Raw genomic sequence first — 56,443 nt, forward strand, 5'->3', positions numbered from 1 at the left:
GAGGATGGCATGCCTGGCGAAATTTCGCTTGTTGAGATCATGAAGCTTGCGGGAACGGAAATCGGCGTTTCCGATTGGATCACCGTCGACCAGACGATGATCGACACCTTTGCCGATGCGACGCTCGATCACCAATTCATCCACGTCGATCCCGAGCGCGCCAAAGCGGAAACCCCCTATGGCGGCACCATCGCCCATGGCTTCCTGACACTCTCGCTGCTCTCGGCGATGAACTATAGCGCATTGCCGAAGATCCGCGAACAGACCATGGGCATCAACTACGGCTTCGAGAAGATCCGCTTCATGTCGCCGGTCAAGTGCGGAGCGCGGGTGCGAGGACGTTTCACACTCGCCGAAACGCGGCTGCGCGGCGCCAATATGCTGATGCTGACCTATGACGTGACAGTCGAGATCGAAAACGAACGCAAACCGGCGCTAACCGCGACATGGACGACCATATCGCAGTTCGACCCGAAGGATCGGCCCGAAGAGGGTTAAGACTTTTTCAGGATGGAGCGGATTTTCTGCATAAATATAACCAGAAGAAGAAGCGCAATTCCACAGAGAGCTTCCGGGAGTTGGGAAGTTAAAGCGCGAAATATGGAAAGCGCATCGAAGGAAACTTCGCCGTCTACAACCTGCTCGATTATATGAAGAACTATTATTGCGGGTATGAAAGCCATCAAGTAGCTTCGAATATGGTCTAAAGCGTTAAATTTACTTGGTATCGTTGGCTGCGTGCTTCCGAAGCCTATACCGGTCCATGACTTGGAATCGACTTCCAGGCTTTCCCTGTCAGAGCCCATGGGCATGACCTTTGTATCGCGCATCACGCTGCGCTGATTGAGGGCGAGTGCTACGAGCGCGCCCATACAGCCAGTATGCAACCGAAATTGACGGTACACAAGATCGATTGCCATCAACTCTCGGCATCATGCACCAAGCCAATTTTTACATCGACTTTGCCTGCGAAGTCCGTCGGGCTTAAAGCCCAGCATCCTCCGCACCTTCGGCGAGAAGGCCGAACGCATAGTCGGAGAAGGAGCGCCAGACCTCGACGCGGAACGTCTCCTCATCGAGCCGCAGGACCACGACCTCAGCCTTGCCGAGCAGCGTGCGCGAGCAAGCGCCGACAGAGAATGCGCTCAGCGAAACATCCTGCGGGCAGCCGGCGGCAAGCGTTGCTTCCGCGCCGGGACCGGAGATGATGACTGCGGTATTGCGATGTGAGACATCGGTCGCCGAATGCAGCACACCGGACGATGCCGCCACGCCGACCAGCTCGGCACCGTTTTCATCGATGACGAGCCATTCGTCCGGGCCGAGCCACAGGGCATGACGGCCATTGGCGCCGGCTGACGTCTTCGGGCGGGTCGGCAGCTGAAGGCCGAGCGCCTGCGAAAGACCATGGACAGAATCCGCAGGCGCGCGCAGCGAAATGCGGCTTGCAGGAGCGGCTGGCGTCAGCCGGACGGTCGAGGAACCGCCGTGGCGGCCGGCGAGTGGCAGTTTGCGGGTAGCGAGATCAGCCATTGATCCGGCCTCCTTCCTTGTCAAAAAATACCAGATCCGTCACCTCGACTGATATCGTCTTGTCGGGCATCGGCACATAGAGCGTCTTGCCCATGCGCTCGCGCCCGCCGGCAACCAGCGCGAAGGCGATGGAGCGGCCGAGATTTTCGGACCAGTAGGACGAGGTGACATGGCCGAGCATGGCCATCGGCTTCTGCTCGTTCGGATCGGCAACGATCTGTGCGCCCTCCTCCAGCACCACCTTCGGATCGCGGGTGACGAGACCGACGAGCTGCTTGCGGCCTTCCTTGACCAGATCCTGCCGTTTCAGGCCGCGAATACCGACGAAATCGGTCTTCTTCTTGGAAACGGCCCAGGCAAGGCCGGCGTCATCGGGCGTCACCGTGCCGTCGGTATCCTGGCCGACGATGATATAGCCCTTCTCAGCGCGGAGCACGTGCATGGTCTCGGTGCCGTAGGCGCAGGCGCCCAGCGGCTCAGCGCGAGCCCATACGGCCTCCCAAACCGACTGGCCATAATCGGCCGGCACATTGATTTCGTAGCCGACTTCACCGGTGAAGGAGACGCGGAACAGCCGCGCCGGCACGCCGCAAACCTTGCACTCGGCGACACTCATATGCGGGAAGGCCTCGTTGGACAGATCCTGGCCCTCGACCAGCGGCTCGATGATCTCGCGTGCCTTCGGACCCTGTACGGCGATAACAGCCCATTGCTCGGTGGTCGAGGTCAGCCACACCTTCAGGTGCGGGAACTCGGTCTGCAGATAGTCTTCCATATGATGCAGCACACGCGGCGCACCGCCCGTCGTGGTCGTCACATGGAAGCGATCCTCGGCCAGACGTCCGACGACGCCATCGTCATAAACGAAGCCGTCTTCGCGGGTCATGATGCCGTAGCGGCAGCGGCCGGGCTTCAGCGTATCCCAGGCATTGGTGTAGAGGAGGTTCAGGAATTCCGCCGCATCCGGCCCGACCACTTCGATCTTGCCGAGCGTCGAGGCATCGAACACGCCGGCCACTTCGCGCGCCGTACGGCATTCGCGATTGACGGCCTGATGCATGGTCTCGCCGGCACGCGGATAGAACCAGGCGCGCTTCCAGTTGCCGACATCTTCGAAGATCGCGCCGTGCGCCTCTTCCCAGGCATGCATCGGCGTCTTGCGGGCGGGATCAAAGAGAGCCCCGCGCGAATGGCTGATCAGCGTGCCGTAGGTAACGGGCGTATAGGGCGCGCGGAAGGTGGTGAGACCGACCTGCGGAATATCCTTGCCGAGCATTTCGGCAGCGATCGCCAGGCCATGCATGTTGGATAGTTTGCCCTGGTCGGACGCCATGCCGTTGGTGGTGAAGCGCTTGATATGCTCGATGGAATGCATGCCTTCGCGCACTGCAAGGCGGATATCCTTGGCGCAGACATCGTGCTGGAAATCGACGAAAGCCTTGGCATTCGTATCCGGTCCCGCACCTTCGGCAGCACCGATCATGCCGCCTGTCCATTCGAAGGCCTGCTCGGCGTGGAGCTGGATCTTCTCTCCGCCATTGGTGCTGCCGGTCGCGCGCGCCATCAGCTCGCCGGCGGCAAGTGATTCCTCGATCGCGGCTTGCAGCCCATCCGTGCCGTTGCAGGCGCCGACCGAAAGGCAATCCTGAACATAGGTGCCCGGCAGGAAGCGCTGCTTCTCGGTATCGAATTTCAGCTTGCCGCGCGATTGCGAAAAGAGATGAACGGAGGGCGTCCAGCCCGCCGAAACCAGGAGGGCATCCACGGGGATCTTGCGGGTTGCGGAACTGCCGTTGCGCGAGACGGTCATCGAGGCGACGCGCAGCTTGCCTGATGTATCGACGACGGCATAGTCGGTCAGCACCTCGATGCCGAGCCGCTTTGCTTCGGCGAGAACCGCCTCGCCCGGACGCGCACGGCTGTCGACGATGGCAGCGATGGAAACGCCGGCGCGCTTCAGATCGAAGGCGGCCTCATAGGCCGAATCATGCGCCGTGTAGACGCCGATCTTCGCACCGACGGCGACGCCATAGTGGTTGAGATAGGCACGCGCAGCCGAAGCGAGCATGATGCCCGGACGATCGTTGTTCGGAAACACCATGTGGCGTTCGATCGCGCCTGTCGCCAGGATGGCGCGCTTGGCGCGGACCTGCCATAGGCGCTCGCGCGGCAAGTCGCGGCCGGGTTTGGCCAGATGGTCGGTCACGCGTTCGGCAAGGCCGAAGAAATTATGGTTGTAATAGCCGAAGGCGGTCGTGCGGGTCAGCACCTGGACATTCGGCATCGCCTTGAGCTTGGCGACGGTCGCTTGCGCCCACTCGTACCCTTCGGCGCCATCGATCTTGATGCCGGTATCGAAGCGGAGCGCGCCGCCGACATCCGGCTGTTCGTCACAGAGGATGACCTTGGCGCCAGTTTCAGCCGCCGCGAGCGCCGCGGAAAGACCGGCGACGCCGGCACCCACGACAAGAACGTCGCAATGGGCGTAACGACCGGCATAGTGATCCGGATCCTCTTCCGTCGGCGCAACGCCGAGGCCGGCAGCACGGCGGATGAAGGGCTCGTAAATATGCTTCCAGGCCGACTTCGGCCACATGAAGGTCTTGTAGTAGAAGCCAGCGGCAAAGAAGGGCGACATCAGATTGTTGACGCCACCGATATCGAAGGCGAGCGACGGCCAGCGGTTTTGCGACTGAGCCTTCATGCCGTCGAAAACTTCCTGCACGCTGGCACGCACGTTCGGCTGTCGCCGCGCCGCATCGCGCGAGATATCGAGCAGTGCGTTCGGTTCTTCGGCTCCAGCCGAAAGGATACCGCGCGGACGGTGATACTTGAAGGAACGGCCGACAAGATGGACGCCGTTGGCAAGCAGCGCCGAGGCGACGGTATCGCCCTCGAGCGCGGTATAGGTCTTGCCGTCAAAAGTGAAGCGAGCGGTTCTGGCCGGCGTCAAACGCCCCTTGCCCGCGATACGATTGGCGCCGCTCATTCAGCAAATCCCTCTGTTGGTGCCGTCTTTTCTTGTTCGTTCTGTTGCTGCGTCACCGGTTCGGCCGCGCCGGGCTTGAGCGTCGCTGGATCCGGCTTCGGTTCGCCGGCCTTGTAGGTTCGGTAGAAGTGATCGCTCACCGTGTCGCGCGCCGCATTGAAGAAGCGGCCGCAGCCATGGATGTGCCGCCAGCGCTCGAAGATCAGCCCCTTCGGGTTGTCGCGCAGGAAGAAATATTCCTCGAATTCCTCGTCCGAGATCCCGGCAATATTGGCCGGCCGCACGATATGCGCGTCGCCGGCGTTGCGGAATTCGAGTTCCGAACGCTCTTCCTCGCAATAGGGGCAGTAAATCAGCAGCATTGTTTTCTACCTGTGTTAAAGCTCGGAGCCTGTAAGGCTTGTGCCGGGAGGCTGCGCGCAAAGCTGCCGCCCCATGATGACGAAAGGTGTTATGCGCTTCAGCAGCGCCTCCAGCGATCCATAGGGCTTCAGCACATTGGTCATCCCCAGATTGACCAGGCTCATGCCCAGCAGATCCGTGTCGATCGCAAACGCCCTGGTCGCCTCGGGCGTCTGATCCGGCACGAAATAGACCGCCGGCTTGTTCAGCACCTTGGCGCAGGCAATCACGCCGCTTTCGGCCACGAAGGGCCAGTCGGCCTCATCCTTCGCCTTGTGGATCACCTGCATGCGAAAATCCTTGACCCCCGGAATAAGATCGCTGACTTCGGTCGCGATCGCTCCGACCGGCAGGGAAAGCCCTGCGGCAAGAACGATCCCGACCGCGGCCAGCATCAGTGTGCCACGGCGGCGGCCGCCGCCTCATCGATCAGACGGCCAGTGCGGAAGCGATCCAGCGTCAGGCCGGCATTGAACTTGTGCGGCTCGTCGCGGGCAATCAGATGGGCAAAGAGATTGGCCGAACCCGGCGTCGCCTTGAAGCCGCCGGTGCCCCAGCCGCAATTGACATAGAGCCCGGGCACCGGCGTCTTCGACTGGATTGCCGAACGATCCGGCGTATTGTCGACGATGCCGCCCCAGGAACGCATCATCTTCACGCGACGGAACATCGGGAACAATTCGCAGATCGCATCCAGCGTATGGGTGATGATCTGCAACCCGCCGGTCTGGCTGTATGAATTATATTGATCCGTGCCGGCGCCGATGACGAGCTCGCCCTTGTCTGACTGCGAGATATAGGCATGCACCGTGTTCGACATGACGACGCAGGGGAAGATCGGCTTCAGCGGCTCGGAAACGAGCGCCTGCAGTGGGCTCGATTGCAGCGGCACGCGAACGCCGGCCATCTGCATGACGACGGTGGTGTGGCCGGCTGCGGAAACGCCGACCTTCTTGGCGCCGATAAAGCCCTTACTCGTATCGACGCCGGTCACACGGCCGTCTGGCCCGCGCCGAATGCCGGTCACTTCGCAATTCTGGATAATGTGCACGCCGCGATCGGAAGCGGCGCGCGCGAAGCCCCAAGCGACCGCATCGTGACGCGCCGTGCCGCCGCGACGCTGCAGGGCGGCACCGTTGATCGGATAGCGCGCCGTCTTCGAAATATCGAGCGGCGGGCAATATGCCTTAGCCTGCTCGGGCGTCAGCCATTCATTGTCGATGCCATAGAGACGGTTGGCGTGGATATGCCGCTTGAAGGACTGCTGGTCATGCACATTGTGCGACAGCATCATCACGCCGCGCGGCGAATACATGACATTGTAATTGAGATCCTGAGACAGCCCTTCCCAGAGCTTCATCGAATGCTCGTAGATGTGCATGCTCTCTTCATAGAGATAGTTCGAGCGGATGATGGTCGTGTTGCGGCCGGTATTGCCGCCGCCGAGCCAGCCCTTTTCGATCACCGCGACATTGGTGATGCCATGCTCCTTGGCGAGATAGTAGGCTGCACCCAGGCCATGACCGCCGCCACCGACGATGATGACGTCATACTCCTTGCGCGGCTCCGGCGAGGTCCATTGAGCCTCCCAGCCCTTGTGAGCCCGCATCGCTTCCCGTGCCACGGCAAAAACCGAGTATTTACGCATTCGCCCTCAACTCCTTCAGGCAAGACGCCCTTTTTCTGGGTCATACAAATCGCAAATCCAAAACCGACACAACGGCTCTTTTGCGACGCATTCAGCACCGTCTTTCGACACGGTTAAGATTGCCGCCATCCCGCCTGCCCCGCTTACGACCTCCTAGCCGATTATTTGCGCTGCAGATGGCAGACCTTCACGCGCCCGCCATGACCGTCCTTGCTCCAGACACATCCCTCTTTTCGCGGCTTTCCATTGTGGAGATAAATTCTCGCACGATGTTTGCTGTCGTAGGTCTGATTGGAAAAATCATGGCCACCGATGCGCACATTCTTACCAAACCGCACTTCGCCGGCTGCTGCAGGCGCAAACACCGCAGTGAGTACCACAAGGCTGAGCGCGAGCGCAGCAAGCGCTTTCCCAACAGCGATAAAGCGATGCGATTGCATGAAGTGATTCCCTCCCGTTTCGGACAGCTGCTCGAATCCCCCGCAGCTCACGAATGATTCTGATCCGAAATGCTCACATAAGCATGTCAGTGCCGCAAAGATCGGGATCTGCCAATCCCTCTTTCAAGCGCCTTCGTGAAAGCGCAGCAGGTATCGCCGGTTCAATTCAACCCTCGACAACTAGCTTTTTCCTCTGCAAACTCACGATCTGGCTAGACTTTGACAAACCGATCTGCTATCCCGCCACCCAATCGCAAGGCTGTGGCCGCGCGAACGTTATATTTTTGCCTCCTGGCGCTGCCGTCGCCGCTGGCATCAACCAAACCAAAGGAACGTGATTCTCGTGCAGGTACTTGTCCGCGATAACAATGTCGACCAGGCTCTCCGCGCTCTCAAGAAGAAGATGCAGCGCGAAGGTATTTTCCGCGAAATGAAGATGCGCGACTACTATGAAAAGCCGTCGCAGAAGCGTGCTCGCGAGAAGGCTGAAGCTGTTCGTCGCGTTCGCAAGCTTGCTCGCAAGCGCGCTCAGCGCGAAGGCCTTGTTGCCAAGTAATCGCCGTTTTTTCGACGTTTTCAGATGCATGTGTGGCGGGGGCGAGTCGTTCGCCGCCGCCTTTTTGATTTATTCTCTACGCAAATCGGATTAAATCAGAACAGCCTGATATGACGCATGGGGAAAGCGAACCCGATAATGGCAATGACGACTTCCGTAAAGTTCCGCACTTCGAACCTCTCCTTACCCGTTTCGAAGCGCGCCGCGGTGCTGCCTGCTTTGGCGATACTTGCCGCGATCAGCCTTTCCGGCTGCCAGACGGCTACGACCGATAATGTGATCCAGATCGACAAGGCTCAGGGCTCGTCCGAAAATATCGCCTCGCTGACATCAGTCATCAATGCCAATCCGCAGGATCCGGAAGGCTACAATGTGCGCGGCACGGCCTATGGCCGCGGCGGCGATTTCAACCGCGCTCTTGGCGATTTCAATCAGGCGATCCAGCTCAATCCGAAGTTCTACCAGGCCTATGCCAACCGCGCGCTCATCTATCGCAACATGGGCAAGCTGCCGGAAGCGGTCGCGGACTATAATGCGGCGCTGCAGATCAACTCGAACTACGACGTCGCCTATATCGGCCGCGGCAACCTCTACCGCCAGTCAGGCCGCGACAACGACGCCTTCAACGATTATTCGAAGGCCATCAGCCTCGGGACGACGGACGGCCGCGCCTATAATGGCCGTGGCGTGATCTACCAGAAGCGCAATCAGCAGGATAAGGCGATCGACGATTTCTCCAAGGCGATCTCGCTGTCGCCGAACTCGCCGGAGCCTTACAACAGCCGCGGCATCTCCTATCTCGCGCAGAACGACGACGACAACGCGTTTGCCGATTTCAACCATGCGATCGAGCTGAACAACAAGCTCGCCGAATCCTGGGCAAACCAGGCATTCGTCTATGAGCGCAAAGGCGACAAGGCGAAAGCCCGCCGCTCCTATCAGCATGCGGTCAACCTCGATCCCAACTATCAGCCGGCCAGAGACGGCCTGGCGCGCGTCGGCGCCGGCGCCTGACACGGGGCATATCGCCGTAAAGATATCCAGCCGCCGGCGATCCCTGCCCGGCGGCTTTTCTTTGCCCTGGTCTTCGATTTTGCGCATGTCGATATCGCAAAACCGCTGCACACTTTTGCGCGACATGCTGTAGTCTCGGGCTCATCCGTTCAAGCGAGACAAAGACATGCCCTCCCCGCAGAAAATCATCGTCATCGGCGCCGGTATCATCGGGGCTTCCATCGCCTGGCATCTGTGTCGCAGGGGGGCGTCGGTAACGGTGGTCGCACAGCAGATCGGCGGCGTTGCCACCCCGAACTCCTTCGCCTGGATCAATGCCAGCTGGGGCAATCCGGAATTCTACTTCCATCTCCGCCATCGCTCGATGGCCGAGTGGTCGAGGCTGAAGGCAGATCTGCCTGACATCCCTCTATCCTGGTGCGGTAGCCTCAGCTGGGATCTTCCCGAGCCGGAGCTGGACGCCTATGCGGCGCAGCACCATGGCTGGGGCTATGGCATACAGCCGGTGAACCGGGCGACAAGTGCGATGCTCGAACCGAATCTGGCCAATCCGCCCGACTATGCTCTGCACGTCGCGGAAGAAGGCGCGGTCGAACCCGTTGCCGCCGCCAAACTGCTGCTGGAAGACGCATGCCTTCGGGGAGCGATCCTGTCATCCAGTGTCGAAGTCAAAGGCCTGCTGAGGCAGGGCGAGCGGATCGTCGGCATCGAAACGAGCGAAGGGCCGATGCACGCCGATCATGTCGTTCTGGCTGCCGGTGCAGGCACGGCAGCACTTGCCGCCTCGGCGGATATTCTCGTACCGCTTGAAACACCTCCGGGGCTCATCGTCCATTCACGACCCGTAGGGAAAATGCTGAACGGTCTGGTGATGGCACCGGAGCTGCATCTGCGCCAAACGGCAGAAGGACGAATCATAGCCGGCGGCGACTTCGGCGGCACCGATCCCGGCGATAATCCTCAAGCGGCTGCCGACGCGCTCTTCGCCAAGGTCAGAGCAACATTGAAAGGAGGCGAGGCGCTGGAGCTCGATTTCCACACCGTCGGTTATCGCCCGACGCCGAAAGGCGGCCTGCCGGTCCTCGGCAATATCGGTGCGGCACCGGGCCTCTACCTCGCAGTTCTGCATTCCGGCGTTACGCTCGCACCGCTCGTCGGCCTGCTCGCCGCGCAGGAAATCGTCGATGGCAGCGAAGCGCACGAGCTTGCGCAGTTCCGGCTCTCTCGCTTTTCCTAGCCCGAGAATGAGGCGGTCAGCGCAACTGCAGGGATGCGTTGCCACAGTCGTAAATACCCGAGATCGCTTACGATTTCGCAATAATGACTTTTCAGATGTTGCAAGGAAAATTACCGAGCCCTAACATGGCGCTTCTGGAGCATGTAGCTCGGATCGGGGCACGGGGGCGCTTGGCATGATGACCAATACCATTCTATTTGCGTTTGCCGGCGCGTCGTATCCTCATCGAGGCACGATCGGTTGATCGCTTCATGAGAAAGCCGCATTTTCCGAAAGCGTCGATTGGTGCCTATCTGATCGCAATCGCTCTGGCGATTGCCTTGCCCATTCTCGCTTTCGTCGCGCTGCTTCTGGTTCAGCTCGAAAATAATGAGCGCGATGTGCTGAAGGGTGACACCGTTCAGGATGCGCAGGCGCTTTCGCGCGTCATCGATCGCCAATTGCAGGACATGGCGACGACATTGCGCCTTCTGTCTTCCTCACCGGAACTCGAACGCAACGACATTGCCACCTTCTTCGCCCGCACGGAAACGGTCCTGCGCACTGATTCGCTCTTCGTGCTGCTCATGGAAAAGGATGGCCAGCTCCGGCTGAATACTCGCTGGCCGCTTGGAAAACCACTCGGCAAGACCGGTAACATTGCAGCACTGCAATCGGCGCTGAACTCCGGCCGCATCGAGGCATCCGACGTCTTCATGGGGCCCAACGCCCGCCGCTGGGTCTATAACGTCACCCTGCCCCTCGAACATTCGCCAGCCGGCGCCGCTTTGGCTGTAACCCAGGATGCCGACGAACTGGCCAAGCTCGTGACGACGCAAGCCTTGCCCCCCGGCTGGTCCGCCGCCGTTGTGGATAAATCCGGCCATGTCGTTGCCGCTGGCGGCCCGACGACCCTTGCGCCGGGCGACACGTTCAACAAGGATATTCTGCCGAAACTGATCGCATCGAGCGGTGTCTACCAGGATGAAAAGACCCTCCCGAATGCGGTGCTCGGCTATGCCCAGATCTCCGGCTGGTCCTGGAAGGCCGTCGTCTGGGGACCGATCGCGTCCGCGCAGCAGTCGCTGATGAGCACCTGGCGATTCCTGATCTATGGCGGGGTGACGCTGCTGCTGATCGCGCTGATCGCCGTCTATGCGCTGGCGCGCCAGGTGCGCACGACCATCCAGAGCATAGCCGACATGGCAGACCGCATGGGTCGAGGCGAAATCGTGTCGCCCGTTGACACCAGCGTCATCGAGGCAAACCAGGTGGCCATCGCGCTCTCCAACGCATCCTTCGACCGCAGCGTTACCGAGGATCGGCTGCATTTCGTCATGCACGAGCTTGTCCACCGCACCAAGAATCTATTGGCACTCGCCCAGGCGATGACACGCCAGCTCGCACGGCAGACGGATAGCGTCGATACCTTCCAGCGGGCGGTCGCCGACCGCCTGGAAGGCCTGGCGCGCTCGATCGAGGTGCTGACCAGCGAACAATGGTCCGGCGTGTCGCTGCGCCGCGTGATCGACATTCATCTCGCGACCTTCCTGCAGGGACCTCAGCAGCTCGACGTCCTCGGCAACGACTTCCTCTTGAAGCCGGAGGCGGTGCAGAATCTCGGCCTGATCCTGCACGAGCTTGCCACCAATTCGGTCAAATATGGCGCGCTTTCTGCGCCGGAGGGCAAGATCACCATCGAATGGACGAACGAAGTCACTGAAACCGGCACCATGATCCGCTTCGTCTGGAGCGAAACCGGCGGTCCCACGGTCAAACCGCCCAGCGTGACCGGCTTCGGCACCACCGTCACGAAGACCCATGCCGCGGCATCCTTCAGCGGCCATGTCGAGGTCAATTTCCGTCCGGCCGGACTTGTCTGGATACTGACGGCACCGCGCAACATGATGGAGCGTCAAAGGACTTAAGAGCAGTTCCAGCAAAAGTGCGAAGCGGTTTTGCGTCCGGAACGGCGTAAAAACAAGAAGATAGAGCGTTTTCGCGATTCGAAGAAAAGCGGAATTGCTCTAAGAGCGGAAACACCGCCCTTGCGGGTGCAGCGGCAGCCTACTCGTTCATTGCCTTGACGATGTCCTCGGTCACCTTCTTGGCGTCGCCCAGAAGCATCATCGTGCCATCCTTATAGAACAGTGTGTTGTCGATGCCCGCATAGCCGGAGCCCAGCGAACGCTTGACGAAAAGGCAGGTCTTCGCCTTGTCGACATCGAGGATCGGCATGCCGTAGATCGGCGAGGTCTTGTCGTCGCGCGCCGCCGGATTGGTGACGTCGTTGGCGCCGATGACATAGGCGACATCGGCCTGGGCGAATTCCGAATTGATGTCCTCGAGCTCGAAGACTTCATCATAGGGTACGTTGGCTTCAGCGAGCAGCACGTTCATATGGCCCGGCATGCGGCCGGCAACGGGATGAATGGCATATTTGACCTCGACGCCATGTGCCTTCAGCCTGTCAGCCATTTCGCGCAGCGCATGCTGGGCCTGCGCCACCGCCATGCCGTAACCGGGCACGATGATGACCTTGGAGGCATTCGCCATCAGATAGGCGGCATCCTCGGCCGAGCCGAGCTTCACGGTCTTGTCGGAATTATCAGCTCCGCCCGCGGCCGTCTCGCCGCCGAAACCACCGAGAATGACTGACATGAAGGAGCGGTTCATGCCCTTGCACATGATGTAGGACAGGATCGCACCCGAGGATCCGACAAGGGCGCCGGTGATGATGAGCGCGAGATTACCGAGCGTGAAGCCGATGCCGGCGGCGGCCCAGCCGGAATAGGAGTTCAGCATCGACACGACGACGGGCATATCGGCGCCGCCGATCGGCACGATCAAAAGTACGCCCAGCGCCAGCGATAGCAGCACGACTGCCCAGAAGGCGAAATGGCTCTCGCTCGCCGCCAGGCTGATGATGAAGAACACGATCAGGACAAGCAGAGCGGCATTGATGATGTGTCGGTTCGGCAGCAGGATCGGCTTGCCGGACATGCGCCCGTCCAATTTCAGGAAGGCGATGATCGAGCCGGTGAAGGTCAAGGCTCCGATCGCTACACCGATCGCCATCTCGATGCGAGCCTCGGTGTGAATGTACCCGATCTCGCCGATGCCGAAGGAGGATGGCGTATAGAGCGCCGAAGCAGCGACGAGGACGGCCGCAAGACCGACCAGCGAATGGAAACCTGCCACGAGCTGCGGCATCGAGGTCATCGGAATGACACGCGCGATATAGGCACCCGCTCCGCCGCCAATGGCAAGGCCAAGGATGATCAGCACGAAGCCGCCGAAGGATGGCGTCGCCAGCACAAGCGTGGTGACGATGGCAATGCCCATGCCGATCATGCCGTAGAGATTGCCGCGCCGGCTGGTGGCCGGATGCGACAGGCCGCGCAGTGCCAGGACGAACAGGACGCCGGAAACGAGATAGAGGAAAGCCGCGATATTGCTCAGCATGCCGCCCTCACTTGTCCTTCTTCTTGTACATCGCCAGCATGCGCTGGGTGACAAGGAAGCCGCCGACGATATTGACCGAGACGAGAACCAGCGCCACGAAACCGAAGCCCGTGGCAAGGCCGCTCGCCGAAATGCCCACGGCCAGCAGCGCACCGACGACGATGACAGAGGAGATGGCGTTCGTGACCGCCATCAGCGGCGTATGCAGGGCCGGCGTCACCGACCAGACGACGTAATAGCCGACGAAGATCGCCAGCACGAAAATCGCGAACTGGAAGACGAAGGGATCGATTGCCCCGCCTGTTGCCGCGCACACAGTCTCCGGAGCCTGCGCTGCGGCTGAAGTGACGGCATTAACGGCATCATGCAGTTGCTGCAGTGCCTGGTCCATCGCTTGACTGGCCATCTCAGAGATCTCCCTTCTTGATCGTCGGCTGGTCGGGATCGACGAAGTTCGGGTTCACGACCTCGCCGCCGTCGGTCAGCATCGTCGCCTTGATCAGCTCATCGGTTCGGTTGACGGCGAGGCTCTTCGTATCCTTGTCGACCATCGTCTCCAGAAAGGTCACGAGGTTCTTCGCATAGAGAGCCGATGCGCTGGCCGCGATCCGGCCGGCCATGTTGGGATAGCCGACCACCCGGACGCCTTCGACCTCGGCGACCTTGCCATACTCGGCGCCTTCGATATTGCCACCGCGCTCCACGGCCAGATCGACGGCGACGGCGCCAGGGCGCATCGCCTTCAGCATGTCGCGGCTGACGAGACGCGGCGCCGGCCGGCCGGGGATCAGCGCCGTGGTGATGATAATGTCCTGTTTGGCGATATGATCGGCAACGAGAACAGCCTGCTTGGCTTGATACTCCTTCGACATTTCCTTGGCATAGCCGCCGGCGGTCTCCGCCGCCTTGAATTCCTCGTCCTCGACGGCGACGAATTTTGCTCCGAGCGAGGCGACCTGTTCCTTCGCAGCCGGACGAACATCGGTCGCCGAGACCTGCGCGCCGAGACGCCGCGCGGTCGCGATCGCCTGCAGGCCGGCAACCCCTGCCCCCATGACGAACACTTTCGCCGCCGGCACCGTCCCCGCCGCCGTCATCATCATCGGCAGCGCCCGATCATAGACGGCTGCGGCCTCGATGACCGCCTGATAGCCGGCGAGGTTTGCCTGCGACGACAGGACATCCATCGACTGCGCACGGGTGATGCGCGGCATCAGTTCCACGGCGAAACTCGTCAGCCCGCGACGCGCCATCTCGGCAAGCGCTGCCTCATTGCCATAGGGATCCATGATAGCGATAATGATCGCGCCGCTCTTGTAGCCGGCGATTTCCTTGGTCGTCGGGCGCCTGACCTTGAGGACGACGTCGGCCGCCTTTGCCTCCTTGATGGAGCCTATCCGCGCGCCGGCAGCTTCATATTCGGCATCCGGGATGCGCGATAAGACACCCGCACCAGCCTCGACCACGACATCAAAACCGAGGCTCCTCATCTTCTTTGCCGTCTCGACGGACGCCGCAACACGCGTCTCCTCCACCACGCTTTCCTTGGCCACGAAAACCAGATTGCTCAACGACGACACCTCGCATCAGACGGCGCAGCTCCTGGATGCGGCGGCGCTGTAGCCTGCAGAATCATGGGAAAGCGCGGAAGATCGGCCCGCCATCTGTCAGCGCTGTTATATCAGCGCAACAGGACGACGCTGGCGATGGTCAGAACGATGAATATCAGGACGCCGCCGAGAAAGCCGGCATGACCGAAGAAACCGGCCGCCATGGCGATCAACAGGGCCGCAACGATCGCAGACCCAACTTTGGCGCCCGAGATGAAAAGATTGTAGGTCTTCTCATGCTCCTTGTAGTCCATGGGAGCACCCACTTCAGCAGGTCCAGTGTGATGTTCGGCCATTCAGAAATCTCCCCTCAATCCTCTCCCCGACAGATGATCTAGACTGCCGGCCGGAGCTCGTCCTCAAAAGCTGCGACATCCCGCAAGGGAAATACCGCAGCCAATTTCCTCTACCGAGGCGTTACACAAAGCGAGGAAAAATGCAATGCACGAGAAGGTCGCAGGTGGCCCAGGCGGATCGAATTGTCAGAGGATTCCAAATGCCTGCCACTGCAGCGCCGCCGCAAGCTATCGGACGACCTCGGGCGAGAAGAGCCTGCCCGCTCCCAGCTGCCGTTTATCGAGATTCGCAACCTTCTCGGCGACTTGCTCTGGGGTTATCGGAGGGGAAAATACATAGCCCTGGATGATATCCGCCAGGTTTCGCTCGACGACCAATGCCAGCTGCTCCAGCGTCTCGACACCTTCGATTACGACATGCAGGCTGAGCGCGCGAGAAAGATCGACGATGCCGCACAGCAGCTTGAAACGACGGCTGTCCGTCGTGATATCGCGAACGAAAGACCGGTCGATTTTCACGACATCCACCGGCAGCGTATCGAGGTAACTGAGGCTGGAAAATCCCGTTCCGAAATCGTCGATCGCAATCGTGATGCCTCTAGCCCGCAGATCGGCGAGAATGGAGCGGACGGTTGCCACCTCGTCCATCAGGCAGCTTTCGGTAACTTCGAGATGCAGGCGGGAGGGCTCAAGTCCCGACGTCTCGAGCGCCGCGATCACGATTTTGACAACCTCGTCATTGCGCAGATCCTGCGCCGAGAGATTGACTGAAACGGCGAGTGGCGCAGGCCATGAAACGCAATCGCGGCAAGCACGATCGACCATGAAGCGAGTGATGCCGGCAACGATGCCCATCTCCTCGGCAAGCTGCACGAAAAGATCGGGCGGGATCGAGCCCTTTTCGGGGTGAATCCAGCGCGCGAGCGCCTCGCAGCATTCGATGCGGGAGCCATCCGGCGTGTACATCGGCTGGTAGACGGCTTGAAGCCTGCCGGCTTCCACTGCCTCACGCAGGTCGTCCTTCAGCGTCTGCCGCTCGACATAACGTGCGTCCATTTCCTGCTCGAAGGCGCTGCAGCCACCCTTCATCCGTGACTTCGCCTCGAAGAGTGCGAGATCGACCTTGATCTGCCACTCCTCTGGGCGAAATTCCCGGCCGGGCATGGTCATATACCCGCCACTGGCGGAAACCCGAAAGCTGCTGTCCTCTGCATCATAGGTGCCGGCCATTGCCGCATGCAGGGCGCGGATGCGGCCATCGATATCCGGAACATCGTCCTCATTCGGAAAGAACAGCACGAATTGATCGCCGACAAGACGAGCGACAAGCACTGTCGTGCCGGCAAGCGCCTTCAAACGCTCGGCTACGGCAACCAGCAGACGATCCCCGGCAACATGCCCCTTGGTATCGTTGACATGCTTGAAATCGTCGATATCCAGAACAAGGATGCCGATGCGGCTTTCCCGGTTGCGCGCAGCCAGCTTTTCCTTGACCTGGTCCACGAAATATTCACGGTTCGGCAGCCCGGTCAAAGGGTCGTACCGCACCATATGCAGGATCTTGCGCTCAGCGCGAATACGCACCGTCACGTCTTCAAAGATCAGGATGACGATCCCATCGGCACGCCGGCTGGCCGAAAATTCCAGAAACTGATCCTCATTGAATTGAATGAGGGTTCGGGAAAGCGTGCCGCTGACGAGTTGGGCCAACTGCCGCTGAATGAGCCCGGGAAGCGATCCGTCGATGAAGGCGTGACGGGCGCCGTAACGTAGAACGACGTCGAATTCGCAGTCCTTGAGCCGCTGCGGATCGGCGAAATTGAGGAGCTCGCAGGCTTTGCGATTGACGACCAGAATCCGGTTTTGGGCGTCCAGCATGAACAGCCCGTGGGGCATGTTGTTGAGCGCGGTGTCGAACCTGTCGGCCATCAACGATATCTCGCGAGAGGCGACAATATTCCTGTAGAGGAATTCGCGCATGCCATTTGCCATCGCACGCGTGGTCAGCCCGAACGGGATGAGCATGAGGGAGGCGATTCCCTTGTAGAGTTCCTGCGACAGCAGGCAGGCGATGACAATCGGCACGCAGCAGGCCAGAATCTGAAGATCGACCGCACGAGGTGAGCCGTAGTTACGGCCGACGATCGACACCATGGACGCCATGGTGACGGCGACGCAGATGAATTCCGCCAGCGGATCGCGCAGGATGAGGATGGCATAGCCGCTTCCGATGCCAAGAATGGCGGCGGTGGCCGCGGCGCCGATGACATAACGTGTTTCCCAGCTAGCTATATCGGCGCGCGTAAAGCTATTCTTGTCGGCTGCGTCGAACTGCCGGAAAAAATTGATCCGTAAGCCGAAGACGATGGCAAACGCCACGCAAAAGGCCAGATAGATGCTGGCATATGTGCTCAGAAAAACGAGGACATACATGAGGATATGAACGAATACGCCTGTAACGAGCGTTTTCCGGTTTCCGAAAAGCGAACTGACAAACGACAGATAAATATCCGTCGGCACGGTGTCCGGGCTTGGAGGCTTCATTCAGACTTCCCCTGATGCGGCGGACACCGTAGTGGAAACCCTTTAAAATTTACTTGCCCGAACCGAGCCCGTCCGGAAAGATTTTTCACTCAAAGCGGCAGTTTAAATGGAAGCTCGACTGTGCCCAGCATCACGCTGGCATAATGATTCTCGGTACACGTTCACGTTGATATGATGTTAGATCACTAATAAAGGAACAATATATCGCCGAAGACTTATGAAATACGATTACAACTTGCCTGCCCGCTGTTGGATCATCATGAAGGTATCGAAGGTATACTCAGAAAGCTGCATCCACAGATAGGCATCCTTCTTATAGGCGACCTGGTCCTCGTAAATGCGCTTGAAATAATCGTTGGATTTCGAGAGATCGGCATAGAGCGCGCCGGCTGCCTGGAAACAGGCTTCCATGATCTCCTGGCTGAAGGGCCTGAGCGTCACGCCTTGCGTCACGATTTCCTTCAGCGCCTGCGGATTTTTGACGTCGTATTTCGCCAGCATGTTGGTGTTGGCGAAGGCGCAAGCATCGCCGAGAATTGTCTGATAAGGCTTCGGCAGGGCATTCCATTTTTCCAGGTTGAAAAAGGCATGCACCACGGCGCCGCCCTCCCACCAGCCCGGATAATAATAATACTTCGCGATCTTTTGCAGCCCGAGCTTCAGGTCGTCATAGGGTCCGACCCATTCGGCCGCATCGACGGTGCCCTTGTTCAGCGCGTCGTAGACGCCGTTGACCGCGATATCCTGCTGCGGCACGACGCCGATCTTCTCGATCACCTTGCCGGCCAGGCCGGCGATGCGCATCTTCAAACCCTTGAGATCGTCGAGCGTATTGATTTCCTTGCGAAACCAGCCGCCCATCTGCGCGCCGGTGTTGCCCGCGGGAAGCCCCAAGATGCCCTGTGTGGCATAGAATTCGTTCATCAGCTTGTTGCCGTTGCCCTGGTAGAACCAGGCGTTGGTCAGCCGGGCATTGAGGCCGAAGGGCAGCGCCGTGCCGATGGCATAGGTCGGATCCTTTTGCCAGAAATAATAGGAGCAGGTGTGCGCGGCATCGACGGCGCCGGCACTAACCGCGTCGGCCGCCTGTGCGCCGGGAATGATCTCACCGGCCTCATAGGTCTGGATGAGGAAATTGCCGTTGGTCGCATCTGAAACATGCGCGGCAATATCCTCCGCGCCGCCATAGATCGTGTCCAGGCTCTTTGGGAAGGAGGAGGTCATCTTCCAAGTGATCTTCGGATACTCCTGGGCAAGGGCCGGGGTCGCAAGCGCAGAAGCGGCGGCACCTGCGCCAACGGCTCCTGCCCGCCTGATGAAGGAACGGCGATCCATCGAATTCTCCCATACGGACGGCATTGCTGAGGAGCGGCACGCTCCCGTCACGGCGCAAGCGATGGAACTAACCACGCCTCACCCAGTCTTTCAAGTTAGCTCTCTTGCACCGCATTATGGCGATTCCTGTACATCCGCATGACGAAGGGAAACAAAGCCTTATGGACGCCGCTGCACGTTGCCGCCTGCGCCGTCTTCGCGTAGATTCGTGACGTAGATAACATGCCTTTGGATTGACATCATGATCGTCCCGAGGTCCAACGAACAAATGTCTGCAGCCTTCGGAGCCTCGCATGCCCAGACCGATCATCGCCATTCCCGCCGATATCCGCGAGTTCGATGGCACAAGCTGGCATGCGGTGCAGCTGCAATATGTACGCGCTGCCGTGAAGGCTGCGGGATTGATGGCATTGATCGTTCCCGCGCTGGAGGACGGCAACGAGGCGGACGCCATTCTCGACCGGGTGGACGGCCTGCTCGTTTCCGGTTCGGCGACCAATGTGCATCCGTCTCTCTATGGAAAAGAAGCAAGGGACAGCGATGGCCCTTTCGACCCGGCGCGCGATGCGACATCGCTGCCGCTCATCCGCCGCGCGATCGACCGCGCCATCCCGATGCTCGCCATCTGCCGCGGCATTCAGGAGCTGAATGTTGCGCTTGGCGGCACGCTTGCCAGCGAAATCCAGGACCAGCCGGGCATATGGGATCACCGCAAGCCACCGAATGTCGATCGCGATACGATGTATTCGATCCGCCAGAGCGTCTTCGTCAAGGAAGGCTCGTGTATCGCCCGTGTCGTCGGACCGGGTGAAGTGCGTGTCAATTCGCTGCATCGCCAGGCGATTGCCGATACGGCGCCGAGGCTGCAGGTGGAGGCACTCGCGGAAGACGGCACGATCGAGGCCGTCTCCGTTATCGGCGCCAAGGCCTTTGCCGTCGGCGTGCAATGGCACCCGGAATATTGGGCGGAGACGGATTCGCCGTCGCTGAAGCTCTTTACCGCCTTCGGCGATGCGGTGCGCGATTATGCGGCTGGCAAGGAGCGACCTGCGGCCGCTCCGTATCAGCAAAAAGCCGTCTGATCAGCCTCGCGCCTTGACCGGCGTTTCCGGCACCGGCGTCACAGGCTCACCCCTAGCGAACCATTCGATGATGTTGTCGGCGACGAGATCAGCCATGGCATCGCGCGTCGGCACCGAGGCCGAGGCCACATGCGGCAGCAGGGAAACATTCGGCAGCGAGAGATAGCCCATGGGGACATTGGGTTCGTCGTAGAAGACGTCGAGCCCGGCAGCGCCAAGTGTTCCACTGCCGAGGGCCGTTATCAGCGCGTCGTCATCGACGGACCAGCCGCGGCCGACATTGATGAACACACCCTGCGGCCCAAGCGCCGAGAGAATTTCGGCATTGATAACCTTGTGCGTCTCCGGCGTCTTCGGCACGATCGAAATCAGCGTGTCCACCGACTGCGCCATCTCCAGCAGCGTCGGATAGTAGTCATAGGGCAGCGAATCGCGCGGCGTGCGGGTGTGATAGCCGATCTTAACCTTGAACGGCTCCAGCCTTCTCGCGATTTCCAGGCCGATGCGGCCGAGACCGTTGATGCCGATGCGGCGTCCCTTCATGGAAAAGGGCGAGAGCGGGAAGGCTCCCTCCCTCGCCCAGCGCCCCTCGCGCAGCCAGGTCTCCGCCTTCGGAAACTGCCGCAGCGTGTTCAGCAGCAAGGCGATCGCGGTATCGGCGACCTCGTCGTTCAGGACGTCAGGCGTATTGGTAACGACGATCCCCTTCGAGGCGGCGTGCTTGACGTCCACGCCATCATAGCCGACGCCGAAATTGGCGATGACTTCGACATTCGGAAAGGCATCGATCCAGCCGGCATCGAAGCTGCCTGCAACGGCAACGCCGCGGATGCGGGCCGCGGTTTCCGCATCAACCTTCGGACCGCCATCGCGTTCGACGGAAACGATATCGAACTGTTTTCCGAGCCTTTCGAGGACACGCGGGTGTATCTTCCCCGGAACGAGGACGGCGATTCGACTATCGGACATGGATCTTTCCTCTTGAGATACGGTTCGGCACCGAACCGCTGCTAGCGAGCTTTATAAGGCGCCGTCGATTGGCGGATGCGCATTTCCGGCTTGATCAGATGAATACCGTCCGGTTCATGGCTTCCCGCCAGCCTATCCAAAAGCGCGCGCGCCGCAAGCCTTCCGACCTCGGCCTGCCCGTTCCAGACTGTCGTCAGGGCCGGCGTTGCGATCGCCGCCTCCTCCAGATCGTCATAGCCGGTGACCGAGATATCTCGCCCGGGAACGAGGCCGGCGCGTGAAATGCCGTTCATGAGACCTATGGCGACCAGGTCATTCCAGCAGACGGCCGCCGTCGGCTTCTGCGGCAGCGACAGGAAGTGCACCGCCGCCTCGAAGCCACCCTGTTTGGAACGTGCGCCGGGAATGCGCAGATTGGGATCGACCTCGATAGCAGCCTTGCGCAGCGCATTCACATAGCCCTGATAACGGTCGCGCCCAGTCGAGGTCTGGTCGGTGCCGCCGATCATCGCTATGGAGCGGTGACCGAGGCTGATCAGGTGATTGGTCGCAAGCGAGATGCCGTAGCTGTCGTCACCGCGAAAGGTCGGCAGATCCAGCGCTTCGATCTGTCGCGCGACGAGGATGGCCGGCATGCCGTTTTCCTCCGCCAGCTCGAAATCCTCCGGCGGCGTCCCGATCGCCGGCGACATGATGACGCCGTCGCCGCCGAGTTGCAGCAGCGTCTCGATGAAGGTCCGCTGCTTTTCGACGGAATCATAGTGATTGGAAAGGATGAAGGTATGGCGGCTGCGATCGAGCTCGCTTTCGATCGCCTTCAGGATTTCCCCGTAGAAGGGGTTCATGATGTCATGAACGACGACACCGATGATCCCCGATCGCGATGTCCTCAGGCTGGCTGCGCGGCGGTTGTAGATGTAACCGAGCGCACGAGCCTGGTCTTTGATCTTGTCACGCGTGTTAGTCGCCACCAGCGGGCTGTCGCGTAAGGCCAGGGATACCGTGGCCGTTGAAATACCCAGGCTTTCCGCAATCGTCGAAAGCTTTATCTTTTGCGCCACGCGCGCCCTCCCCGTGAAACGCAGCCGTAACATATTCCGATCGCTTTACGATTTCGGAATTTAAAATCTTTAATTAAAAGCTTTAATCACGCCGCGCAACACGAATTCTCAAGGATTCTCAGATTTCGTCTTCATCCTCGCCATCATCGCCGGCCTGGAGATTATGCTCGATGGTCTTGAGCAGGCGTACAAGCGAGCGGATGTCTTTTTCCGAGAAGCCGCGGGTCGCAAGCTCATCGCAGCTTGCCGCCGAACTTTCGATCTCGCTGACGCTGTTTCGCCCCGCTTCCGTCAGATAGACCTTGGTCAGGCGGGCATCGTCGGCATCCGGCCGCCGCTCGACAAAGCCTTGCGCCTCCATGCGGCCGATCGTGCGGGTCATCGTCGGCGCCTTGACGCCGAGCTTCTGCGCCAGCGTACCGGCCGGAAGACCATCGCTTGCCGCGAGCGCAAGAATGACGCCGTCCTGCCCGGCGTAGAGGCCGCTCGCCGTCAGGCTGCGCGTCATCACCGTGCGCATGGACCGCGCCGCCTGCGTCAAGGCCGGCGACAGATCGGCAAGCGTATAGTCCCGGTGATCCTTCTTCTTACCTGACTTACTTTTCTTCCCGACCTTGTTCTTTTTGCCCATCGTGATTCCGTTGACCTTTTCGCCGCTAAGTCATCACGCTATGACATTGCGCAGGTTACTGACATAAACAAGAGGTACACCCTCAGATGGCGCATCCTTTGCCATGTTTCGATGACAATGATGAAACATTGACGCCCGAAGAGCGAAGAAAATGGATCGCCGTACTGCCACTTGGCGCCTATGAGCAACACGGCCCACATTTGCCGTTCGAAACCGACGCGCTCATCGCGGAAGGAGTAGTCTCGCGTCTCAAGGTTGCCTTGTCGGCAAACCTGCCGGTCACCTTTCTCGCCGTCGAGCCGGTTGGCTATTCGATCGAGCATATGGATGTCGCCGGTACGCGGACGCTGGCTTTCGACAAAGCTGTTCGGCGGTGGCTCGGCATTGCCGAGAAGATGAACAATCTCGGCATTCGCAAATTCATCATGCTGAATGCCCATGGCGGCAATTCTCCGCTGATGACCATCGTAGCGACGGAAGCGCGCGTGCGCTTCGACATGCTGGCGGTCGCCACCAGCTGGACGCGTTTCGGCGTGCCGGATGGGCTGATCTCGCCTGATGACAAAGCCATCGACATTCACGGCGGCGATATCGAGACATCGGTCATGCTCGCCCTCCATCCGGAGAAGGTGGACATGTCGAAGGCGGCGAACTTCCCATCGCGCCAATCCGAGTTCATCGAGAACTTCAAACATCTGCGCGCCTATGGCCCCAATGCTTTCGGCTGGAAAATGTCCGATCTGAGCAGCCAAGGTGTGGCCGGCAACGCAAGCATCGCGACGGCCGAAAAGGGCGAAAGGCTGATCTCGCACGCTGTCAAAGGTCTCGTCGAACTGCTTGAAGATGTCGACCGCTTCGATATATCGACGCTGTCGTGACTGTGCGGCCAAATCGTCTCTCCGCAATCCAATGTGATCTTATAACATACAAAAGCCTTTGAACTGACGTCTCCAACTCCTTATATGGAACCCGACCAATATCTGCCCCCCGGGGCAACCTTCCATATTTCGAGGCTCCCATGACCGAAACAGCCACGCAAAAGCCCGTTCCCGTCACCGTTCTCACCGGCTATCTCGGCGCCGGCAAGACGACGCTGCTGAACCGCATCCTCTCCGAAAACCACGGCAAGAAATACGCCGTCATCGTCAACGAGTTCGGCGAGATCGGCATCGACAACGACCTGATCGTCGAGTCGGACGAAGAAATCTACGAAATGAACAATGGCTGCGTCTGCTGCACCGTTCGCGGCGACCTGATCCGCGTCGTCGAAGGCCTGATGCGCCGTCCCGGCCGTTTTGACGGCATCATCGTCGAAACCACCGGCCTTGCCGATCCGGTTCCGGTCGCCCAGACCTTCTTCATGGATGACGATGTCCGCGCCAAGACCGAACTCGACGCCGTCGTCGCGCTCGTCGATGCCAAGCACCTGCCGCTGCGCCTCAAGGACAGCCGCGAAGCCGAAGACCAGATCGCCTTTGCCGACGTCGTCGTCATCAACAAGTCGGATCTCGTAACGCCGGAAGAGCTGGCCCAGATCGAGGATATCGTGCGCGCCATCAACCCGGCCGCCCGCGTCTACAAGACGACCCGCTCCGGTGTCGATCTCGCCCGCGTGCTGAACCAGGGCGCCTTCAACCTGGAACGTGCTCTGGAAAACGATCCGCATTTCCTCGAGCACGGCCATGAGGATCATGTCTGCGGCCCGGATTGCGATCATGATCACCACCACCATCATGATCATGACCACGATCATCACCACCATGATCATGACCATCACCACCACCACGCGCCTTCGCCGATCCACGACGTCACCGTGCAGTCGGTTTCGCTGCGCGGCGGCGAGATGAATGCCGAGCGCTTCTTCCCCTGGATCCAGAAGATCACGCAGACGCAAGGCCCGAATATACTCCGCCTCAAGGGCATCATCGCCTTCAAGGACGATCCGGAACGATACGTCGTCCAGGGCGTGCACATGATCATCGAAGGCGATCATCAGCGTCCGTGGAAGGATGGCGAAAAGCACGAAAGCCGCCTCGTCTTCATCGGCCGCGAGCTCGACCGCGAAAAGCTGGAACAGAGCTTCAAGGCGTGCGAGGCATCCGCCTGATGCCGACTGTTGCTCCGCTTGATATCGACGGCCACGTTCTGGCCGTCGAATTTTTAGGTGATACCCCCTTCTTCGCCAGCGCCGCCGGCGCGATCCATCGCCTGGAAGGCGGGGAGAAGATCACCGAAGCTCATCATGGGATGCTGACCTGCATCCGCGATCCCTATAGCGAGAGCCTGATTTCGGGTGGCGAAGACGGCAAGGTGCTGCGGATCGCGGCCGACGGCAGCGCGACGACGCTCGCCGAAGCCCCGCGCAAATGGATCAGCCAGCTTGCCGCCGGCCCGCAGGGCGCTGTCGCCTATTCCCATGGCAAGAGCACTTTCGTGCGGCTCTCCGACGGGACGACGAAAGAGTTCCCGGAAGAACGCACCGTCGAAGGCATCGCCTTCGCTCCCAAGGGCCTGCGTATCGCCGTCGCCCGCTATAACGGCGTATCCCTGCATTGGGTGGGCATGAGCGCGCCACCGGTCAATCTCGAATGGAAAGGCGCCCATACCAGCGTCACCTTCTCGCCGGATGGCCAGTTCATCGTCACGACCATGCAGGAAAATGCCCTGCACGGCTGGAAGATGGATGCGAAGCCGGGTGCCGAAGCCCGACACATGCGCATGACCGGCTATCCCGCCAAGGTGAAGTCGCTCTCCTGGTCAAACAAGGGCAAGTGGCTCGCCTCGTCGGGCGCACCGGCCGCGATCGTCTGGCCCTTCCAGGGCAAGGACGGCCCGATGGGCAAGGCGCCGCTGGAGCTCGGCACACGCGCCAACATCATGGCGACCTCGGTGAAATTCCATCCCGTCGAGGATATTCTCGCCATCGGCTTCATCGACGGCATGATCCTCGCGGTCCGCATCGGCGACGCCAAGGAAGCGCTCTTGCGCCGGCCCGGCAAGGGTGCGATCACATCGATGAGTTGGAGCAAGTCCGGCAAGCTGCTCGCCTTCGCCTCCGAAGCCGGCGACTGCGGCGTCGTGGATATCTCCGGTTAAAGCAATTCCAGGAAAAGTGCGCAGTGGTTTTCCGTCCGGAATTGCGTGAAAACAGTGACATGCAGAAAGACAGGATCATGCCTCAGTCAGGAACGGCAATCGCCGAAAATTCTCCTGCCCTAGCAGAAAACGTCTGGGACGTGATCCGCTGCGAAGCCGCCGAGCTTGCTGCGCGCGAGCCGACGCTCGCTCCTCTGCTGCAGACGCAATTGCTTGGCGGAACCTCTGATGCTGAAAGCCTTGCCAACGTCCTGGCGGCACGGCTCTGCGTCGTCAGGATCGAGCACGGCGACATGCTGTCGCTGCTGTCCGACGTGCTGGCGCGATATCCTGCCATCCTGCAGGCGACCGAAGCGGATCTCGTTGCCGTGCGGACGCGCGACCCCGCCTGCACCACCTATCTGCATGCGCTTCTGAACCTGAAGGGCTTCCATGCTCTGCAGACGCACCGCATCGCCCATGCGCTCTGGACGGAGGGCCGCAGGGAAATCGCAAGCTGGCTTGCCAACCTCGTCTCGCTCGTCTTCGGCCCGGATATCCATCCCGCCGCGAAGATCGGCACCTCGATCATGCTCGACCACGGCTCCGGCATCGTCATCGGCGAAACCGCCGTCATCGAGGATGAGGTCTCCATCCTGCAGAACGTCACGCTCGGCGGCACGGGCAAGGAAAGCGGCGACCGCCACCCGAAAATCCGCCACGGTGTGATGATCGGTGCCGGCGCCAAGATCCTCGGCAACATCGAAGTCGGCGCCTTCAGCAAGGTTGCCGCGGGCAGCGTCGTGGTGAAGCCCGTGCCGCCGCACTGCACCGTTGCAGGCGTACCCGCCGTGGTCGTCCGTATCCATCGCGCCGACGAGATACCGGCCGAGACGATGGATCAGAATATCTGATTTCACCTGAATGAAGGACTGTGGCCACCTCGTGGTTCGAGGCATCGCCGTTTTCGCTGCGAGGCACGCAAGATCAGCCCGCTGGCAGTCCGTGACATAAGGTAGCACCGAAAACGCTCCGCACGGGCGTCTCGTACCGTTCTGCATCCAGCATAGCAGAATCAAGTGCTTACCGGAGATGCCATATCAGCGGCGGAATCGCTTGCCCCGCACTCTTCACGGAACCGTCATACTCCATTGATAGCTCGAAAGGGTTCTCTATGCCCGGCGTGGCGCAAATGCGCCGGAGCAATGCCCCCACCCGAAGAGGATATGACGATGACCAGTCTTTCACGGCGCGCCGCCCTTGCAACCGGCAACGCGCTTGGCCTTGTTTTGCTCTGTTCCACCGCCGGTGCTGCTGACGTAAGCCCGGCACCGAATACCGCGACCCCCATCAAGCATCTCGTCGTGATCTTCCAGGAAAACGTCTCCTTCGACCATTATTTCGCGACCTATCCCAAGGCTGCAAATGTCGATGGCGAACCGGCGTTCAAGGCGGCCGACAACACGCCGACGGATATCAACACGCTTACTAATGCCGGCCTTCTCGACAACAACCCGAACAAGACCAACACGGCAAACGGCGCCGATGCCGCAGCCCCTTTCCGGCTCGACCGCACGCAGGCGGCAACCCAGTCGCAGAACCATGGCTATACCGCCGAACAGGCCGCCTACAACAACTTCGCCATGGACCTTTTCCCGGCCAATACCGGCCGTGGCACCAAGGGTGCTGCCGGTGCCTTCGGCACCAAGGGGCAGGTCATGGGCTATTATGACGGCAACACCGTCACCGCCCTCTGGAATTATGCCCAGCATTACGCGCTGAACGACAATTCCTTCTCCACCAATTTCGGCCCCTCGACCCCCGGCGCGCTGAACCTGATTTCCGGCCAAACCAACGGCGCCATCCTGCCGCCCGGCTATACGCTGGAAAGCGATGGCACCTATTCGAAGGGGCGCATCGTGCCCGACGGCAATGGCGGCTGGACTGCAATCAGCGACTTCGATCCCACCGGCGATGTCTGCTCGGTCGGCCAGACGGCCCTGATGTATGGTAAGAATATCGGCGACATGCTGAACGAGCACAAGATCACCTGGGGCTTCTTCGAAGGCGGCTTCGACCTCTCGCTGACCAACCCCGACGGCACGACCGGCTGCAAGCGCGCGACTACGTCGACAGTCACCAAGGTCAACTACGCCGACTACATTCCGCATCACCAGCCGTTCCAATATTATGCTTCGACCGCCAACCCGACGCATGCGCGCCCGTCTTCCATGGCGGCGATCGGCACGACGGATGCGGCAAACCATCAATACGACATGACCGACTTCTATGCGGCTCTGAAGAACGGCAATATGCCGACGATCAGCTTCCTGAAGGCGCCCGCCTATCAGGATGGCCATGCCGGATATTCCGACCCGCTCGATGAGCAGGAATTCGTCACACAGGTGGTCAACACCGTGCAGAATTCGCCGGATTGGAAGGACACCGCGATCATCCTTCTCTACGACGATTCCGACGGCTGGTATGACCATGCCCATGCTGTCGTCAATCCGTCGAAAATCCCCGTCAAAGGCTATGACGTGCTGAGCGGCGACAGCTGCTCGACCGGTACCCCGATGCCTGGCGTCAACGGCCAGCCGGCGCAGGGACGCTGCGGCTATGGCACCCGCCAGCCGCTGCTGGTCATCTCGCCCTACGCCAAGGTCAACTTCGTCGATCACACGCTGACGGACCAAACCTCCGTCATGCGCTTCATCGAAGACAACTGGATGGCCGGCGCCCGCCTCGGCGGCGGCTCCTTCGATGTGCTCTCGGGCCCGCTGAACAATATGTTCGACTGGTCCAAGGGTGACGCGCCGAAACTGACCCTCGATCCGAAGACCGGCAATCTGGCATCGTAAAACCATAAGGGAGACGGAAATGCCCCTGACCTACCGCCGTCTCCTGCCGCTCCTCGCACTCGCGGGCCTGTCGCTCACGGGTGCGGCTGTCGGCATGGCAAGCGAACCGGCGACCAGTGCTTCGGCGACCGACGACTATGACGACCAGGCGCCGCTCAGCGCGGTGGCGCAGCTCGGCAAAAAGCTGTTCTTCGATCCCTCGCTCTCGGGCGGCGGCCAGATGTCTTGCGCCACGTGCCATGATCCGGCCAACCACTATGCGCCGGCCAACGGTCTTGCCGTGCAGCTCGGCGGCTTGCACCTTGACCAGCCCGGCATCCGCGCCGTGCCCAGCCTCGCCTACAAGATGTCGACCCCATCCTTCTCGATCGGCGAGGAAAGTGCTGCCGACGAAGCTGCGGAAGCCTCGCCGATGACGGAGGCCTCCGGCGTGGCTCTGGCCAATGCCCCCGCCGTCACCAGTCCGCTGACGGCACAGGCCGTCGTCAAGGCCGATGCAGCAGCGGCCAATCTCGTGCCGCAGGGCGGCATGTTCTGGGATGGACGTGTCGATTCGCTGGAAGAACAAGCCCTGCAGCCGATGATCTCGCCCTTCGAAATGGCGAATGCCGATGTGGCCACCGTCTATACCAAGGTGACGAAGGGATACGGCAAGGATATTTCGGCGCTCTTCGGCGACAATATCCTCAACGATCAGGACATGACGATCTCCGAGATCGGCTTCGCGCTTGCCCGCTACCAGATCGAGGATCGCTCCTTCCACCCATATACGAGCAAATACGATTATTATCTGCGCGGCAAGGCAGTCCTGACGGATGCGGAAGCGCGGGGTCTGAAGCTCTTCGACGATGCGAACAAGGGCAATTGTGCCTCCTGTCATCTCGACAAGATGACCGGCGATGGGCAGATGCCTAACTTCACCGATTTCGAATTCGAGGCGCTCGGCGCACCGCGCAATCCGACGATTCCGGCCAATGCCGATGCGCATTATTTCGACACCGGCATTTGCGGCCCGTTGCGCAGCGACGCCTATTCCGCCCAACAGCAGAATTGCGGGCTGTTCAAGACGCCGACGCTGCGCAATGTCGCTACCCGCCACGTTTTCTTCCACAATGGCGTCTACCGCACACTGGAGGATGTCACCCGCTTCTACGTCAAGCGCGATACCAATCCGGAGGAGATCTATCCGAAGGATGCGAGCGGCAAGGTGCTGAAATATGATGATCTGCCGGCGCAGTATCGGGCAAATATCGATGTCAGCGACGCGCCGATGAACCGCAAGCCCGGCGATGCCCCTGCCCTGAACGATGCCGAGATCGCCGATATCGTCGCCTTCCTGAAAACGCTGACGGATGGATACGACCCGACGAAGGACAACGTGAAGGCAGCCAAATAAAAAGGCCTCCGTCCGGACGGGCGGAAGCCTTATGATACTTCGGGATCTTCGGGCGCTTTACGCAGCCTTTGCTATCGGCGGCTGGGCCAGTTTGCGGCCGCTGGCGACGATCATGCCGGCGGCACTATCGAGCCAGCCCTCCTTGAGCTCGAGAGCCAGGAAACGATCGCGCTGAAACGGACCCGGCATGACAAGATGGCGCGTCTTTGCGGCAAAGAAGCCGAAGCGCTCGTAGTAAGGCGCATCGCCGACGAGCAGGATCGCGCCATGACCGCGCTTCTTGGCTTCCAGGATGGCGGCGCGCATCAGCGCCGAGCCGATGCCCTTGCCTTCATAGGCGGGATCGATCGCCAACGGACCGAGCAGCAGCGCATCGACCGGACGCGTCTCGCGATCGACGCCGGCTTCGACGTTCCAGAGGCGAACCGTGCCGATAACATGGCCGGCGCGATCACGCGCGACCAGTGCCAAGCCCTCAGCCGGAACGCGGCCCTGGCGCAGCTTTTCGGACGACTTCTTGCGGCGGTCGGGACCCATGGCGCGATCCAGCAGGTTTTCGCGCGCAACGACATCGCCTGCATTTTCCAGGTCGAGAGTGAATGTGGACGGCGCAAAGAATGCGCGGACAGAATCAAGAACAGCGGCCATCTCGGCCTCCCGTGCCCAATACCGTTATCAGCGGTGGTGACGAACTATTGTGAGGGTGCCGCCCCGGCTGGCTACGGGGGCAGCTTTGTCGAACTTCAGATCCTGAGGGGACCTTAGATGATGTAGGCCTTCAGCGGATCGAAGCCGTTGAACGCCACAGCCGAGTAGGTCGTGGTGTAGGCGCCGGTGCCTTCGATCAGGACCTCGTCGCCGATGGTGAGCGACACCGGCAGCGGATAGAGGTTCTTCTCATAGAGCACGTCGGCCGAATCGCAGGTCGGGCCGGCGATCACGCATGGCTCCATCTCGTCGCCGTCGCGCGTCGTGCGGATCGGATAGCGGATCGCTTCGTCCATGGTTTCGGCCAGACCGCCGAACTTGCCGATGTCGAGGAAGACCCAGCGAGCGGCGTCGTTGTCCGACTTCTTGGAAATCAGGACGACTTCAGCCTTGATCACGCCGGCATTGCCGACCATGCCGCGGCCCGGCTCGATGATCGTGTGCGGGATCTGGTTGCCGAAATGGGCGCGCAGAGATGCAAAGATCGCCTTGCCATAGGCCTCCGCCGACGGAACGTCGCGCAGGTACTTGGTCGGGAAACCACCGCCCATGTTGACCATCTGCAGGTGGATGCCCTGCTTGGCGAGCGAGACGAAGACGCGCTTGGCATCGGCAAGGGCATCGTCCCAGGCGTCGACCTTGGTCATCTGCGAGCCGACATGGAAAGACACGCCGTAGGATTCCAGACCCAGCTGATGCGCGTAGACGAGAACGTCGACGGCCATCTGCGGGACGCAGCCGAACTTGCGCGACAGCGGCCATTCAGCGCCTTCGCCATCCGTCAGGACGCGGCAGAACACGCGGGCGCCGGGCGCGGCACGCGAAATCTTCTCGACTTCCTCATGGCTGTCGACGGCGAAAAGGTTGATACCGAGCGCATGCGCACGGGCGATATCGCGCTCCTTCTTGATGGTGTTGCCGTAGGAGATACGCTGAGCGGTCGCGCCGGCATCGAGCGCCATTTCGATTTCGGCGACGGACGCGCAATCGAAGTTGGAGCCGAGGCTTGCGAGCAGGCGCAGCACTTCCGGAGCCGGGTTGGCCTTGACGGCATAGTAGATGGCGCTGTCCGGCATGGCATGACGGAAGGCGTGAAAATTGTCGCGGACGACATCGAGATCGACCACCAGGCAAGGACCGTCCGGACGTCGGGTAGCGAGGAAATCGCGAATACGTTGCGTGGTCATGTCAATTCCCTTTCAATTCCAAAGGCTCCGGGGAAAACCCAGAGGACAAAGGGCGACGCTCACTCGCTCAGGAACCAGCCGGTGGAGACCCCGGTACCGTGCAAATGCGCGAAGCGCGGATGATGAACGAGTGCCGCAAGCGGCGCTAATTCGCTTTGTCTGCCATGGATTGGAGGGAATATCCCAACCGCACTTCCGGCAATGAAGGTGTGCCTCTTCAGTATCCCCGGCTGATGGAAAGCCGGGAGAGAACAAAAAGGCCCGCACCGTCGTTGCTTCAGATGTCCTCGCATTTTTCGGTTGGCCGAAATAGCGACTGGAGGGGTTAGTTCCAGGTACCTTACCGATTTTCTCACCACATCGAGGATCGGCGGACACCCACGGGCACGTGCGACTTTGGGCTGATCGGGAAATAGGAATATTCGCCGTAATAATCAAGAAATTTTTTCAGCCATACCCGAAAAAAATAATTGAACAAATCAAAGCATTTTGTTCAACATCCGGAAACAGTTAGCGGGAGGCTTCACCATGGACACTTTGACCCGGATTCGCGCCTTTATCGACGTGGTCGAAGCCGAAGGATTTTCAGCGGCTGCGCGCAAGACCGGCCGCTCCAAGGCACTGCTGTCGAAATATGTTCGCGAACTGGAAGACGAGCTGGGCGCGCTGCTCTTGAACCGCACCACGCGTCAGTTCTCCATGACGGAGGCCGGCCATACCTATTATCGCACCGCCTCCGATATCCTGAAGGAGATCGACAATCTCGCCGACCTCGTGCGCGAGAACAATCAGCAGCTCAAAGGGCGGCTGCGTGTTTCCGTGCCGCGCACATTCGTCGACGCCGATGTTGGACAGTCGCTGATCGATTTTGCCAAGGAGAATCCCGATCTCTCGCTGGAGATCGCCGCCGACGACCGTTTCGTCGATCTGATCGAGGAAGGCTTCGATGTCGCCGTGCGCATCACCAAGCTTGAAGACTCCGGCATGATCGCCCGCAAGATCTCCGATTTCCGTGTTCATCTCTGCGCAACCGAGGCATTTCTTCAGCGCTATCCAACGCTCGAACATCCGACCGATCTCGCGCGCATTCCCTTCATCATCGATACCAACACCCGCTCGCAGGGCAATATCCGCTTCGTGGATGCCGACAGCACCACGTTCAACGTCGCCATCAATGGCACGCTCGAGGTCAACAGCCCGCATGCGACGCTGCGCGCGGCTCTCGCCGATCTCGGCGTCGCCATCGTCCCGGATTTCATCGGCCGCAAGGCGATCGAAAGCGGCCAGCTGCTGACGCTGTTCAACGACTATCTGCCAACCGATCGCGGCATCTATGCCGTCTATCCACATCGCCGCTATCTCCCGGCAAAGGTGCGTATCTTTGTGGACTACTTGCACAACTGGTTCCGCAAGAACGGCTGAACGGGCAAGGTTGTCGGGCCGGTCCCAATTCCGTCTCATTTTCTGACCAGAAAACGAAGTGAATCAATGCTCGCGAAACCCATCGGACGCATGAGAAAATCCACGACCGCCTATGCTGTTGCCCTCACCGGCGGCCTATTGCTTGCGCCGGCCGCAGCATCGGCGCATCCGCATATTTTCGTGGAAGCCCGTCTGGAAGTGCTGGCCGGCGCGGATGGCAATGTGCAGGAACTGCGCAACGTCTGGCGGTTCGACGAAGTGTTCTCCTCCTCCGTCCTCATGGATTTCGACAAGAACACCAATCTGAAACTCGATCCCGACGAGCTGAAGGAAGTCGGCAAGACGGTGCGCGAGTCTCTGGCGGACTACGATTATTATGCGAACCTGACGCTCAACGGCAAAGTGATCAAGGTGAACAAGCCCGATGTCATCAATGTCGACTTCCGCGATGGCCAGCTCCTGATGTTCTTCGCCGTCAAGCCGGCCGAGCCGATGCCGCTCGCCAAGGGCAACAAGCTGAGCTTCGGCATTTACGACCCGACGCTCTATACCTCCATCGATTTCCCGAGCGACAATGAACTGGTGACCGAGGGCGATGCCTTCAAAAGCTGCACGCATAAGGTTGTCCGGCCCAATCCGGATGAAGTCATTGCCGAGAACAAGTCCACCTTGACGGATGCCTTCTTCAACGATCCGACGGGAACGACCATGTCGAAGCTCTTTGCAACGCGGATAGATGTGCAATGCTGATTTCGCGACCAGGAAAGCTCGTTCCGGCTGTAATGCTCGCGCTTCTCGCGGCTGCCGGCCTTGCCCATGCCGCCGGCTCGCCGCTCGGCATTGGCACCGCCGAGCCGAGCTTCCAGCCGATGGGCGGACCGCTGGCGCCGATCTTCCTCTATGTGAACTATGAGCAGCAGGCCTTCTATCGCGCGCTCACCAAATCCATCGAAGCCATGCGCCAGGACCCCTGGCAGCTCTGGACGCTGATCGGTCTCTCCTTTGCCTATGGCATCTTCCATGCCGCCGGCCCCGGCCACGGCAAGGCGGTGATTTCTTCCTACATGGTCGCCAATGAGATCGAGCTGAAACGCGGCATCGGGATTTCCTTCGTCTCCGCGCTCATTCAGGGGCTCGTTGCCGTCCTCGTCGTCGGCGCCGCCTACTTCGTCCTGCGCGGTTCCGGCATCACCATGACGATGGCGACCAACGCCATGGAGATCACCAGTTTCGTCATGGTCATCCTGTTTGGCAGCTGGCTCTTGTTCCGCAAGCTGCGGGCGATGATGCAGAGCCGGGCGCAGCGTCAGGACATGCAGCTTGCTATGTCGGCCGGCCCAATCAGCCTCTCGCTGTTCGAGGGAGCCGCAACGGGCACGGATTCGGCAAGAGGTTTTGTTCGCAGCAGCGCCGCCGTGCCCGCTGCCAGCGGCTATCAATGCTATGATCCCGCCCATACGACCGGTGACGGCGCTTACTGCGAGACCTGCGGCCACGCCCATCTTCCCGATCCGAAGATGCTGTCGAACGAAAAGTTCAGCGCTCGCGAAGCCTGGTCCGCGATCGCCGCAGTCGGCCTGCGCCCCTGCTCGGGCGCACTGCTGGTCATGACCTTTTCGATGCTGAACGGGCTCTATCTCGGCGGGCTGCTATCGGTCCTCGCCATGTCCATCGGCACGGCGCTCACCGTCTCGCTGCTCGCCATCATCGCCGTCTTCGCGAAAGGCACCGCCGTCCGTGTCACCGGCAAGGGCTCGAGACTTTCGGCTTGGGTGAGCAACGGCATCGAAATCCTCGGCGCGCTGCTCGTCATCGGCACAGGCGTCATCCTGCTCGGCGCCTCGCTGCAGAATTGAGCGATTTTCGAGAGTTCGGGAGAGCCTTACGTTAGAGTTTACGGCCTATTGCGACGCTGGTAGCGCGCCCGCATCCAGAACACAAAGAAGAAGGCCAGGATGACGAGCACGCCGAAACCCGTGCCGAGCCATGGCGAGATCGAGCCGAGCCAGACGATGACATTCGGCATCAGGTAAAGCACGGCTGTCGCGACCAACAGAATAACGCCGGCTGCAATTGCCGCCGAGCGGGTTTCGCTTTTCTTGTCCGTCAATGTAGCCATCCTTGACGCCCTGACATGAGTTCCGGCGAAGGCTTAGGCCAGCTGCCGATCAAAGGCAACCGGCCCTGTCAGTCAGAGCTGAACTTTGGCGCCCGCAACCGTCGCTTCGATATGATCGACCAGGGCGTCGGCTAGGCCGAGCCTTCCAGCCAGCAGATCGAGATAACCGCGCTCGGCCCGCGAATCCGGCTCGATCGCCAGTCGCGACGCGGTATAGACCTGCACGCCCTGCTCTTCCGTCTTCGCCGAGGCGACGATGGCGTCGAGATCGACGGGATTGGCAAGTTCGCGCTGGAAGAAGGCTTCCGCCTCGGCTCCGACACCGGCCTCCTGCACTTTGCCGAGGATGCGCTGGCGTTCGGAATCGTCGATATGGCCATCGGCGCGGGCGGCGGCGATCATGGCACGCACCAGGGAAAGCGCAAAATCATTGCTGGCAATCGCCGGCGACGTGCTGAAACCGGAATCTGACGGCGGCGGCAGGAACTGCGGCTCGGCCTGCGGGGCCGATTGCGGCGCCGGCTGCGGCTGATTGCCATCGCGATAATTCTTGTAGGCTTGATAGCCGAGGCCTGCGATGGCGGCGAGACCGCCAAGCGTCAGCGCATTGCCCGCGATCTGACGCCCGGTCTTCGTTCCCAACAGCACCCCGGCAATCGCGCTGGTCGCCATGGGATTGTCCCTGGCGAGGTTGATGGCCTGGGTGGCCCTGTCTTTCACGGTTCCTTGCACGCCTGGAACCTGCGATCCCAGAAATTGGTCAAGAAGCTTGCGGGCGTCGATCATATGGATGGTCCTCCGTCCTTGTGATGGTGAAGGGGAGATAGGAAGCGCAACCGCAAATACCAATCCACATCATGCAAAAAGGCGCGCGGAAAGCTCCTCGCGCCTTTGAAATCGAATTCGATAGGCTCGGGTCTCAGCCCTTGAGCGCTGCGGCCTCTGCGGCGAGCTTGGTGATCCCGGCCCAGTCGCCTGATGCCACCAGCTCCTTTGGCGCAACCCAGGAGCCGCCGACACAGATCACGTTTGGCAGCGACAGGTAGTCGTGGGCGTTCTTCAGCGAGATGCCGCCGGTCGGGCAGAAGACCGTGCCAGCGAGCGGCGACGACAGAGCCTTGAGATAGGAAGCACCGCCAGCCTGCTCGGCCGGGAAGAACTTGAGCACCGTATAGCCCTCTTCGCGCAGCGCCATGACTTCGCTGGCCGTTGCGGCACCCGGCAGCAGCGGCACATGCGAGCCGCGCGCAGCATCGAGCAGTTCCTGCGTCGTGCCGGGGCTGACGATGAACTTGGAACCGGCTTCGACGGCCGCGTCCCACTGGCTGACATTGAGGATCGTACCGGCGCCGACTTCGGCACCCTCGACTTCTTCGGCGACAGCCCGGATCGCATCGAGCGCGCCGGCGGTGCGCAGCGTGATCTCGATGGCCTTCAGGCCTCCGGCGACGAGCGCCCGGGCGAGCGGCACGGCCGATTTCGCATCGTCGACGATCAGCACGGGAACGACGGGCTGCAGTTTCAGGATGGAAAGAAGCTTCTCGGTTTTCTCGCCCATGGTCGGTGCACTCCCTTTAAAACGATTGAAATCCGGCTTTCGAATAGCCTTCCCGAAGGTGCTTGTCGAGACAAAAGCTCGCTTTAAATACGACGGGTAGGAAATCCCGGCAACTTGCTATAGGCTATTCCAGTCTGTGCCAGTGGAGCATGTCAAACGCATGGCAAAAGAGATCGAGCGAAAGTTTCTGGTGCGCGGCGATCATTGGCGTGATTCCGTTTCGGAGCGGCTGATCCTGCGACAGGGATATATTGCCTCCATGGCAGACCGGTCCGTGCGCATACGGCTGACGAACGACACCAAGGCGACCTTGACGATCAAGATCGGCAAGGCAATGACCAGGGACGAATTCGAATATGAGATCCCCGTCGACGAGGCGGAGGAACTGCTGGAAACGGCGATCGGCCTCGTCATCGAGAAGACCCGCCACAAGGTGCAGTTCAAGGGCTTTACCTGGGAAGTGGATGTCTTCCGCGGCGCGCATCGCGGCCTCGTCATTGCCGAGGTGGAAATGGACGACGAAAGCGACAATCCGGAACTGCCGGACTGGATCGGACGTGAGGTGACAGGCGAATACCGCTATTCCAACCAGGCCCTCGCGACGCAGTTCGAACAGGAATATGATGAGCTATCGCATACGGCCTGACCGGGCTCTTGATGACGAGGTGCATAAGGCCGCGGCGCATCAACTCGGCAAGGCAATGGCCGTACTGACGGACAGGCCGCAGGGCCTGCACGAAGCGGTTCACACCGCCCGCAAGAATATCAAGCGCGTGCGGGCGCTCTACCGGTTGATAGCTCCCATCGCGCACCAATTTCAGCAGCGGGAAAATGACCGGCTTCGGAATGTAGCGCTCACGCTTTCCGGGGTGCGCGACGCAACCGCGTTGATCGAGATCAGCCATTATCTGCAGGCAACCGCTGCATCGGCGGAGGAACTGCATGCGCTGGCTCGCGTGAGCGATCTGCTGACCGCCAGACGCGACCGTATGGCGGAAGCCGAAACAGATCTCGAAGACAAGGCACGGGCAGCAGTCGCCACATGTGCGGAGGCACGTGAGGCATTGAAGGAAATATCCTTCAACTGCGGTCGCCGTGACACGGCGCGTCTTTTTCAGAAAAGTTGGCGCAAGAACGTCCGCAAGGCGCTGCGAGCGCTCTCCGAATGCCATGCGGAAGCGGCCCACATCGAGAGCTTTCATGATCTGCGCAAGCGCAGCCAGGACTACTGGATGCATCACATGCTACTGCGCGATGTCTGGCCGGCCGCCATGCACGCCAAGCAGCTGGAGGCCAAGGCCTTGGTCGACGTGCTCGGCCGCTATCTCGATATGTCGATATTGGCCGATGTCGCCGACCGCGAGCCGCATCTCTTCGAAAGAAACGATGATCACGCCCGCTTGCTGGAAGCAATCATTTCCCGACGGCAGAGCGCGCGCGAGGAAGCCCTGGACCGAGCTCGCTGGGTCTTCGCCGACAAGCCGGAGAGCGAGGCACGGACTATCAAGCGCCTCTGGCTGGAAGCGGCTGACTGACGGGGCTACGCGCCCGGCTAAGTCCGTTCGACCGGCGTGATCAGGCCGTTACTTCAAGCATGCCACGCATCAGCCGAACCAAGTCCAACTTGCGCGAGATAGCTTTCCAGCATCGCGATATCGTCAGCGGCAGCGATCGCGCCGATATATCCGTCTGGCCGCACGAGCACCCATTCGCCGGAGGAGAGAGCGTAGATGTCGCGAAGATAGCCCTCGGCATCGACCATATCGCCCGAGGAGCCGAAAGTATGAATATGCAGGCCCGCGCGCGGCGGCACCGATCCTCGCTGCACCCCGTAGCCGAGCAACGTCCAATGCGCGCCTTGGAACAGATCGAACAGCCGTTTCGGCTGGCCGGCAACGCCGCGGATCGGCGCGTCCGGGGCTCGGTCGCCGGCGGACAGGCGACCGCTGCGCCCAAGCGTTTCGAGCGCGAGCGAGGATGAAGGATAACCTATATCGAGTTGACGCACCTCGCGACCGCGCCGCATATTGCCCTGCTTCTGAGCATCGAGAAGCCTTGTCGACAGACCGAGCATCGCTGCCGCGATGGGCTGACGCTCCTCTTCGTAGCTGTCGAGCAGCTTATCGTCGGCTCCATGGACGGCTGCAGCCAGCTTCCATCCGAGATTATAGGCATCCTGCACGCTGGTATTGAGGCCCTGGCCGCCGGTCGGCGGATGAATGTGGGCGGCATCTCCGATGAGGAAGACGCGACCGACACGGTATCGATCGGCCAGACGCGCATTCATGTTGTAGGCCGACGACCACGACACGGATTGGATATGGATATCGTCGCGCTTGGTGCGCTCCGCCACCATGGCTTCGAGCCCTTCGGCAGAGTGGTCTATATCACCGTCAAGAGGGATCGGCCCCTGTATCTGGAACATCCCGGTCCCGGCGAGCGGGCAGAACATGATCTGCCGCGACATGTCGCCGTCGTTGAAGCGATGCCAGGCATCGCGCGTGAGACCGGTCAAAATGACATCGGCCACGATGGCGCGAACGCCGAGGGTCTTGCCCGGAAAGTCGATATCGAGGGCATGGCGAACGAAGCTGCGGCCGCCATCGGCGCCGACGAGCCAGCGCACGCGGAGAGTTTCCTCTCCTGCCCTGCCCGCGAGACGCGCCGTCACGCCGCTCGGGTCCTGCTCGAAACCAACCAGTTCGCAGCCGAATTGCGGCATGTGACCAAGCTCAAGCAACCTCTCGCGCATCACCTTTTCGGTCAGGAATTGCGGTATCATCAGCGGCAGATGATACGGCTCTGCCGGTGTCGGGTCCTCATGCTCGGTGATATCAGACTCGGTAAAACTGCCGTCGTCGCGATATCGTCGCTCGGACGGATAGAGGCCGCCGGCCGCGACGACCCGCTCGAGAATGCCGAGATCCTCGAAGATTTCCTGGGTTCGCGGCTGAATACCCTTGCCGCGCGAACCACGGAAAGGCCCTTCCATCTTTTCGATCAGACGGAAGGAAATTCCCCTCCTTGCCAAATCGATGGCCAGCGCCAGGCCGGCCGCGCCCGCACCGCAAATCAGCACATCGGCTGCAAATTGCTCTGTCATTTCCATCTCCATATGTGTAATATGCACATATTAAAAGAAAGGCGATGCAGTGTCAACAAAAAGCTTGCAAAATACACATATCAGCGGTCGGCTACGGGAACTCCATAGCGCGCTGGTCGAAATCGTCGGCGTCATGAACCGGCCTCAGCGCGATGAGGCGATGATCAAAGAGGCGGGCATCTCCCTCGACCGCGCACTGTTTTCCCTGTTGGTTTTGGTGGAACGGCTCGGCCCCATCGGCGTCGTCGAACTGGCCGATCGCGTCGGGCGCGACTACACCACCGTCAGCCGTCAGGTTGCGAAGATGGAGGCGCTTGGACTTATCAGCCGGCAGGAAAACGCGATAGACCGCCGCCTTCGCGAGGCCGCCATCACCGAACAGGGAAAGATGATGACCGATCGCATCGACGAGGCGCGCGAGAGGATCGCCCGGTCCATTTTCGCCAAATGGGATGACCAGGATATCGAGGACCTTGTGCGCCTCATGCGCAGGTTTGCCGACGACATCAAGGATGATGTGCCGCCTGCACGATAAGCTCATCTTGAAATGCCTTCCTTTGACGTCGTAGGTGACACCGATCGGGCAGAATGGCGAAGGCGCGGGCTGCGACGCAAATCCCGATTGCCTGAAAGCTCACAAAATTGTATTTCACCGGCATGACCGACATGCTTCCAGATCCACGGCGCGACGCGACCGGCGCATTCCTCGTTGCCGCGCTCTATCATTTCGTTTCCTTTCCGCGCTTCGAAAGCCTGCGCGAGCCGCTGCTTGCGCTCTGCGAGGAAAAGGGCGTGAAGGGCACGCTGCTGCTGGCACATGAAGGGATCAACGGCACGATCGCCGGCACGGATGCCGCCATCGGCGCCGTGCTCGCTTTCCTGCGCGCCCAGCCGGAATTTGCCGGGCTCGAGCACAAGGAAAGCCGCGCATCGAAAATGCCGTTCGTGCGCATGAAGGTGAAGCTGAAGAAAGAGATCGTCACCATGGGCGTCGAGGATATCGACCCCACCCAGGTTGTCGGCACCTATGTCGCGCCGAAGGACTGGAACGCGCTGATCTCCGACCCCGACACCATCGTCATCGATACACGCAACGACTACGAGACTGCCATCGGCGTCTTCAAGGGCGCGGTCGACCCGAAGACCAAGACCTTCCGCGAGTTTCCGGAATGGGTGCGCGACAATACCGGCCTGCACAACAAGCCAAAGATCGCCATGTACTGCACCGGCGGCATCCGCTGCGAGAAGGCGACCGCCTTCATGAAGCAGCAAGGCTTCGACGAGGTCTATCACCTCAAGGGCGGCATCCTGAAATATCTCGAGGAAGTGCCGGCGGAAGAGAGCCTATGGGAAGGCGCCTGCTTCGTCTTCGACGAGCGTGTCTCCGTCGAGCATGGCCTGAAGGAGGGCAAACACAAGCTCTGCCACGCCTGCCGCAACCCCATTACATCGGAAGAAGTGACCTCACCCTTTTACGAGGCCGGCGTCTCCTGCAGCCATTGCTATCATGAGCGCAGCGAAGAGGATCGCGAGCGTTACCGCGAAAGGCAGCGCCAGATCGCGCTCGCTCGCAAGCGTGGCCACGAGCATATCGGCTAAAGCATTTTCGGAGGAACTGTGCCGCGGCCTTCCTTGGGGAATGCGCCAATGTTCCACGCGTGTCAGGCAGCGGCGTGTTCTTCGTCCGGCGCGGTTGCCGTCTGTACCGCAAGCCGCTTGCTGATCTCGGCTTCCGGCATCGGCTTGCCGTGGAAATAGCCCTGCAGCTCGTCGCAACCGAAGCCCGCAAGCGCCCTTCCCTGCTCCTCGGTTTCTATCCCTTCGGCCGTGACGGGAATGTCGAGTGACCGGGCCAGCGCCACAGTCGCCTTCACCATCTCGCGGGCGCGGTTGTCTTCCAGCACATTCATCGTCAGCGAGCGATCGATCTTGATGCGGTCGAACCCGAATTGGCGCAGATAACCGATGGAGGAGAAACCCGATCCGAAGTCATCGAGCGCCACCTTGACGCCGAGCCTCTTCAACCGCTCGATCGACTGACGGGTACGCTCCGGATTTTGAATGATATAGCCTTCGGTGATTTCCAGCGTCACACGCTCGGCTTCGATTTCAGTACTGTTAAGCACGCTGCGGACATAATCGGCAAAGGCGGGATTGCGGAACTGGCCAGGCGAAACGTTGACGGCGACACGCAAATCCGGCCAGTGTCTTGCCGCCTCGCAGGCCTTGCGCAGGACGAGCAGGCCCAATGCCTCGATCAGGCCGCTGGTTTCCGCAATCGGAATGAAGGCTTCCGGCGAAATCGGCCCGTGACCGGGACGGTTCCACCGCACCAGCGCCTCGACGCCGATCATCTCGCAGCTCGATGCATCGACCAGCGGCTGATAGGCGAGCGTCAGTTCCTCCAACTCGATGGCACGGCGCAGATCGAGCTCCAGCGCATTGCGTTCCTCGCGATGGGCATCCATGGCGGTGTCGTAGCAGGTCATGCGGGCGCGGCCGGCTTCCTTGGCCTTGTACATGGCAAGATCGGCACGCCGCACCAATTCCTCCCTGTCGATACGACCTTCAGGCGAGCTTGCGATGCCGATACTGGCACCGACGACCACCACACGACGGCCGATTTCCAGCGGTTCGGCAAGGAAATCCAGGATCTGCTCAGCCAGGCGCAAGGCGGGAGCGTCATTGAGTTCCTTCGTCGGGAAGGCGATGGCGAACTCATCGCCACCAAGGCGCGCCAAGGCCGCCTGCGGCGGCACGAGCACCTTGAGCCCGGCAGCTACCGCGCGGATCAGCTGATCGCCGGTGCCATGCCCATAGGCATCGTTGATTTCCTTGAAGCCATCGAGGTCGAGGTAGAGAAGCAGGACATTGGTACCATCGGAGCGCGCCCGATCGACCAGACGATCCACATCGAGCCGCAACCCCTCACGGTTGAGGAGCCCGCTCAGCCGATCGCGAAGAGAAACCTGGCGCGCCTGAACCTCTTCCGCCCGCAGCCGGCGCCCCGCCATCAATCCCAGGATCAAAAGCACGACGAAGAACAGGCCCACGAGGCCGAGCGCTCCGAGAACCAGCGGGCGGACCTGCTGATAGCTCATATCCCCCGGCTGGCGCGAGCTCCACACCAGCCGCCCCAGCGACTTGCCGAGCGGATCGACGATGGAGACGGCGTATCGGGCCACGGTTTCCGGCGGCACCAGCCTCAAGCCGCTAATGACATAGGTATTGGAGAGCATCTTGATCCGGTTGGCATCGAGGTAACGGACGAGGATCAGATAGCGCCGGTGGCCTTCTGGCACCGGAATGCGACCGGATCTTTCGCGGATCGTCGCGGCACCGGCCGCCGCGATACCATCCCTGGTCATGATATAGCTCGAGGCTTCCGGCACCCCAGTCACACGCGTTGTTCGCGCCTGATCGACGAGCGCCCAGACCGCAGTGCCAAGGACCTCCTCGATGCTGCCAGTCAACGGTTGGCCATCGTGGTAAGCAACGATCGGCTTGTTGTTGTCTTCAACGATGACGGCAGTATCGAACAGCGCGCCGTTGGAGGAAATGTCGCCGTAATTACCGACGATCCAATTTTGATTATCGGTCCCATAGACACTTCGCGCCGCATCGTTGCGCGCTGAATGGTCATGCAGCGTCGCTTCCAGTTGTCCCTGAAAAGTCTTCAGTGCACCGACGGTCGTCTCCCAGGAGCGCTCGTCATCCAGCTTGTTGGAATAATCGGCAACGCGGCCGATCGCGGTAAGAACCATCAAGGTCACGACGGCAACAATCAATGCAAAGCAAACCAAAACGGCCGTCACGATGGAATGACGACCGATCTGTGTATTTTCGCGCAATGACCTGAAAGCTGCTCCCAACGCCTTTTCTCCTTGGCGAAGAAGTCTGCCGTCAGGTCTTCAATAAACGGTTAAGGCGAATTGGAGATTCCTACAGGAAAGAGTTGTAGATCTGCCGAAACCGGAAGAATTCATGCCTTGGCGGCTATCGCTTGCGCGAAGCGGCTGAGACTTGCGGAGAAAAGGCCGCTTTCGCGCGCCTCCAGCAGCATTGCGGCCTGTATCTCATCGCTCTTGCCGGCAACCGGCAGACGCAAGAAGGCGTCTTCAACGATATGCAGCGACATGGTCTGCAAGACGTCCGCGAGCTGTGCCAATACGAGATCGCCGCGATGCGACGCGTGAGCAAACATCAGCGGCTTGAACGGCACCTCGTCACGCGACACCAGCCAGTCCAGCGCGTTCTTGAAGCCGCCGGGTATGCCATGGGCATATTCCGGACAAGCGACGATCAAACCGTCTGCCTTGCGGATCTCGGCCGCAAATCTCTCAACGATAACTGGAGTTCGCTCACCCTCATTATCCGGATTGAAGACCGGCAGGTCGCCAATCAGATCGCAAATCGCAATGGTGATGCCTTCGGGGCAGGCGAGCTGCAGTGCCTCCAGCAGCCTGCGACTGGTCGAAGCGCGCCGCTGGCTGCCGCAAAGCGCATAAAGGGAGATCGGCCGCTGAGTCATACATGCGGTCTATCAGGCTTCGCCGATTCGGGCGACAGACACCCTCCCCTCAAGGGCCGAAGCGCATCAAACCGCTTTGTGATTGCCCCTCGGAAACTGGGAGGCAAGCTCCCTGTACCACTTGCCGCTCTTCTTGATCGTGCGCACCTGTGTCTCGTAATCGACATGGACGAGGCCGAAACGCATGCGGTAACCCTCCGCCCATTCGAAATTGTCCATGAGGCTCCAGGCAAAATAGCCGCGCATCGGATAGCCGTCCTTGATGAGATCCGCGACGACGCCCAGATGCTCGATATAGTAGTCGAGACGCGGCTGGTCATCGACCTCGCCATTAATGACGCCCATGTTGTAGCAGGCGCCGTTCTCGGTGATGTAGCACTCCGGCAGCTCGTAGCGCTTGTTGAGGTCCTCGACGACATGCTTCAGGCCGGGCGAATAAACCTCCCAACCGATATCCGTCCTCACGTCGCTGACCGGCGCCGCTTCCTTCGTCCAGGGGAAATCGCCGCTCTTGGAGGCGTCATCGAAGACGCGCATCGGCATGTAATAGTTCAGACCCCACCAATCGAGCTTCTGATTGATGATCTTCAGGTCCCCTTCCTCGATCTTGGGCATACGGTCACCAAGGGCCTCGACGAACTCCTTCGGATATTCGCCCTTGAAGATCGGATCGAAGAAGGCACCGTTGTGGAACTGATGGGCGCGCTCGACTGCTGCCAGATCTTCCGGACGATCCGAGCCCGGCAGGATCGAAGCGGCATTGAGCACGATGCCGACAGGCACCTTCGGCGCCACGGAGCGGATCGCCTCGACGCCGAGACCATGCGCAAGGTTCATATAGTGCATGGCGTAAAGGGCAGCCTGCATATTGCGCTCGCCCGGCGCATGGACGCCGTAGAGATGGCTCAGCCAGACGATGCACCAGGGCTCGTTGAAGGTGGCGACAGAGTCCAGACGATCGCCGAGGCGGGCCATGACGGTCTTGGCATATCGCTGGAAGGCATGCGCCGTCGAGCGTGCAGTCCAGCCGCCATCGCCGGCAAGTGCCAGCGGCAGATCCCAATGGTAGAGCGTCGCGAAGGTCTTGATCCCCCGCGCCTTGCAGCCATCCACCAGACGATCGTAGAAATCGAGGCCGGCTTCGTTCACCGGGCCGGTGCCTTCGGGGATGATGCGCGGCCAGGCGATCGAGAAGCGATAGGCCTCGACGCCCATGTCCTTGATCAGATCGAGATCCTGCTCCAGCCGGTTATAGTGATCGCAGGCGATGTCGCCATTATCGCGCTGATAGACGCGGCCGGGCATATTGGCGAAGGCATCCCATATGGAAGGCTTGCGGCCGTCGGCCTTTGTGGCACCTTCGATCTGAAATGCAGCGGTGGCAACGCCGAATGTGAAATCGCCTGGGAAGCGATCGGCAAGAAGCTTCGGATCGATCATGATGAAAATCCCGTCTGTTTTGGCTTCGTTGGCTGCGGTTTAGCCAACCCCGTTGGCAAAGTACAGTGTCGAATTGACGAAACTGCAACGTTACAGATGCCGAGAAACGCAGCCGGCTAACGGCTCTGTCCAGGGAGACTCGCGGTGCGATAACATCAATGTCAACAGTCGTGACTTGTCTTTTCGAAGCGGATCACGTGAGGGTAGCACTCAACTTGACGACGAAAGGACAGAAATGCTCGCTGCCGTCCACGCCCTCCATCCTCATCTGCTGAGTCTGCTGCGCATCGTCGCCTCTCTTGTGCTCTTCAGCTATGGAACGCAAAAAGTGCTGCATTTCCCGGTGGCCGAAAATGTGCCCGCCGTTGGATCGCTGCCTTGGATCGCCGGCCTGCTCGAACTCACTCTCGGCTTCCTCGTCCTGATCGGCTTCCAGACGCGCGTCGCCGCCTTCGTGCTGTCAGGCCTGATGGCCTTCGCCTATTTCCTTCGCCACGCGCCGCAAAGCTTCTACCCGGCACAAAACGGCGGCACCGCTGCCATCCTGTTCTGCTTCATCTTCCTGTTCCTCGCCAGCGCTGGCGCCGGCCCGCTGAGCGTCGACGCGCTGACGAAGCGCAAGCAGCAAGCTGCGGCCTGAACAAGCAGGCCCGAGGCGGTTCACCGCCTCGGGCCTCACATAAAGCTTAGAGCTTGACCCAGGCGCCGTTGCGCTTAGACGAGGCGACACAAGCCTCGACGAAAGCCACACCCTTCACGCCGTCGTCGACGGTCGGATAGATCACAGCCGGATCGACCGCCACGCCCTTCTTGCGGGCGTTAATGGCGCGCGCGGCTTCGGTATAGATCGTGGCGAAGGCTTCCAGATAGCCTTCCGGATGACCCGAGGGGATGCGCGAGACGCGCGCCGCGGCGGCACCTGAACCGGCGCCGTTGCGGGTAATCAGCCGCTTCTGCTCGCCAAACGGCGTGTACCACAGATAGTTCGGATCGGCCTGCGTCCACTCGATACCGCCCCTGGTGCCATAGACGCGGAGCTTCAGGCCGTTCTCGTGACCCGGCGCCACCTGGCTGCACCAGAGCATGCCCTTGGCCGGCTTTTCCGAACCCTTGGCCTTGAAGCGCAGCATCACATGCGCGTTGTCATCAAGGCGGCGGCCTTCGACGAAGCTGTCGAGATCGGCGGCGAGGCTGTCGAGCTCGAGGCCGGTGACGAAGGAAGCGAGGTTATAGGCATGCGTGCCGATATCGCCGGTGGAACCACCGGCGCCGGACTGGGCCGGGTCGGTGCGCCATGCCGCCTGCTTCTGGCCGGATTGCTCGATGTTCTCCGTCAACCAGTCCTGCGGATATTCCGCCTGCACGATGCGGATATCGCCGAGCTCGCCATTGGCGATCATCTCGCGCGCCTGGCGGATCATCGGATAGCCGGTGTAATTATGCGTGAGGATGAAGAGCGCGCCACTTTCGTCGGCCACCTTCTTCAGCTTCTTGGCATCGGCGAGATTGGAGGTCAGCGGCTTGTCGCAGATGACGTGGATGCCGCGACGCAGAAATTCCTTGGCGGCGTCATAGTGCACATGGTTCGGCGTAACGATCGAAACGGCCTCGATGCCGTTCTTCAGCTTGGCTTCGCGGATCGCCATGTCACGATAGCTGGAATAGGTGCGCGAGGGATCGAGACCGAGATCGAGGCCGGAAGCCTGAGCCTTTTCCGGCGAGGACGAGAGCGCACCCGCAATAAGATCGAACTGATCGTCGATACGTGCCGCAATTCGATGCACAGCGCCGATGAATGCGCCGGCGCCGCCGCCCACCATACCGAGCCGAATGCGCGGCTCCCGCGTCTGTTCCGATGATCCTTCGATTGCCATTTTGTCCTCCTGAGAATTGAATTGTTTGAACGCGATCGCCTGCCGCAATCGTCCCTCTCCCCGCCTGCGGGGAGAGGGTCAGGGTGAGGGGCCGAGCCTTCTGCAAGCTCTGAATTGGTGGAAATATCGAGAAGGCGCCTCATCCGTCCTCAAGCGATTTCGCTCAGCTCCATCGTTTGAGTCCATCTTCTCCCCGCAATTGCGGGGAGAAGGGTTTGGATTACAGCCCAAGCATGCGCCGGTTGGCCGCCTGGTCCGTGCCGCTACCGGCAAAATCGTCGAAGGCCTTTTCCGTGACGCGGATGATGTGTGCCTTGACGAATTCGGAGCCTTCGCGCGCACCGTCCTCGGGATGCTTCAGCGCGCATTCCCATTCGACCACGGCCCAGCCGTCGAAGTTGTTGGCGGTCATCTTCGAGAAGACGGCGCCGAAATCGACCTGACCGTCGCCGAGCGAACGGAAACGGCCGGCGCGCTCGACCCAGCCCTGATAACCGCCATAGACACCCTGGCGCCCGGTCGGGTTGAACTCCGCATCCTTGACGTGGAACATCTTGATGCGGTCCTTGTAGATATCGATGTTCTCGAGGTAGTCGAGGCACTGCAGGACGTAATGCGAGGGATCGTAGAGCATGTTGGCGCGCGGATGGTTCTTCACGCGCTCCAGGAACATCTCGAAGGTGATGCCGTCGTGCAGGTCTTCGCCCGGATGGATCTCGTAGCAGACGTCGACGCCGTTTTCGTCGGCATGGTTGAGGATCGGCGTCCAGCGGCGGGCAAGTTCATCGAAGGCGGTTTCGACGAGGCCCGCCGGGCGCTGCGGCCAGGGATAGATGAAGGGCCAGGCGAGCGCGCCGGAGAAGGTCGCGTGCGCCTTTATGCCGAGATGCTTCGACGCCGTCAGCGCCATCTTCACCTGCTCGACGGCCCATTCCTGGCGAGCCTTCGGATTCCCACGCACTTCCGGCGCAGCAAAACCGTCAAAGGCTTCGTCATAGGCCGGATGCACCGCGACGAGCTGGCCCTGAAGATGGGTGGAAAGCTCGGTGACTTCGACGCCGTTGGCACGGGCAACACCGGCGAATTCATCGCAATAATCCTTCGAGGAGGCCGCCTTCTTCAGGTCGATGAGCTGGCTTGCCCAGGTCGGAACCTGCACGCCGATATAGCCGGCATCGGCCGCCCATTTCGTGATCGAATCCCACGAGTTGAACGGTGCCGCATCGCCGGCGAACTGGCCAAGAAACAGGCCTGGTCCCTTGATCGTCTTCATCTGTAATTCCTCCCTAATCGCGTTCTGTAAACGTTTCCGATGCCTTTCGGACCCATATCCGAGGCGGCTGAGGTGCCGTAGCCTCCAAAAACTATGGGGTCGTCGGGCTGAAAGTCGAATGCCTTGCGACCTAATCATGGCACGCCGCAGACGGCAAGAGGTACGTGCCGCAAAATTTCCATCCACGTCGAGACGAGCCGGCACCACAGTTAAAAAACGCCCGCCGAAATCGGCGGGCGCCCTGGAAGATCAACCGAAAACCGATCAGAACGGTGAATCGGGGAAGTAGAAATCCTTGGCGTTGTCCTTGGTGACGAGCGTCGCATCCAGGATGTAGTTGCCGCGAACCGGAACCTGATCATAAAAACTGGCAGCCGTCAGCTCCATGGCGGTGCCGACCATTGCCGGCGGATAGAGCACGTCGACCGGGATCAGCTTGTCGCCATCCATGACCTTCTTGATCATGTCCTTCGAGCCGGCGCCGGCGACGATATACTTGATATCGGTGCGCTTGGCCTGCTCGATCGCCTGCAGAACGCCGACGGCCATGTCGTCATCCTGGCACCAGACGACATCGATCTTCGGGAATTTGGTCAGGTAATCCTGCATGACCTTGAAGGCGTCGTCGCGATTCCAGTTGCCGTACTGGCGGTCGAGAACCTTGACGTTCGAGCCGGCGATACCCTTGTCGAAGCCGTCCTGGCGCTGCTGATCGATCGGGATCGGCAGACCGCGGATGACGACGACCTGTGCATCCGGCGTGTTCTTCTTGATATATTCGCCCGCGACCTGGCCAAGCGCCGGATTGTTGCCGGCGACATAGAGGTCACGGACGGAATTGTCGTTGTTGCTCGGCGCACGGTCGACGAGCGCCACGAACTTGCCCTTATCCTTGACTTCCTTGATGGCGTTGACGAGCGGATCCGGATCCGACGGCAGGATCACGAGAGCATCGATGCCCTGTGTTTCAAGATCCTGTACCGCATTGGCCTGGCTCGCCGCGTCAGGTGAGGTCTTGACGATGACGTTCAACCCCGGATGCTCCGCCATCAAGAGCTTGGCGACGCGCTCGGCATGGAACACCACGCCCGAGGTCCAGCCGTGGTCGGCGGCCGGAATGGAAACGCCGATCGTCACCTTCTTGTCGGCGGCATGTACGGTGCCGGCCAGAGCCGCCATCACGACAGCCAAGCCTATGAGTCTTTTTCGCATGTTTCTTCCTCCCAGATAGAGACAGGGCCTTAGCATGACGACCGGGCGCCCCCTGACCCGGTTATTCACTATTTGCGGGCAAGCGAACGCTGAACCAGCATGGCGATGATGATAATCGCACCCTGGATGGCGCTCAGCAGATACTCGCTGATGAAATTGGAAAGCAGCATGATATTGCCGACGAGTTCGAGGATGAACGCGCCGCAGATCGTGCCCCACACCCTGCCCGCGCCACCCTTCAGCGCCGTGCCACCGACGACCACGGCGGTGATCGCCTGCAATTCCCACAGGCTGCCCGTCGTCGCCGATGTCGAACCGAGCCGCGGCACATAGAGAAGCACGGCGATGGCAACGCAAAAGCCCTGGATGATGAAGGCGATGGTTCGCACGCGATTGACCGCCACGCCCGAATAGCGGGCAACGTCACGGTTGGAGCCGACCGCAATCACATGCCGCCCATAACGGGTGCGGTAGAGAATGAAGGCCGCAATGCCGGTGACGACGAGGATGACCACGATCGGCACGGGCACACCGAGCACCGAGCCATAATAGGCGGGCTTGTAGAGCGCCTGAATATTCGCGGGCCGCAAGGTGATGGCACCGCCCTGCGACAGCCAGGTCGTCAGGCCGCGATAGACACCCATGGTGCCGAGCGTCGCGATGAACGGCTCGATCTTGCCCATGGTCGTAATCAACCCGTTGGCAAGGCCGCATATCAGGCCGGCAACGATCGAAAACAACACCGCCGCCGCCAGCATCATAGAGGGATCGGCAATGACGCCCGAATTCATGAAGAGGATCATCAGGCTGGCGACGAAGGCAACCATCGCGCCGACGGACAGATCGAGATCGCCCGCCGAAATAACGAAAGTGGCACCGACCGCGATGATGGCAATGAAGGCGCATCTCGTCGCGACATTGGTGAGATTGGTGATGCCGATGAAGTTCGGGTTGACCAGTGCGCCCACGATCAGAAGCAGCACCAGCGCCGCAAACGGCGCAACCGCCCTAAGATCGACATCCCGCCAGGAACGTCCGCGCCGGCCTGTCTTGCCGCTGCTGTCTTCACCCACACTCATAACCAAAACCAACCTCCCGTCCCATGATTGCTGGGAATTCGCCCTGCTCTCCGCCGCCCTTTCAGGCAGCCGTCTTTTTCTTCAGGCCCGCCGCATAACGCATGATTTCCTGCTCGGTGATCTCTTCGCCTTCGAGCACGCCCACGATCCGGCCTTCGCGCATCACGGCAACCCGCGTGCAGAGCCCGATGACCTCGGGCATTTCCGAAGAAATCACGATGATCGAATGGCCGTCGCGCGCCAGCGCGGAAATGAAATGATAGATCTGCTGCTTCGTCCCCACATCGATGCCGCGCGTCGGCTCATCAATGATGATGATCTGCGGCTCGGTCTCCATGATCTTCGCCAGAAGCAGCTTCTGCTGGTTGCCACCGGACATGCGGCCGGCAACAATATTTCCGTCCCTCACCCGGATGTCGAAACGGCGGCGCGCCCGCGCCAGCGCATCCGCCTCGCTGGAGGCGCTCAGATAGCCGAACTTGCCGTGCCGGTCGAGCGACTGCAGGGTCAGATTGACGACCATACCCGAATTCAGAAGCAGGCCCTTCGATTTGCGGTCCTTCGTCATGTAGGCAAGCCCGGCATCGATGGCTGCATGCACATCATGCGGAGGCACCGTTTGACCATTGGCAACGACCTCGCCAGACGCACGAGCGCGCAGGCCGACGATCGCTTCCATCAGCTCCGTGCGTCCCGAACCGATCATTCCGGAAAAGCCCAGTATCTCGCCCTTGCGCAGCTCAAAGCTCGCATCGTGGACGTAGCCGGTGGAAACCGAGGCAACGTTGAGCACGACCTTCTCGTCGACATCAGGCTCGTTCTTGGCCGGATAGAGGCTGGAAAGCTCGCGCCCGACCATCAGCTGGGCGATCGATTCGCCATCGAGCAGCGATGTTGGGGATGTCTTCACCCATTGGCCGTCGCGCAAGACCGTGACCCGATCCGTCAGCTCCATGACCTCATCGAGCTTATGGGAGACGAAGACGAAGCTCGTTCCCTGATCGCGCAGCTTGCGCACCTGCTTGAACAGGAAATTGGTTTCCTCGCGCGAGAGAACGGCGGTCGGCTCGTCCATGAAGACAATGCGCGCATCGCGGCTGATCGCCTTGGCGATCTCCACCATCTGCTTGTCGGCGATGGAAAGCGAGCTGATCACGGCATTCTCGTCGACATGCGACCCGAGAAGGTCGAGCACGCGCCGCGTTTCCGCGCGCATGAGCTTGCGATCGAGCACACCGAGCCGTGTAACTTCGCGCCCGAGAAACAGGCTCTCGGTGACGGTCAGATGCTCAGCGAGATTGAACTCCTGATGGATGATGACGATGCCGAGCGCTTCCGCTGCACCATTCGGCGGCAGCTTTACCGGCTTGCCATCGAGCAAAATCTCACCAGAGGTCGGCTGCTCGAAGCCGGACAGGACCTTGACGAGCGTCGACTTTCCGGCGCCGTTTTCGCCCATGAGCGCATGGATTTCGCCCGCCCGAAGATCGAAGTTGACGCTGAACAGCACTTGTACGCCACTGAAGGCCTTGGAAATCCCTCTCGCAGACAGCACGACCGCACCGTCGACGGCTTCCGAACCCATTGCATCCTCCCTGCGGTCCCACCCGCTTTCCACGGTATGTAAACCTTTACATACACCGTGTAAAGGTTTACATCATTGGATATCGTACAAAATTTCGCGGTTACCTTTGACCTCCACGTAAGTCTGTGTAGTCTCCAGCCCGAGACGAGACCCAAGGCAGAGCGCAGTGTCGAATTCCACGCCCGCAACTATCGAAGACGTCGCCCGAATTGCCAATGTTTCGATAGCAACGGTTTCGCGGGCCATCCATACACCGGAGAAAGTCGCCAATTCGACGCGGTTGAAAGTCAACCAGGCTATCGCCGTCACCGGTTATACCACCAATGCCATGGCGCGCAGCCTCAGACTCGGCCGCTCGAACATGATTCTGGTCGTGGCGCCCGATATCGGCGATCCCAATTTCTCGAATATCCTGATCGGCCTGGAAAACGAGGCGCGCTCGCACGGTTACGGCATCCTGATCGGACACACGCAGAACGACGCGCAGCGTGGCCTGGAATATCTCAAGTTCCTCAATTCCAACCAGGCGGCAGGTCTGATCCTCTTCACCGGTATCCTACCCTTCGGCCATCAGACGATGACGGCGCGGCTGCCGCCGAGCGTCGGCGTTTTCGAGCCTGTCTTCAACGGCGGCATTCCCTATGTCGGCGTCGACGATATTGCCGGCGCCCGCAAGGCCATCGACCTGCTGATTGCCGAGGGCCACCGCAAGATCGCCTTCATCGGCGATTCCCGCACCCGCCTCGCCTACAGCAGGCGGCGCATGGGCTACGAGGCCGGGCTGGATGCGGCCGGCATCGGCCACGACCTGCGCATCGTGCTTGAAGGCGATGGCACCATCGAGAGCGGTCGGCTCGCGGTCGAGCAGCTCTTCATGCGCGACACGCTGCCGACAGCTTTCATGTGCGTCAACGACCAGACCGCGATCGGCGTGATGATCGGCCTGAAGGCGCGCGGCTATGATATCCCCGAAGATTTCTCGGTGACCGGCTTCGACGACGTGCCGCAAGCCGTGTTCATGACGCCGTCGCTGACGACGATCCGCCAGCCGCGCACCGCCATCGGCAAGCATGCGATGGCGCTTTTGCTGGAACTGCTTTCGGATGGAGAGCCGCCCGAGACGGAGATCCTGTTGCGGCCGGATCTCGTGGTGCGAAATTCGGTCTCCGCGCCGCCGCGCCTCCGGCGATAGGCAAGCGCAGCAATGCCGCTCGGCAGAATCACTCTCTACGTCCGCGATGTCGAAGCGACGATCAGCTTTTACGAGAAGCATTTTGGGTTCAAGCCACTCCGTCTGGAGGGCGATCGGATTGTTGAGCTGCTCGCGCGGGATGGCGGTGCCAATCTGCTGATCCATCCGGCGGGCAAGGCGCAGAAAATGGGCCAGGTGCTGGTCAAGCTGGTCTTCGACGTCGAGCACGTCGAAGCTTTCCGCGCTCAGTGCGCGGAAGAGGGACTGGAGTTCGGCCCCGTGCACCAGGCCGACGGCTATGTCTTCGCCAATGCCAAAGACCCCTCGGGAAACCCCATAGCCATTTCCAGCCGCGCGTTTCGGCTGAAATCGGGAGGCGATGAACCACCGCCTCCCGAAGATGTCGATCAAACGTAACGATTGACGATGTTTTCCAGCAGTTCCTGCTTACCGGACTTCGGCTGCGGGTTGACGTCCTTGGTCTCGACCCACTGAGCGATCTGATCGAGCGAATATTCGCCGCGCAGCAGCTTCTGGCCCTCGGCCGAATCCCAGCCGGCGTAGCGGTCGGCGAGCGGCTTGGAGAGCGCCTTGTCCTCGATCATCTTGGCAGCAGCCTTCAAACCGCGGGCGCAGCAATCCATGCCGCCGATATGGCCGATGAGCAGATCTTCCGGATCGAGCGACTGGCGGCGCAGCTTGGCGTCGAAGTTCGTGCCGCCGGACTTGAAGCCGCCGCCTGCCAGCACCTGGTAATAGGCCAGCGTCATTTCCGGAACATTGTTCGGGAACTGGTCGGTATCCCAGCCGGACTGATAGTCGTTGCGGTTCATGTCGATCGAGCCGAAGATGCCGAGCGCATTGGCAAGCGCCAGCTCATGCTCGAAGGAATGGCCGGCGAGGATCGCATGGCCCTGCTCGATATTGACCTTCACTTCGTTTTCGAGGCCGTACTTCTTGAGGAAGCCGTAGACGGTGGCAACGTCGTAGTCATACTGATGCTTGGTGGGCTCCTGCGGCTTCGGCTCGATGAGGATCGTGCCCTTGAAGCCGATCTTGTGCTTGTACTCGACGACGAGATTGAGGAAGCGGCCCAACTGATCAAGCTCACGCTTCAGGTCAGTGTTGAGCAACGTCTCATAACCTTCGCGGCCACCCCAGAGAACGTAGTTTTCGCCGCCGAGCTTATGGGTAGCGTCGAGGCAGGTCTTCACGGTCGCAGCTGAGAAGGCGAAGACATCCGGATCAGGATTGGTCGCAGCGCCCGACATGAAACGGCGGTTGGAGAAGAGGTTTGCCGTGCCCCAGAGCAGCTTTACGCCAGTATCGGCCTGCTTCTTGGCGAAGTAGTCGACGATCTCGTTGAGGTTCTTGGTGTTCTCGGCAAAATTCTTGCCTTCCGGACGCACGTCGGCGTCGTGGAAGCAGTAGTAGGGAGCGCCGAGCAGGGTGAAGAATTCGAAGGCGACGTCGGCCTTCAGCTTGGCGGCTTCCATCGTCTCGTTGAACCAGGGGCGAAGGAAGGTCTGGCCACCAAAGGGATCGCCGCCCGGCCAGGTGAAGGTGTGCCAGTAGGCGACGGCGAAACGCAGATGGTCTTCCATGCGCTTGCCGGCGACGACTTCGTCCTTGTTGTAATAGCGGAAGGCGAGCGGATTGGTGCTGTCCGGGCCTTCGTATTTTACCTTGCTGATATCACCAAAAAATCCGGTGCTCATGTCTCATCTCCTTGGGTTGGTGTTTCGGTATCGTTGTTCTTTTCATGCGGCGCTGCCCCTTACCCTAGCCCTCTCCCCGCTAGCGGGGAGAGGGGACGACCTCTGTATCCTCGCCGAGCAAAGCGTTAGGGACGGACAGCAGTTGCCGCCATCCCCTTCTCCCCGTCAAAACGGGGAGAAGGGGCCCGCCCTTCGACAAGCTCAGGAGGGCGGATGAGGCGCTTGCACTCCGCGCTGCTTCAGTGTCCCGACAGCGGCTTGATCGCCGGATAAACCGCCCGGTAGCGCTTGTAGGCATCCGCATAAGCATCCGTCAGCG

The 56,443-nt window shown here is 60.5% G+C and carries 54 protein-coding genes (1 of these 54 only partly in view); 22 read left to right on the plus strand and 32 right to left on the minus strand.

The window, feature by feature from the left end; all coding sequences use genetic code 11:
• The first annotated feature begins 9 nt into the window (after positions 1–9).
• Positions 10–498 carry a MaoC family dehydratase gene (locus RTCIAT899_RS15170; RefSeq protein WP_015341121.1) on the plus strand — a complete coding sequence of 163 codons (489 nt, stop codon included), beginning with the start codon at positions 10–12 and terminating at the stop codon, positions 496–498.
• Here the strand turns inward: RTCIAT899_RS15170 and RTCIAT899_RS15175 are convergent.
• From RTCIAT899_RS15175 to RTCIAT899_RS15205, 7 genes are all read right to left on the minus strand, one after another.
• Positions 495–920, minus strand: coding sequence for a hypothetical protein (locus tag RTCIAT899_RS15175; RefSeq protein ID WP_041677668.1), 426 nt, complete (start codon positions 918–920; stop codon positions 495–497). The genes RTCIAT899_RS15170 and RTCIAT899_RS15175 overlap by 4 nt on opposite strands.
• A 64-nt stretch (positions 921–984) precedes the next feature.
• Complete coding sequence (locus RTCIAT899_RS15180) at positions 985–1,533, minus strand: sarcosine oxidase subunit gamma (RefSeq protein ID WP_015341122.1); 549 nt, start codon at positions 1,531–1,533, stop codon at positions 985–987.
• Positions 1,526–4,522: a sarcosine oxidase subunit alpha gene (locus tag RTCIAT899_RS15185; RefSeq protein ID WP_015341123.1), complete on the minus strand. Its 2,997-nt coding sequence runs from the start codon at positions 4,520–4,522 to the stop codon at positions 1,526–1,528. The genes RTCIAT899_RS15180 and RTCIAT899_RS15185 overlap by 8 nt, the downstream gene beginning before the upstream one ends.
• Positions 4,519–4,884 carry a sarcosine oxidase subunit delta gene (locus RTCIAT899_RS15190; protein ID WP_015341124.1) on the minus strand — a complete coding sequence of 122 codons (366 nt, stop codon included), beginning with the start codon at positions 4,882–4,884 and terminating at the stop codon, positions 4,519–4,521. Before RTCIAT899_RS15190 ends, RTCIAT899_RS15185 begins: the two co-directional genes overlap by 4 nt.
• Positions 4,885–4,899: 15 nt before the next feature.
• Positions 4,900–5,319, minus strand: coding sequence for a hypothetical protein (locus RTCIAT899_RS15195; protein ID WP_015341125.1), 420 nt, complete (start codon positions 5,317–5,319; stop codon positions 4,900–4,902).
• Positions 5,319–6,572: a sarcosine oxidase subunit beta family protein gene (locus RTCIAT899_RS15200; RefSeq protein WP_015341126.1), complete on the minus strand. Its 1,254-nt coding sequence runs from the start codon at positions 6,570–6,572 to the stop codon at positions 5,319–5,321. Before RTCIAT899_RS15200 ends, RTCIAT899_RS15195 begins: the two co-directional genes overlap by 1 nt.
• A 161-nt stretch (positions 6,573–6,733) precedes the next feature.
• Entirely contained in the window at positions 6,734–7,012 is a 279-nt protein-coding gene (locus RTCIAT899_RS15205) for a hypothetical protein (RefSeq protein WP_015341127.1), read from the minus strand.
• Positions 7,013–7,355: 343 nt separating this feature from the next.
• Between RTCIAT899_RS15205 and rpsU the strand changes: the two genes are divergently transcribed.
• The 4 genes from rpsU (at position 7,356) to RTCIAT899_RS15225 (ending at position 11,726) form a co-directional block, all read left to right on the plus strand.
• Positions 7,356–7,568: a 30S ribosomal protein S21 gene (gene rpsU / locus RTCIAT899_RS15210; RefSeq protein WP_004117638.1), complete on the plus strand. Its 213-nt coding sequence runs from the start codon at positions 7,356–7,358 to the stop codon at positions 7,566–7,568.
• 138 nt (positions 7,569–7,706) lie between these two features.
• Positions 7,707–8,582 (plus strand): tetratricopeptide repeat protein, encoded by an 876-nt coding sequence (locus tag RTCIAT899_RS15215; protein ID WP_015341128.1) that lies wholly within the window; start codon positions 7,707–7,709, stop codon positions 8,580–8,582.
• 166 nt (positions 8,583–8,748) lie between these two features.
• Positions 8,749–9,819: an NAD(P)/FAD-dependent oxidoreductase gene (locus tag RTCIAT899_RS15220; RefSeq protein ID WP_015341129.1), complete on the plus strand. Its 1,071-nt coding sequence runs from the start codon at positions 8,749–8,751 to the stop codon at positions 9,817–9,819.
• A 251-nt stretch (positions 9,820–10,070) separates the two neighbouring features.
• Positions 10,071–11,726 (plus strand): sensor histidine kinase, encoded by a 1,656-nt coding sequence (locus RTCIAT899_RS15225; RefSeq protein WP_041677978.1) that lies wholly within the window; start codon positions 10,071–10,073, stop codon positions 11,724–11,726.
• Between the two features lie 139 nt (positions 11,727–11,865).
• Here the strand turns inward: RTCIAT899_RS15225 and RTCIAT899_RS15230 are convergent, their stop codons facing one another.
• The 6 genes from RTCIAT899_RS15230 to RTCIAT899_RS15255 all read right to left on the minus strand — a co-directional run bounded on the left by RTCIAT899_RS15230 (position 11,866) and on the right by RTCIAT899_RS15255 (position 19,048).
• Positions 11,866–13,260 carry an NAD(P)(+) transhydrogenase (Re/Si-specific) subunit beta gene (locus tag RTCIAT899_RS15230; protein ID WP_041677979.1) on the minus strand — a complete coding sequence of 465 codons (1,395 nt, stop codon included), beginning with the start codon at positions 13,258–13,260 and terminating at the stop codon, positions 11,866–11,868.
• Positions 13,261–13,270: 10 nt separating this feature from the next.
• Positions 13,271–13,669, minus strand: coding sequence for an NAD(P) transhydrogenase subunit alpha part 2 (locus tag RTCIAT899_RS15235; RefSeq protein ID WP_015341132.1), 399 nt, complete (start codon positions 13,667–13,669; stop codon positions 13,271–13,273).
• A 1-nt stretch (position 13,670) separates the two neighbouring features.
• Positions 13,671–14,834, minus strand: a complete 1,164-nt coding sequence (locus tag RTCIAT899_RS15240) for a Re/Si-specific NAD(P)(+) transhydrogenase subunit alpha (RefSeq protein ID WP_015341133.1) — start codon at positions 14,832–14,834, stop codon at positions 13,671–13,673.
• A gap of 110 nt (positions 14,835–14,944) precedes the next feature.
• The gene (locus RTCIAT899_RS15245; protein ID WP_041677669.1) at positions 14,945–15,169 is read right to left on the minus strand and encodes an aa3-type cytochrome c oxidase subunit IV; all 225 of its coding nucleotides are present in this window, start codon (positions 15,167–15,169) and stop codon (positions 14,945–14,947) included.
• 228 nt (positions 15,170–15,397) lie between these two features.
• Positions 15,398–17,713: a putative bifunctional diguanylate cyclase/phosphodiesterase gene (locus RTCIAT899_RS15250; protein WP_015341135.1), complete on the minus strand. Its 2,316-nt coding sequence runs from the start codon at positions 17,711–17,713 to the stop codon at positions 15,398–15,400.
• Between the two features lie 228 nt (positions 17,714–17,941).
• Positions 17,942–19,048 carry a TRAP transporter substrate-binding protein gene (locus RTCIAT899_RS15255; RefSeq protein WP_015341136.1) on the minus strand — a complete coding sequence of 369 codons (1,107 nt, stop codon included), beginning with the start codon at positions 19,046–19,048 and terminating at the stop codon, positions 17,942–17,944.
• A gap of 293 nt (positions 19,049–19,341) precedes the next feature.
• Between RTCIAT899_RS15255 and RTCIAT899_RS15260 the strand changes: the two genes are divergently transcribed.
• On the plus strand, positions 19,342–20,130 hold the full coding sequence (locus RTCIAT899_RS15260; RefSeq protein ID WP_015341137.1) for a gamma-glutamyl-gamma-aminobutyrate hydrolase family protein: 789 nt from the start codon (positions 19,342–19,344) through the stop codon (positions 20,128–20,130).
• On the opposite strand, the gene RTCIAT899_RS15265 is transcribed toward RTCIAT899_RS15260, so the two are convergent.
• From RTCIAT899_RS15265 to RTCIAT899_RS15275, 3 genes are all read right to left on the minus strand, one after another.
• On the minus strand, positions 20,131–21,099 hold the full coding sequence (locus RTCIAT899_RS15265) for a 2-hydroxyacid dehydrogenase (RefSeq protein WP_015341138.1): 969 nt from the start codon (positions 21,097–21,099) through the stop codon (positions 20,131–20,133).
• A 41-nt stretch (positions 21,100–21,140) separates the two neighbouring features.
• Entirely contained in the window at positions 21,141–22,160 is a 1,020-nt protein-coding gene (locus RTCIAT899_RS15270) for a LacI family DNA-binding transcriptional regulator (protein WP_015341139.1), read from the minus strand.
• A 118-nt stretch (positions 22,161–22,278) separates the two neighbouring features.
• Positions 22,279–22,791, minus strand: coding sequence for a MarR family winged helix-turn-helix transcriptional regulator (locus RTCIAT899_RS15275; RefSeq protein ID WP_015341140.1), 513 nt, complete (start codon positions 22,789–22,791; stop codon positions 22,279–22,281).
• Between the two features lie 86 nt (positions 22,792–22,877).
• Here RTCIAT899_RS15275 and RTCIAT899_RS15280 point away from each other — a divergent pair, with 86 nt between their 5' ends.
• The 6 genes from RTCIAT899_RS15280 to RTCIAT899_RS15305 all read left to right on the plus strand — a co-directional run bounded on the left by RTCIAT899_RS15280 (position 22,878) and on the right by RTCIAT899_RS15305 (position 30,123).
• The gene (locus tag RTCIAT899_RS15280; RefSeq protein WP_015341141.1) at positions 22,878–23,669 is read left to right on the plus strand and encodes a creatininase family protein; all 792 of its coding nucleotides are present in this window, start codon (positions 22,878–22,880) and stop codon (positions 23,667–23,669) included.
• A gap of 140 nt (positions 23,670–23,809) precedes the next feature.
• Positions 23,810–24,898: a CobW family GTP-binding protein gene (locus RTCIAT899_RS15285; protein WP_015341142.1), complete on the plus strand. Its 1,089-nt coding sequence runs from the start codon at positions 23,810–23,812 to the stop codon at positions 24,896–24,898.
• The gene (locus tag RTCIAT899_RS15290) at positions 24,898–25,887 is read left to right on the plus strand and encodes a WD40 repeat domain-containing protein (protein ID WP_041677670.1); all 990 of its coding nucleotides are present in this window, start codon (positions 24,898–24,900) and stop codon (positions 25,885–25,887) included. Before RTCIAT899_RS15285 ends, RTCIAT899_RS15290 begins: the two co-directional genes overlap by 1 nt.
• A gap of 77 nt (positions 25,888–25,964) precedes the next feature.
• Entirely contained in the window at positions 25,965–26,780 is an 816-nt protein-coding gene (gene cysE, locus RTCIAT899_RS15295; RefSeq protein WP_041677981.1) for a serine O-acetyltransferase, read from the plus strand.
• A gap of 318 nt (positions 26,781–27,098) precedes the next feature.
• On the plus strand, positions 27,099–28,727 hold the full coding sequence (locus RTCIAT899_RS15300; RefSeq protein WP_015341145.1) for a phospholipase C: 1,629 nt from the start codon (positions 27,099–27,101) through the stop codon (positions 28,725–28,727).
• A gap of 19 nt (positions 28,728–28,746) precedes the next feature.
• Positions 28,747–30,123 (plus strand): cytochrome-c peroxidase, encoded by a 1,377-nt coding sequence (locus RTCIAT899_RS15305; RefSeq protein ID WP_015341146.1) that lies wholly within the window; start codon positions 28,747–28,749, stop codon positions 30,121–30,123.
• 57 nt (positions 30,124–30,180) lie between these two features.
• Here RTCIAT899_RS15305 and RTCIAT899_RS15310 read toward each other — a convergent pair whose 3' ends face one another.
• Together RTCIAT899_RS15310 and odc2 are read right to left on the minus strand one after the other, a co-directional pair.
• A complete protein-coding gene (locus RTCIAT899_RS15310) occupies positions 30,181–30,771 on the minus strand; it encodes a GNAT family N-acetyltransferase (RefSeq protein WP_015341147.1) in 591 nt (196 codons plus the stop codon).
• 113 nt (positions 30,772–30,884) lie between these two features.
• Entirely contained in the window at positions 30,885–32,018 is a 1,134-nt protein-coding gene (gene odc2, locus RTCIAT899_RS15315; RefSeq protein WP_015341148.1) for an ornithine/lysine decarboxylase, read from the minus strand.
• 528 nt (positions 32,019–32,546) lie between these two features.
• Between odc2 and RTCIAT899_RS15320 the strand changes: the two genes are divergently transcribed.
• The 3 genes from RTCIAT899_RS15320 (at position 32,547) to RTCIAT899_RS15330 (ending at position 35,296) form a co-directional block, all read left to right on the plus strand.
• Positions 32,547–33,440, plus strand: a complete 894-nt coding sequence (locus tag RTCIAT899_RS15320) for a LysR family transcriptional regulator (RefSeq protein WP_015341149.1) — start codon at positions 32,547–32,549, stop codon at positions 33,438–33,440.
• A gap of 90 nt (positions 33,441–33,530) precedes the next feature.
• Positions 33,531–34,190 (plus strand): DUF1007 family protein, encoded by a 660-nt coding sequence (locus tag RTCIAT899_RS15325; protein ID WP_041677982.1) that lies wholly within the window; start codon positions 33,531–33,533, stop codon positions 34,188–34,190.
• Entirely contained in the window at positions 34,184–35,296 is a 1,113-nt protein-coding gene (locus tag RTCIAT899_RS15330) for a nickel/cobalt transporter (protein ID WP_015341151.1), read from the plus strand. Before RTCIAT899_RS15325 ends, RTCIAT899_RS15330 begins: the two co-directional genes overlap by 7 nt.
• Before the next feature lie 38 nt (positions 35,297–35,334).
• Here the strand turns inward: RTCIAT899_RS15330 and RTCIAT899_RS15335 are convergent, their stop codons facing one another.
• From RTCIAT899_RS15335 to RTCIAT899_RS15345, 3 genes are all read right to left on the minus strand, one after another.
• Positions 35,335–35,550: a hypothetical protein gene (locus tag RTCIAT899_RS15335; protein ID WP_015341152.1), complete on the minus strand. Its 216-nt coding sequence runs from the start codon at positions 35,548–35,550 to the stop codon at positions 35,335–35,337.
• Positions 35,551–35,631: 81 nt separating this feature from the next.
• Positions 35,632–36,345, minus strand: coding sequence for a tellurite resistance TerB family protein (locus tag RTCIAT899_RS15340; protein ID WP_015341153.1), 714 nt, complete (start codon positions 36,343–36,345; stop codon positions 35,632–35,634).
• Positions 36,346–36,478: 133 nt separating this feature from the next.
• A complete protein-coding gene (locus RTCIAT899_RS15345) occupies positions 36,479–37,117 on the minus strand; it encodes a 2-dehydro-3-deoxy-phosphogluconate aldolase (RefSeq protein ID WP_015341154.1) in 639 nt (212 codons plus the stop codon).
• Positions 37,118–37,277: 160 nt separating this feature from the next.
• On the opposite strand from RTCIAT899_RS15345, the gene RTCIAT899_RS15350 reads away from it, so the two are divergent.
• Positions 37,278–37,763 (plus strand): CYTH domain-containing protein, encoded by a 486-nt coding sequence (locus tag RTCIAT899_RS15350; RefSeq protein ID WP_015341155.1) that lies wholly within the window; start codon positions 37,278–37,280, stop codon positions 37,761–37,763.
• Positions 37,741–38,652 (plus strand): CHAD domain-containing protein, encoded by a 912-nt coding sequence (locus tag RTCIAT899_RS15355; protein WP_015341156.1) that lies wholly within the window; start codon positions 37,741–37,743, stop codon positions 38,650–38,652. The genes RTCIAT899_RS15350 and RTCIAT899_RS15355 overlap by 23 nt, the downstream gene beginning before the upstream one ends.
• Positions 38,653–38,705: 53 nt before the next feature.
• On the opposite strand, the gene RTCIAT899_RS15360 is transcribed toward RTCIAT899_RS15355, so the two are convergent.
• A complete protein-coding gene (locus RTCIAT899_RS15360) occupies positions 38,706–40,220 on the minus strand; it encodes an FAD-dependent oxidoreductase (RefSeq protein WP_015341157.1) in 1,515 nt (504 codons plus the stop codon).
• 49 nt (positions 40,221–40,269) lie between these two features.
• On the opposite strand from RTCIAT899_RS15360, the gene RTCIAT899_RS15365 reads away from it, so the two are divergent.
• Positions 40,270–40,755: a MarR family winged helix-turn-helix transcriptional regulator gene (locus tag RTCIAT899_RS15365; RefSeq protein WP_015341158.1), complete on the plus strand. Its 486-nt coding sequence runs from the start codon at positions 40,270–40,272 to the stop codon at positions 40,753–40,755.
• A gap of 122 nt (positions 40,756–40,877) precedes the next feature.
• A complete protein-coding gene (trhO, locus tag RTCIAT899_RS15370; protein ID WP_041677983.1) occupies positions 40,878–41,819 on the plus strand; it encodes an oxygen-dependent tRNA uridine(34) hydroxylase TrhO in 942 nt (313 codons plus the stop codon).
• A 62-nt stretch (positions 41,820–41,881) separates the two neighbouring features.
• Here the strand turns inward: trhO and RTCIAT899_RS15375 are convergent, their stop codons facing one another.
• The 3 genes from RTCIAT899_RS15375 to RTCIAT899_RS15385 form a co-directional block, all read right to left on the minus strand.
• A complete protein-coding gene (locus RTCIAT899_RS15375) occupies positions 41,882–44,092 on the minus strand; it encodes a putative bifunctional diguanylate cyclase/phosphodiesterase (RefSeq protein WP_015341160.1) in 2,211 nt (736 codons plus the stop codon).
• Positions 44,093–44,202: 110 nt separating this feature from the next.
• Positions 44,203–44,751, minus strand: coding sequence for an NADPH-dependent FMN reductase (locus RTCIAT899_RS15380; RefSeq protein ID WP_015341161.1), 549 nt, complete (start codon positions 44,749–44,751; stop codon positions 44,203–44,205).
• A gap of 66 nt (positions 44,752–44,817) precedes the next feature.
• The gene (locus tag RTCIAT899_RS15385) at positions 44,818–46,191 is read right to left on the minus strand and encodes a GH1 family beta-glucosidase (protein WP_015341162.1); all 1,374 of its coding nucleotides are present in this window, start codon (positions 46,189–46,191) and stop codon (positions 44,818–44,820) included.
• A gap of 235 nt (positions 46,192–46,426) precedes the next feature.
• Here RTCIAT899_RS15385 and RTCIAT899_RS15390 point away from each other — a divergent pair, with 235 nt between their 5' ends.
• On the plus strand, positions 46,427–46,831 hold the full coding sequence (locus tag RTCIAT899_RS15390) for a DoxX family protein (protein WP_015341163.1): 405 nt from the start codon (positions 46,427–46,429) through the stop codon (positions 46,829–46,831).
• Between the two features lie 46 nt (positions 46,832–46,877).
• Here RTCIAT899_RS15390 and RTCIAT899_RS15395 read toward each other — a convergent pair whose 3' ends face one another.
• The 5 genes from RTCIAT899_RS15395 to RTCIAT899_RS15415 all read right to left on the minus strand — a co-directional run bounded on the left by RTCIAT899_RS15395 (position 46,878) and on the right by RTCIAT899_RS15415 (position 53,214).
• Positions 46,878–48,065: a Gfo/Idh/MocA family protein gene (locus RTCIAT899_RS15395; RefSeq protein ID WP_041677984.1), complete on the minus strand. Its 1,188-nt coding sequence runs from the start codon at positions 48,063–48,065 to the stop codon at positions 46,878–46,880.
• A 220-nt stretch (positions 48,066–48,285) separates the two neighbouring features.
• Positions 48,286–49,338: a sugar phosphate isomerase/epimerase family protein gene (locus RTCIAT899_RS15400; protein ID WP_015341165.1), complete on the minus strand. Its 1,053-nt coding sequence runs from the start codon at positions 49,336–49,338 to the stop codon at positions 48,286–48,288.
• A gap of 264 nt (positions 49,339–49,602) precedes the next feature.
• A complete protein-coding gene (locus tag RTCIAT899_RS15405; protein ID WP_041677672.1) occupies positions 49,603–50,550 on the minus strand; it encodes a substrate-binding domain-containing protein in 948 nt (315 codons plus the stop codon).
• Positions 50,551–50,618: 68 nt separating this feature from the next.
• On the minus strand, positions 50,619–51,629 hold the full coding sequence (locus tag RTCIAT899_RS15410; RefSeq protein ID WP_015341167.1) for an ABC transporter permease: 1,011 nt from the start codon (positions 51,627–51,629) through the stop codon (positions 50,619–50,621).
• Positions 51,630–51,690: 61 nt separating this feature from the next.
• A complete protein-coding gene (locus RTCIAT899_RS15415; RefSeq protein WP_015341168.1) occupies positions 51,691–53,214 on the minus strand; it encodes a sugar ABC transporter ATP-binding protein in 1,524 nt (507 codons plus the stop codon).
• Between the two features lie 166 nt (positions 53,215–53,380).
• Here RTCIAT899_RS15415 and RTCIAT899_RS15420 point away from each other — a divergent pair, with 166 nt between their 5' ends.
• Entirely contained in the window at positions 53,381–54,406 is a 1,026-nt protein-coding gene (locus RTCIAT899_RS15420) for a LacI family DNA-binding transcriptional regulator (protein WP_015341169.1), read from the plus strand.
• A 12-nt stretch (positions 54,407–54,418) separates the two neighbouring features.
• Complete coding sequence (locus RTCIAT899_RS15425) at positions 54,419–54,823, plus strand: VOC family protein (RefSeq protein ID WP_015341170.1); 405 nt, start codon at positions 54,419–54,421, stop codon at positions 54,821–54,823.
• On the opposite strand, the gene xylA is transcribed toward RTCIAT899_RS15425, so the two are convergent.
• Together xylA and xylB are read right to left on the minus strand one after the other, a co-directional pair.
• Positions 54,814–56,124 (minus strand): xylose isomerase, encoded by a 1,311-nt coding sequence (gene xylA, locus RTCIAT899_RS15430; RefSeq protein WP_015341171.1) that lies wholly within the window; start codon positions 56,122–56,124, stop codon positions 54,814–54,816. The genes RTCIAT899_RS15425 and xylA overlap by 10 nt on opposite strands.
• Positions 56,125–56,363: 239 nt before the next feature.
• Positions 56,364–56,443, minus strand: the final stretch of a protein-coding gene (gene xylB, locus RTCIAT899_RS15435; protein ID WP_015341172.1) for a xylulokinase. Its footprint extends 1,378 nt past the window's final position; the window shows 80 of its 1,458 coding nt (coding positions 1,379–1,458); its start codon lies beyond the right edge, outside the window; its stop codon occupies positions 56,364–56,366.

This window comes from Rhizobium tropici CIAT 899 (assembly GCF_000330885.1).
In the GTDB taxonomy this organism is placed as follows: Bacteria; Pseudomonadota; Alphaproteobacteria; order Rhizobiales; family Rhizobiaceae; genus Rhizobium; species Rhizobium tropici.

What these genes read in the sequence shown, in the direction of transcription:
- RTCIAT899_RS15200 (WP_015341126.1), bottom strand. Translation starts at nt 6,572, where the DNA reads ATGCGTAAATACTCGGTTTTTGCCGTGGCACGGGAAGCGATGCGGGCT.
- RTCIAT899_RS15265 (WP_015341138.1), bottom strand. Translation starts at nt 21,099, where the DNA reads ATGTCCGATAGTCGAATCGCCGTCCTCGTTCCGGGGAAGATACACCCG.
- RTCIAT899_RS15220 (WP_015341129.1), top strand. Translation starts at nt 8,749, where the DNA reads ATGCCCTCCCCGCAGAAAATCATCGTCATCGGCGCCGGTATCATCGGG.
- RTCIAT899_RS15235 (WP_015341132.1), bottom strand. Translation starts at nt 13,669, where the DNA reads ATGGCCAGTCAAGCGATGGACCAGGCACTGCAGCAACTGCATGATGCC.
- RTCIAT899_RS15310 (WP_015341147.1), bottom strand. Translation starts at nt 30,771, where the DNA reads ATGGCCGCTGTTCTTGATTCTGTCCGCGCATTCTTTGCGCCGTCCACA.
- RTCIAT899_RS15400 (WP_015341165.1), bottom strand. Translation starts at nt 49,338, where the DNA reads ATGAAGACGATCAAGGGACCAGGCCTGTTTCTTGGCCAGTTCGCCGGC.
- RTCIAT899_RS15300 (WP_015341145.1), top strand. Translation starts at nt 27,099, where the DNA reads ATGACCAGTCTTTCACGGCGCGCCGCCCTTGCAACCGGCAACGCGCTT.
- RTCIAT899_RS15275 (WP_015341140.1), bottom strand. Translation starts at nt 22,791, where the DNA reads ATGGGCAAAAAGAACAAGGTCGGGAAGAAAAGTAAGTCAGGTAAGAAG.
- RTCIAT899_RS15355 (WP_015341156.1), top strand. Translation starts at nt 37,741, where the DNA reads ATGAGCTATCGCATACGGCCTGACCGGGCTCTTGATGACGAGGTGCAT.
- RTCIAT899_RS15175 (WP_041677668.1), bottom strand. Translation starts at nt 920, where the DNA reads ATGGCAATCGATCTTGTGTACCGTCAATTTCGGTTGCATACTGGCTGT.
- RTCIAT899_RS15330 (WP_015341151.1), top strand. Translation starts at nt 34,184, where the DNA reads ATGCTGATTTCGCGACCAGGAAAGCTCGTTCCGGCTGTAATGCTCGCG.
- RTCIAT899_RS15185 (WP_015341123.1), bottom strand. Translation starts at nt 4,522, where the DNA reads ATGAGCGGCGCCAATCGTATCGCGGGCAAGGGGCGTTTGACGCCGGCC.
- RTCIAT899_RS15195 (WP_015341125.1), bottom strand. Translation starts at nt 5,319, where the DNA reads ATGCTGGCCGCGGTCGGGATCGTTCTTGCCGCAGGGCTTTCCCTGCCG.
- cysE (WP_041677981.1), top strand. Translation starts at nt 25,965, where the DNA reads ATGCCTCAGTCAGGAACGGCAATCGCCGAAAATTCTCCTGCCCTAGCA.
- RTCIAT899_RS15415 (WP_015341168.1), bottom strand. Translation starts at nt 53,214, where the DNA reads ATGGGTTCGGAAGCCGTCGACGGTGCGGTCGTGCTGTCTGCGAGAGGG.
- RTCIAT899_RS15260 (WP_015341137.1), top strand. Translation starts at nt 19,342, where the DNA reads ATGCCCAGACCGATCATCGCCATTCCCGCCGATATCCGCGAGTTCGAT.
- RTCIAT899_RS15190 (WP_015341124.1), bottom strand. Translation starts at nt 4,884, where the DNA reads ATGCTGCTGATTTACTGCCCCTATTGCGAGGAAGAGCGTTCGGAACTC.
- RTCIAT899_RS15320 (WP_015341149.1), top strand. Translation starts at nt 32,547, where the DNA reads ATGGACACTTTGACCCGGATTCGCGCCTTTATCGACGTGGTCGAAGCC.
- RTCIAT899_RS15325 (WP_041677982.1), top strand. Translation starts at nt 33,531, where the DNA reads ATGAGAAAATCCACGACCGCCTATGCTGTTGCCCTCACCGGCGGCCTA.
- RTCIAT899_RS15340 (WP_015341153.1), bottom strand. Translation starts at nt 36,345, where the DNA reads ATGATCGACGCCCGCAAGCTTCTTGACCAATTTCTGGGATCGCAGGTT.
- RTCIAT899_RS15180 (WP_015341122.1), bottom strand. Translation starts at nt 1,533, where the DNA reads ATGGCTGATCTCGCTACCCGCAAACTGCCACTCGCCGGCCGCCACGGC.
- RTCIAT899_RS15390 (WP_015341163.1), top strand. Translation starts at nt 46,427, where the DNA reads ATGCTCGCTGCCGTCCACGCCCTCCATCCTCATCTGCTGAGTCTGCTG.
- RTCIAT899_RS15280 (WP_015341141.1), top strand. Translation starts at nt 22,878, where the DNA reads ATGGCGCATCCTTTGCCATGTTTCGATGACAATGATGAAACATTGACG.
- RTCIAT899_RS15345 (WP_015341154.1), bottom strand. Translation starts at nt 37,117, where the DNA reads ATGGGCGAGAAAACCGAGAAGCTTCTTTCCATCCTGAAACTGCAGCCC.
- RTCIAT899_RS15255 (WP_015341136.1), bottom strand. Translation starts at nt 19,048, where the DNA reads ATGGATCGCCGTTCCTTCATCAGGCGGGCAGGAGCCGTTGGCGCAGGT.
- RTCIAT899_RS15360 (WP_015341157.1), bottom strand. Translation starts at nt 40,220, where the DNA reads ATGACAGAGCAATTTGCAGCCGATGTGCTGATTTGCGGTGCGGGCGCG.
- RTCIAT899_RS15225 (WP_041677978.1), top strand. Translation starts at nt 10,071, where the DNA reads ATGAGAAAGCCGCATTTTCCGAAAGCGTCGATTGGTGCCTATCTGATC.
- RTCIAT899_RS15350 (WP_015341155.1), top strand. Translation starts at nt 37,278, where the DNA reads ATGGCAAAAGAGATCGAGCGAAAGTTTCTGGTGCGCGGCGATCATTGG.
- RTCIAT899_RS15385 (WP_015341162.1), bottom strand. Translation starts at nt 46,191, where the DNA reads ATGATCGATCCGAAGCTTCTTGCCGATCGCTTCCCAGGCGATTTCACA.
- xylA (WP_015341171.1), bottom strand. Translation starts at nt 56,124, where the DNA reads ATGAGCACCGGATTTTTTGGTGATATCAGCAAGGTAAAATACGAAGGC.
- RTCIAT899_RS15245 (WP_041677669.1), bottom strand. Translation starts at nt 15,169, where the DNA reads ATGGCCGAACATCACACTGGACCTGCTGAAGTGGGTGCTCCCATGGAC.
- RTCIAT899_RS15405 (WP_041677672.1), bottom strand. Translation starts at nt 50,550, where the DNA reads ATGCGAAAAAGACTCATAGGCTTGGCTGTCGTGATGGCGGCTCTGGCC.
- RTCIAT899_RS15205 (WP_015341127.1), bottom strand. Translation starts at nt 7,012, where the DNA reads ATGCAATCGCATCGCTTTATCGCTGTTGGGAAAGCGCTTGCTGCGCTC.
- RTCIAT899_RS15410 (WP_015341167.1), bottom strand. Translation starts at nt 51,629, where the DNA reads ATGAGTGTGGGTGAAGACAGCAGCGGCAAGACAGGCCGGCGCGGACGT.
- trhO (WP_041677983.1), top strand. Translation starts at nt 40,878, where the DNA reads ATGACCGACATGCTTCCAGATCCACGGCGCGACGCGACCGGCGCATTC.
- RTCIAT899_RS15170 (WP_015341121.1), top strand. Translation starts at nt 10, where the DNA reads ATGCCTGGCGAAATTTCGCTTGTTGAGATCATGAAGCTTGCGGGAACG.
- RTCIAT899_RS15395 (WP_041677984.1), bottom strand. Translation starts at nt 48,065, where the DNA reads ATGGCAATCGAAGGATCATCGGAACAGACGCGGGAGCCGCGCATTCGG.
- odc2 (WP_015341148.1), bottom strand. Translation starts at nt 32,018, where the DNA reads ATGACCACGCAACGTATTCGCGATTTCCTCGCTACCCGACGTCCGGAC.
- RTCIAT899_RS15305 (WP_015341146.1), top strand. Translation starts at nt 28,747, where the DNA reads ATGCCCCTGACCTACCGCCGTCTCCTGCCGCTCCTCGCACTCGCGGGC.
- RTCIAT899_RS15285 (WP_015341142.1), top strand. Translation starts at nt 23,810, where the DNA reads ATGACCGAAACAGCCACGCAAAAGCCCGTTCCCGTCACCGTTCTCACC.
- RTCIAT899_RS15250 (WP_015341135.1), bottom strand. Translation starts at nt 17,713, where the DNA reads ATGAAGCCTCCAAGCCCGGACACCGTGCCGACGGATATTTATCTGTCG.
- RTCIAT899_RS15215 (WP_015341128.1), top strand. Translation starts at nt 7,707, where the DNA reads ATGGCAATGACGACTTCCGTAAAGTTCCGCACTTCGAACCTCTCCTTA.
- RTCIAT899_RS15425 (WP_015341170.1), top strand. Translation starts at nt 54,419, where the DNA reads ATGCCGCTCGGCAGAATCACTCTCTACGTCCGCGATGTCGAAGCGACG.
- RTCIAT899_RS15380 (WP_015341161.1), bottom strand. Translation starts at nt 44,751, where the DNA reads ATGACTCAGCGGCCGATCTCCCTTTATGCGCTTTGCGGCAGCCAGCGG.
- RTCIAT899_RS15290 (WP_041677670.1), top strand. Translation starts at nt 24,898, where the DNA reads ATGCCGACTGTTGCTCCGCTTGATATCGACGGCCACGTTCTGGCCGTC.